The organism is Kitasatospora sp. NPDC096128 (assembly GCF_040303105.1).
In the GTDB taxonomy this organism is placed as follows: domain Bacteria; phylum Actinomycetota; class Actinomycetes; order Streptomycetales; family Streptomycetaceae; genus Kitasatospora.
On the sequence record NZ_JBEOSP010000034.1, the window covers coordinates 1 to 54,896 of the forward strand.

The 54,896-nt window shown below is 75.7% G+C and carries 54 protein-coding genes, 1 tRNA gene and 5 pseudogenes (1 of these 60 running past the window's edge); 35 read left to right on the forward strand and 25 right to left on the reverse strand.

Features of this window, described 5'->3' with window-relative positions; genetic code table 11:
* Positions 1-16: 16 nt before the first annotated feature.
* Both ABTY61_RS30370 and ABTY61_RS30375 read right to left on the reverse strand, forming a co-directional pair.
* The gene (locus ABTY61_RS30370) at positions 17-1,936 is read right to left on the reverse strand and encodes a flavin-containing monooxygenase (protein ID WP_350508308.1); all 1,920 of its coding nucleotides are present in this window, start codon (positions 1,934-1,936) and stop codon (positions 17-19) included.
* A 35-nt stretch (positions 1,937-1,971) separates the two neighbouring features.
* Positions 1,972-2,865 (reverse strand): class I SAM-dependent methyltransferase, encoded by an 894-nt coding sequence (locus tag ABTY61_RS30375; protein ID WP_350508309.1) that lies wholly within the window; start codon positions 2,863-2,865, stop codon positions 1,972-1,974.
* Between the two features lie 2,243 nt (positions 2,866-5,108).
* On the opposite strand from ABTY61_RS30375, the gene ABTY61_RS30380 reads away from it, so the two are divergent.
* The 5 genes and pseudogenes from ABTY61_RS30380 to ABTY61_RS30395 form a co-directional block, all read left to right on the forward strand.
* The gene (locus tag ABTY61_RS30380; protein WP_350508310.1) at positions 5,109-5,369 is read left to right on the forward strand and encodes a hypothetical protein; all 261 of its coding nucleotides are present in this window, start codon (positions 5,109-5,111) and stop codon (positions 5,367-5,369) included.
* Positions 5,370-5,481: 112 nt separating this feature from the next.
* Positions 5,482-6,465 (forward strand): 3-oxoacyl-ACP synthase III family protein, encoded by a 984-nt coding sequence (locus ABTY61_RS30385; RefSeq protein WP_350508311.1) that lies wholly within the window; start codon positions 5,482-5,484, stop codon positions 6,463-6,465.
* A gap of 83 nt (positions 6,466-6,548) precedes the next feature.
* On the forward strand, positions 6,549-7,334 hold the full coding sequence (locus tag ABTY61_RS30390) for an SDR family NAD(P)-dependent oxidoreductase (RefSeq protein WP_350508409.1): 786 nt from the start codon (positions 6,549-6,551) through the stop codon (positions 7,332-7,334).
* 248 nt (positions 7,335-7,582) lie between these two features.
* A pseudogene (locus ABTY61_RS42035) lies at positions 7,583-7,708 on the forward strand (IS30 family transposase); the annotation flags it as partial.
* A pseudogene (locus tag ABTY61_RS30395) lies at positions 7,705-7,848 on the forward strand (transposase); the annotation flags it as partial. The pseudogenes ABTY61_RS42035 and ABTY61_RS30395, both read left to right, overlap by 4 nt.
* A gap of 128 nt (positions 7,849-7,976) precedes the next feature.
* On the opposite strand, the pseudogene ABTY61_RS30400 reads toward ABTY61_RS30395, so the two are convergent.
* From ABTY61_RS30400 to ABTY61_RS30415, 4 genes and pseudogenes are all read right to left on the reverse strand, one after another.
* Positions 7,977-8,210, reverse strand: a pseudogene (locus tag ABTY61_RS30400) (DUF3027 domain-containing protein); the annotation flags it as partial.
* A 704-nt stretch (positions 8,211-8,914) separates the two neighbouring features.
* Positions 8,915-9,415, reverse strand: a complete 501-nt coding sequence (gene tpx / locus ABTY61_RS30405; protein WP_350508312.1) for a thiol peroxidase — start codon at positions 9,413-9,415, stop codon at positions 8,915-8,917.
* Between the two features lie 316 nt (positions 9,416-9,731).
* Positions 9,732-10,427, reverse strand: a pseudogene (locus tag ABTY61_RS30410) (DUF2071 domain-containing protein); the annotation flags it as partial.
* A gap of 324 nt (positions 10,428-10,751) precedes the next feature.
* A complete protein-coding gene (locus ABTY61_RS30415) occupies positions 10,752-11,171 on the reverse strand; it encodes a metalloregulator ArsR/SmtB family transcription factor (protein WP_350508313.1) in 420 nt (139 codons plus the stop codon).
* Positions 11,172-12,401: 1,230 nt separating this feature from the next.
* On the opposite strand from ABTY61_RS30415, the gene ABTY61_RS30420 reads away from it, so the two are divergent.
* Complete coding sequence (locus ABTY61_RS30420) at positions 12,402-13,019, forward strand: hypothetical protein (protein ID WP_350508314.1); 618 nt, start codon at positions 12,402-12,404, stop codon at positions 13,017-13,019.
* Between the two features lie 506 nt (positions 13,020-13,525).
* Here ABTY61_RS30420 and ABTY61_RS30425 read toward each other — a convergent pair.
* The 5 genes from ABTY61_RS30425 to ABTY61_RS30445 form a co-directional block, all read right to left on the reverse strand.
* Positions 13,526-14,074, reverse strand: coding sequence for a T6SS immunity protein Tdi1 domain-containing protein (locus tag ABTY61_RS30425; protein WP_350508315.1), 549 nt, complete (start codon positions 14,072-14,074; stop codon positions 13,526-13,528).
* Between the two features lie 334 nt (positions 14,075-14,408).
* Positions 14,409-14,906, reverse strand: a complete 498-nt coding sequence (locus ABTY61_RS30430; RefSeq protein WP_350508316.1) for a hypothetical protein — start codon at positions 14,904-14,906, stop codon at positions 14,409-14,411.
* Positions 14,907-15,075: 169 nt separating this feature from the next.
* Positions 15,076-16,044: a phosphotransferase family protein gene (locus ABTY61_RS30435; RefSeq protein WP_350508317.1), complete on the reverse strand. Its 969-nt coding sequence runs from the start codon at positions 16,042-16,044 to the stop codon at positions 15,076-15,078.
* Positions 16,045-16,236: 192 nt separating this feature from the next.
* Entirely contained in the window at positions 16,237-16,599 is a 363-nt protein-coding gene (locus ABTY61_RS30440; protein WP_350508318.1) for an ArsR/SmtB family transcription factor, read from the reverse strand.
* A 361-nt stretch (positions 16,600-16,960) separates the two neighbouring features.
* Positions 16,961-17,833 (reverse strand): AfsR/SARP family transcriptional regulator, encoded by an 873-nt coding sequence (locus tag ABTY61_RS30445; RefSeq protein WP_350508319.1) that lies wholly within the window; start codon positions 17,831-17,833, stop codon positions 16,961-16,963.
* A 639-nt stretch (positions 17,834-18,472) separates the two neighbouring features.
* Between ABTY61_RS30445 and ABTY61_RS30450 the strand changes: the two genes are divergently transcribed.
* The 12 genes from ABTY61_RS30450 (at position 18,473) to ABTY61_RS30505 (ending at position 29,802) form a co-directional block, all read left to right on the forward strand.
* Positions 18,473-19,684: an aminotransferase class I/II-fold pyridoxal phosphate-dependent enzyme gene (locus ABTY61_RS30450; protein WP_350508320.1), complete on the forward strand. Its 1,212-nt coding sequence runs from the start codon at positions 18,473-18,475 to the stop codon at positions 19,682-19,684.
* Between the two features lie 47 nt (positions 19,685-19,731).
* Entirely contained in the window at positions 19,732-20,982 is a 1,251-nt protein-coding gene (locus tag ABTY61_RS30455) for a beta-ketoacyl-[acyl-carrier-protein] synthase family protein (RefSeq protein WP_350508321.1), read from the forward strand.
* Positions 20,979-21,818 (forward strand): MaoC/PaaZ C-terminal domain-containing protein, encoded by an 840-nt coding sequence (locus tag ABTY61_RS30460; RefSeq protein ID WP_350508322.1) that lies wholly within the window; start codon positions 20,979-20,981, stop codon positions 21,816-21,818. The genes ABTY61_RS30455 and ABTY61_RS30460 overlap by 4 nt, the downstream gene beginning before the upstream one ends.
* A gap of 5 nt (positions 21,819-21,823) precedes the next feature.
* On the forward strand, positions 21,824-23,422 hold the full coding sequence (locus tag ABTY61_RS30465; protein WP_350508323.1) for an AMP-binding protein: 1,599 nt from the start codon (positions 21,824-21,826) through the stop codon (positions 23,420-23,422).
* Between the two features lie 126 nt (positions 23,423-23,548).
* On the forward strand, positions 23,549-23,821 hold the full coding sequence (locus ABTY61_RS30470; RefSeq protein WP_350508324.1) for an acyl carrier protein: 273 nt from the start codon (positions 23,549-23,551) through the stop codon (positions 23,819-23,821).
* A 4-nt stretch (positions 23,822-23,825) separates the two neighbouring features.
* On the forward strand, positions 23,826-24,857 hold the full coding sequence (locus tag ABTY61_RS30475) for a hypothetical protein (RefSeq protein ID WP_350508325.1): 1,032 nt from the start codon (positions 23,826-23,828) through the stop codon (positions 24,855-24,857).
* Positions 24,850-25,752 (forward strand): tryptophan synthase subunit alpha, encoded by a 903-nt coding sequence (gene trpA / locus ABTY61_RS30480; RefSeq protein ID WP_350508326.1) that lies wholly within the window; start codon positions 24,850-24,852, stop codon positions 25,750-25,752. Before ABTY61_RS30475 ends, trpA begins: the two co-directional genes overlap by 8 nt.
* 14 nt (positions 25,753-25,766) lie before the next feature.
* The gene (locus ABTY61_RS30485) at positions 25,767-26,141 is read left to right on the forward strand and encodes an ectoine synthase (RefSeq protein WP_350508327.1); all 375 of its coding nucleotides are present in this window, start codon (positions 25,767-25,769) and stop codon (positions 26,139-26,141) included.
* A gap of 109 nt (positions 26,142-26,250) precedes the next feature.
* A complete protein-coding gene (locus tag ABTY61_RS30490) occupies positions 26,251-27,396 on the forward strand; it encodes an acyl-CoA dehydrogenase family protein (RefSeq protein ID WP_350508328.1) in 1,146 nt (381 codons plus the stop codon).
* A complete protein-coding gene (locus ABTY61_RS30495) occupies positions 27,393-28,112 on the forward strand; it encodes a phosphoribosylanthranilate isomerase (protein ID WP_350508329.1) in 720 nt (239 codons plus the stop codon). The genes ABTY61_RS30490 and ABTY61_RS30495 overlap by 4 nt, the downstream gene beginning before the upstream one ends.
* The gene (locus ABTY61_RS30500; protein WP_350508330.1) at positions 28,109-28,897 is read left to right on the forward strand and encodes a beta/alpha barrel domain-containing protein; all 789 of its coding nucleotides are present in this window, start codon (positions 28,109-28,111) and stop codon (positions 28,895-28,897) included. The genes ABTY61_RS30495 and ABTY61_RS30500 overlap by 4 nt, the downstream gene beginning before the upstream one ends.
* The gene (locus ABTY61_RS30505; RefSeq protein WP_350508331.1) at positions 28,894-29,802 is read left to right on the forward strand and encodes an alpha/beta fold hydrolase; all 909 of its coding nucleotides are present in this window, start codon (positions 28,894-28,896) and stop codon (positions 29,800-29,802) included. Before ABTY61_RS30500 ends, ABTY61_RS30505 begins: the two co-directional genes overlap by 4 nt.
* Positions 29,803-30,132: 330 nt before the next feature.
* On the opposite strand, the gene ABTY61_RS30510 is transcribed toward ABTY61_RS30505, so the two are convergent.
* The 3 genes from ABTY61_RS30510 to ABTY61_RS30520 form a co-directional block, all read right to left on the reverse strand.
* Entirely contained in the window at positions 30,133-30,603 is a 471-nt protein-coding gene (locus ABTY61_RS30510) for a GNAT family N-acetyltransferase (RefSeq protein WP_350508332.1), read from the reverse strand.
* Positions 30,604-30,700: 97 nt separating this feature from the next.
* Positions 30,701-30,931, reverse strand: coding sequence for a hypothetical protein (locus ABTY61_RS30515; protein ID WP_350508333.1), 231 nt, complete (start codon positions 30,929-30,931; stop codon positions 30,701-30,703).
* A 178-nt stretch (positions 30,932-31,109) separates the two neighbouring features.
* The gene (locus ABTY61_RS30520; RefSeq protein ID WP_350508334.1) at positions 31,110-31,508 is read right to left on the reverse strand and encodes a hypothetical protein; all 399 of its coding nucleotides are present in this window, start codon (positions 31,506-31,508) and stop codon (positions 31,110-31,112) included.
* Positions 31,509-32,056: 548 nt separating this feature from the next.
* Here ABTY61_RS30520 and ABTY61_RS30525 point away from each other — a divergent pair.
* The 8 genes and pseudogenes from ABTY61_RS30525 to ABTY61_RS42040 all read left to right on the forward strand — a co-directional run bounded on the left by ABTY61_RS30525 (position 32,057) and on the right by ABTY61_RS42040 (position 37,277).
* Entirely contained in the window at positions 32,057-32,794 is a 738-nt protein-coding gene (locus tag ABTY61_RS30525) for a VOC family protein (RefSeq protein WP_350508335.1), read from the forward strand.
* Between the two features lie 164 nt (positions 32,795-32,958).
* The gene (locus tag ABTY61_RS30530; RefSeq protein ID WP_350508336.1) at positions 32,959-33,162 is read left to right on the forward strand and encodes a cold-shock protein; all 204 of its coding nucleotides are present in this window, start codon (positions 32,959-32,961) and stop codon (positions 33,160-33,162) included.
* A 174-nt stretch (positions 33,163-33,336) separates the two neighbouring features.
* Entirely contained in the window at positions 33,337-33,819 is a 483-nt protein-coding gene (locus ABTY61_RS30535; RefSeq protein WP_350508337.1) for a MarR family winged helix-turn-helix transcriptional regulator, read from the forward strand.
* Positions 33,816-34,682 carry an ATP-binding cassette domain-containing protein gene (locus ABTY61_RS30540; RefSeq protein ID WP_350508338.1) on the forward strand — a complete coding sequence of 289 codons (867 nt, stop codon included), beginning with the start codon at positions 33,816-33,818 and terminating at the stop codon, positions 34,680-34,682. The genes ABTY61_RS30535 and ABTY61_RS30540 overlap by 4 nt, the downstream gene beginning before the upstream one ends.
* Positions 34,642-35,523: an ABC transporter permease gene (locus ABTY61_RS30545; RefSeq protein ID WP_350508339.1), complete on the forward strand. Its 882-nt coding sequence runs from the start codon at positions 34,642-34,644 to the stop codon at positions 35,521-35,523. Before ABTY61_RS30540 ends, ABTY61_RS30545 begins: the two co-directional genes overlap by 41 nt.
* Before the next feature lie 172 nt (positions 35,524-35,695).
* Positions 35,696-36,241 (forward strand): pyridoxamine 5'-phosphate oxidase family protein, encoded by a 546-nt coding sequence (locus ABTY61_RS30550; RefSeq protein WP_350508340.1) that lies wholly within the window; start codon positions 35,696-35,698, stop codon positions 36,239-36,241.
* 134 nt (positions 36,242-36,375) lie between these two features.
* Positions 36,376-36,861, forward strand: a pseudogene (locus ABTY61_RS30555) (helix-turn-helix transcriptional regulator); the annotation flags it as partial.
* On the forward strand, positions 36,849-37,277 hold the full coding sequence (locus tag ABTY61_RS42040; RefSeq protein WP_502895457.1) for a WCX domain-containing protein: 429 nt from the start codon (positions 36,849-36,851) through the stop codon (positions 37,275-37,277). The pseudogene ABTY61_RS30555 and the gene ABTY61_RS42040, both read left to right, overlap by 13 nt.
* 71 nt (positions 37,278-37,348) lie before the next feature.
* Here the strand turns inward: ABTY61_RS42040 and ABTY61_RS30565 are convergent, their stop codons facing one another.
* The 3 genes from ABTY61_RS30565 to ABTY61_RS30575 are packed head-to-tail and all read right to left on the reverse strand — an operon-like array spanning position 37,349 to position 40,247.
* The gene (locus ABTY61_RS30565) at positions 37,349-38,053 is read right to left on the reverse strand and encodes a DUF6875 domain-containing protein (protein ID WP_350508341.1); all 705 of its coding nucleotides are present in this window, start codon (positions 38,051-38,053) and stop codon (positions 37,349-37,351) included.
* Positions 38,050-38,769, reverse strand: a complete 720-nt coding sequence (locus ABTY61_RS30570) for an N-acetyltransferase (protein ID WP_350508342.1) — start codon at positions 38,767-38,769, stop codon at positions 38,050-38,052. The genes ABTY61_RS30565 and ABTY61_RS30570 overlap by 4 nt, the downstream gene beginning before the upstream one ends.
* The gene (locus tag ABTY61_RS30575; RefSeq protein ID WP_350508343.1) at positions 38,766-40,247 is read right to left on the reverse strand and encodes a pyridoxal phosphate-dependent decarboxylase family protein; all 1,482 of its coding nucleotides are present in this window, start codon (positions 40,245-40,247) and stop codon (positions 38,766-38,768) included. The genes ABTY61_RS30570 and ABTY61_RS30575 overlap by 4 nt, the downstream gene beginning before the upstream one ends.
* Before the next feature lie 284 nt (positions 40,248-40,531).
* Here ABTY61_RS30575 and ABTY61_RS30580 point away from each other — a divergent pair, with 284 nt between their 5' ends.
* Positions 40,532-42,079, forward strand: a complete 1,548-nt coding sequence (locus tag ABTY61_RS30580) for a multicopper oxidase family protein (RefSeq protein WP_350508344.1) — start codon at positions 40,532-40,534, stop codon at positions 42,077-42,079.
* A 54-nt stretch (positions 42,080-42,133) separates the two neighbouring features.
* Here the strand turns inward: ABTY61_RS30580 and ABTY61_RS30585 are convergent, their stop codons facing one another.
* Both ABTY61_RS30585 and ABTY61_RS30590 read right to left on the reverse strand, forming a co-directional pair.
* Complete coding sequence (locus ABTY61_RS30585; protein WP_350508345.1) at positions 42,134-42,310, reverse strand: hypothetical protein; 177 nt, start codon at positions 42,308-42,310, stop codon at positions 42,134-42,136.
* On the reverse strand, positions 42,307-42,651 hold the full coding sequence (locus ABTY61_RS30590; RefSeq protein WP_350508346.1) for a hypothetical protein: 345 nt from the start codon (positions 42,649-42,651) through the stop codon (positions 42,307-42,309). Before ABTY61_RS30590 ends, ABTY61_RS30585 begins: the two co-directional genes overlap by 4 nt.
* A 532-nt stretch (positions 42,652-43,183) precedes the next feature.
* Here ABTY61_RS30590 and ABTY61_RS30595 point away from each other — a divergent pair.
* The 3 genes from ABTY61_RS30595 (at position 43,184) to pgm (ending at position 46,141) form a co-directional block, all read left to right on the forward strand.
* A tRNA-Tyr gene (locus ABTY61_RS30595) sits at positions 43,184-43,263 on the forward strand.
* A 126-nt stretch (positions 43,264-43,389) separates the two neighbouring features.
* Positions 43,390-44,181 (forward strand): GNAT family N-acetyltransferase, encoded by a 792-nt coding sequence (locus ABTY61_RS30600; RefSeq protein WP_350508347.1) that lies wholly within the window; start codon positions 43,390-43,392, stop codon positions 44,179-44,181.
* A 319-nt stretch (positions 44,182-44,500) separates the two neighbouring features.
* Complete coding sequence (gene pgm, locus ABTY61_RS30605; protein ID WP_350508348.1) at positions 44,501-46,141, forward strand: phosphoglucomutase (alpha-D-glucose-1,6-bisphosphate-dependent); 1,641 nt, start codon at positions 44,501-44,503, stop codon at positions 46,139-46,141.
* Between the two features lie 172 nt (positions 46,142-46,313).
* Here pgm and ABTY61_RS30610 read toward each other — a convergent pair whose 3' ends face one another.
* The gene (locus ABTY61_RS30610) at positions 46,314-47,570 is read right to left on the reverse strand and encodes an MFS transporter (RefSeq protein WP_350508349.1); all 1,257 of its coding nucleotides are present in this window, start codon (positions 47,568-47,570) and stop codon (positions 46,314-46,316) included.
* Between the two features lie 149 nt (positions 47,571-47,719).
* Here ABTY61_RS30610 and ABTY61_RS30615 point away from each other — a divergent pair, with 149 nt between their 5' ends.
* Both ABTY61_RS30615 and ABTY61_RS30620 read left to right on the forward strand, forming a co-directional pair.
* The gene (locus ABTY61_RS30615; RefSeq protein ID WP_350508350.1) at positions 47,720-48,079 is read left to right on the forward strand and encodes an ArsR/SmtB family transcription factor; all 360 of its coding nucleotides are present in this window, start codon (positions 47,720-47,722) and stop codon (positions 48,077-48,079) included.
* Positions 48,080-48,153: 74 nt separating this feature from the next.
* Positions 48,154-48,966, forward strand: a complete 813-nt coding sequence (locus tag ABTY61_RS30620) for an HAD family hydrolase (RefSeq protein WP_350508351.1) — start codon at positions 48,154-48,156, stop codon at positions 48,964-48,966.
* A 30-nt stretch (positions 48,967-48,996) separates the two neighbouring features.
* On the opposite strand, the gene ABTY61_RS30625 is transcribed toward ABTY61_RS30620, so the two are convergent.
* From ABTY61_RS30625 to ABTY61_RS30645, 5 genes are all read right to left on the reverse strand, one after another.
* On the reverse strand, positions 48,997-49,638 hold the full coding sequence (locus ABTY61_RS30625; RefSeq protein ID WP_350508352.1) for a GNAT family N-acetyltransferase: 642 nt from the start codon (positions 49,636-49,638) through the stop codon (positions 48,997-48,999).
* A gap of 145 nt (positions 49,639-49,783) precedes the next feature.
* Positions 49,784-50,323: a P-loop nucleotide/nucleoside kinase family protein gene (locus ABTY61_RS30630; RefSeq protein ID WP_502895456.1), complete on the reverse strand. Its 540-nt coding sequence runs from the start codon at positions 50,321-50,323 to the stop codon at positions 49,784-49,786.
* 360 nt (positions 50,324-50,683) lie between these two features.
* The gene (locus ABTY61_RS30635) at positions 50,684-51,289 is read right to left on the reverse strand and encodes an AAA family ATPase (protein ID WP_350508354.1); all 606 of its coding nucleotides are present in this window, start codon (positions 51,287-51,289) and stop codon (positions 50,684-50,686) included.
* 225 nt (positions 51,290-51,514) lie between these two features.
* On the reverse strand, positions 51,515-52,045 hold the full coding sequence (locus ABTY61_RS30640; RefSeq protein WP_350508355.1) for a DUF6328 family protein: 531 nt from the start codon (positions 52,043-52,045) through the stop codon (positions 51,515-51,517).
* Complete coding sequence (locus ABTY61_RS30645; RefSeq protein WP_350508356.1) at positions 52,042-52,602, reverse strand: MarR family winged helix-turn-helix transcriptional regulator; 561 nt, start codon at positions 52,600-52,602, stop codon at positions 52,042-52,044. Before ABTY61_RS30645 ends, ABTY61_RS30640 begins: the two co-directional genes overlap by 4 nt.
* A gap of 48 nt (positions 52,603-52,650) precedes the next feature.
* On the opposite strand from ABTY61_RS30645, the gene ABTY61_RS30650 reads away from it, so the two are divergent.
* The 3 genes from ABTY61_RS30650 to fusA form a co-directional block, all read left to right on the forward strand.
* Complete coding sequence (locus ABTY61_RS30650) at positions 52,651-53,604, forward strand: DMT family transporter (RefSeq protein WP_350508357.1); 954 nt, start codon at positions 52,651-52,653, stop codon at positions 53,602-53,604.
* A 79-nt stretch (positions 53,605-53,683) separates the two neighbouring features.
* Positions 53,684-54,199: a hemerythrin domain-containing protein gene (locus tag ABTY61_RS30655; protein ID WP_350508358.1), complete on the forward strand. Its 516-nt coding sequence runs from the start codon at positions 53,684-53,686 to the stop codon at positions 54,197-54,199.
* Between the two features lie 432 nt (positions 54,200-54,631).
* Positions 54,632-54,896 carry the beginning of an elongation factor G gene (gene fusA / locus ABTY61_RS30660; protein WP_350508411.1) on the forward strand. It continues 1,808 nt past the right edge of the window, so 265 of the gene's 2,073 nt are visible here — the first part of the coding sequence; its start codon is at positions 54,632-54,634; its stop codon lies off the right edge, out of view.

A 54,896-nucleotide genomic window follows, 5' to 3' on the forward strand; every position in this document is an offset into this window, starting at 1 on the left:
GGTGTTGGTGGGGGTGTTAGGGGGTGGGGGTGTGGGTGGTGGTGTGGTAGTTGGTGTGGTCGAAGTGGCGGGTTTGTTGTTGGTAGGTGTGGGTGTAGGTGGGCCAGATGGTGGGGTTGTTGCCGTGTTGGTCGGTGTACCAGCTGGTGCAGCCGCCGGTGTTCCAGACGGTGTTTTTGAGGCGGGTTTGGAGGGTTTGGTTGTAGGTGTGTTGGGCGTGGGGGGTGACGTCGAGGGTGGTCCAGTTGTGGGTGGTGAGGGTTTTGAGGGCGTCGAGGATGTAGGTGATCTGGGCTTCGATGATGACGGTTTGGGAGGAGTGGCCGAGGGTGGTGTTGGGGCCGAGGATCATGAAGAGGTTGGGGTAGCCGTGGATGGTGGTGCCGCGGTGGGCGGTCATGCCGTGGTGGTTCCAGGTGTGGGCGAGGGTGTGGCCGTGGCGTCCGTGGATGCGGTGGGCGATGGGGCGGTTGGTGGCGGTGAAGCCGGTGGCGAGGATGAGGGTGTCGGTGGGGCGGGTGGTGCCGTCGGCGGTGGTGATGTGGGTGGGGCCGATGTGGGTGATGGTGTCGGGGATGATGTCGACGTTGGGTTGTTGGATGGCGGGGTACCAGGTGTTGGAGAAGAGGAGGCGTTTGCAGCCGACGGTGTAGTCGGGGGTGAGTTGTTGGCGTAGGTGGGGGTCGGGGACGGATTTTTTGAGGTGGCCGGCGGCCATGTTCTTCATGCCGGTGGTGCGGGTGGGGCGGGACATGAAGAACGCGACGATTTCGCGGACGTTTTTGTTGAGGTTGCGGCGTAGGAGTTGGTAGCCGGGGAGGTGGCGCAGCATCCAGGTGTGGCGGGGGGTGTTGGGTTTGTCGGGTTTGGCGGCGACCCAGGGGGGTGTGCGTTGGTAGAGGTGGAGGCGGGCGACCTGGGGTTGGATGTGGGGGACGAATTGGATGGCGGAGGCGCCGGTGCCGATGACGGCGACGTTTTTTCCGGTGAGGTCGTGGTCGTGGTTCCAGCGGGAGGAGTGGAAGAGGGTGCCGGTGAAGGTGTCGAGGCCGGGGATGTCGGGCAGGGCGGGTTCGGAGAGGTAGCCGGTGCCGGTGACGAGGATCTGGGCGGTGTAGCGGCCCTGGGTGGTGTCGATGGTCCAGTGGTGGTGGGTGTCGTCCCAGTGGGCGGCGAGGAGTTCGTGGTTGTAGCGCAGGTGGGGGGTGACGCCGGCGTTGTGGGCGCAGGTTTTGAGGTAGTCGTGGACTTCTTCGCGGGTGGCGAAGGTGGATTTCCATTCGGGGTTGCGGGCGAAGGAGAAGGAGTAGAGGTGGGCCTGGACGTCGCAGGCGCAGCCGGGGTAGGTGTTGTCGCGCCAGGTGCCGCCGAGGTCGGTTGCGCGTTCGAAGACGAGGAAGTCGCGGGTGCCGGTCTGCAGGAGGCGGATGGCGGTGCCCAGGCCGGAGAAGCCGGCGCCGATGACGGCGACTTTGAGGTGGCGGATGGGGGTGGGCTCGCCGGCGTCGGGGGCGGGGGCGGGGTGCCCGGTGGTGGCGGTGCCGGTGGCGGCGGCGGCGGTGGTCTGGGCGGGTGGGGTGGTGTGGGTGTTCCTGGTGCGGGTGGTGGCGGGTGCGGTGGCGGTGGCGCTCCCGGTCGCGCTCGTGGCTGTGCTCCCGGCCGCGCTCGTGGCCGTGCTCCCGGCTGTGCTCCCGGCCGTGCTCCCGGTCGCGCTCGTGGCCGTGCTCCCGGCTGTGCTCCCGGCCGTGCTCGTGGCCGTGCTCCCGGTCGCGCTCGTGGCCGTGCTCCCGGCCGTGGCCGTGGTCGTGCTCCCGGCTGTGTTCCCGGTCGTGGCCGTGGTCGTGTCTGTGGTTGCGGTGGCCTTGGGCTGGGTGCCGGTGGTCTGGGTGGGGTTGTTGTCGGGGTTGGTGGTGGGGTGGGGTGTGGTGGTGGTCATGGCGTCGGTCTCCTGCGGGGGCGGGTGGGTGGGGGTCAGGCCCGGCGGGTGAGGGTGACGCGGAAGTTGTTGAAGATGTGGTCTTCGAGGGTGTAGGCGAAGATGTCGAGGTAGCGTTCGAAGCGTCGGACGGTGGTTTCGTCGGAGAGGGTGACGGCTTCGTCGCGGCGCTGGGCGAGGAGTTGGAGCCAGGCGCGGCAGGCGCGGGCGAAGGATTCGGGTTCGTTGCGGATCTCGGTGACTTCGAAGAGGCCGTCGAGTCCGGTGGCGAGTTCGGGCAGGCGGGGGATGTGGCAGCCTTCGAATTCTTCGCGCTGGAGGAATTTGAGGTCGTCGAGGAGTTGGCGGCGCAGTGGGGGGTTCTCGACGGTCATGGTGTGCAGGACGAAGCGGGCGCCGGGCTTGAGGAGGGAGTGGACCTGCTTGAAGAAGACGCGGTAGCGCTGGGTGCGTTCCTTGGGGGTGAGGGAGGACAGGACGAAGTGTTCGAGGGCGTTGATGCAGAACGCGGCGTCGTAGGGGTCCTGGCCTTCGGGTAGGCGGTGGTCTTCCCAGCTTTCGACGCGGGCTTCGATGGCGGGGTTGTTCAGGGCGGTGACGAAGTCGGCCTGGGTGCGGGAGAGGGTGACGCCGGTGGCGTGGGTGACGTTGTGGACGGTGGTGAGGCGGTTGAGCATGGTGCCCCAGCCGCAGCCGATGTCCAGGACGCGGGCGGTGCCGGCGGCGTGGGCGAGGTCGGTGAAGGTGTCGAGTTTGCGTTCCTGGGCTTCGTCGAGGGTGGCGACGAGGTCTTCGCCGTCCTCCCAGTAGCCGCCGGAGTACATCATGGTGGGGCCCAGGATGAGGCGGTAGAGGTCGTTGCCGACCTCGTAGTGGTGGCGGATGGCTTCGACGTCGGGGTTGATGGTGCGGGCTTCGACGGTGGTCATGGGGCGGGGCTCCTCGGTGGTGGTGGGGTGGGAGGGGTCGTGCGGTGCCGGTGCGGGCCGTGGGTGGTCGGTCTGTGCGGCCTGCGGGTGGCGTTGTTGTGGTGCTGTCCGTGCCGCGTGGTGCGTGGTGCGTGGCGGCCCGGTTCCGGTTCCGCGGGCGGGTGCTTGCCGTGCGGGCCGGGTGTGGTGGCCGGTGTCGGCCGGCTTTGCGGGGTGGGCCGTTGGGGGCCTCCCCCTGGTGGTCGGGTGTGGTGGCCGGTGTGGACCGGCTTTGCGGGGTGGGCTGTTGGGGCTTTCCCCTCCCGGTGGTCGGGTGTCGTGCTGGTGTGAACTCGTCTTCCGGGGAAGGCGGTTGGGTCGGCCGTTGGTGCTTCGGCGCCGTGCCCGGCGTGGGCCGGTGGGGCTTTCCCCCGGGGTGGCCGGGCGTCGTGCTGGTGTGAACTCGTCTTGCGGGGTGGGCGGTTGGGTCGGCCGGTGGTGCTTCGGCGCCGTGCCCGGCGTGGGCCGGTGGGGCTTTCCCCCGGGGTGGCCGGGCGTGGTGCTGGTGTGAACTCGTCTTGCGGGGTGGGCGGTTGGGTCGGCCGTTGGTGCTTCGGCGCCGTGCCCGGTGTGTGGGTGCCGGTTGCCGGGTGTTGTGCCCGCAGGTGGCCGTTGCTCTGGTGTGTGGTGCCGGTTGTGCGGTGGCCTGTCCTTGCCCGGTTTCGGTGCCGCAGGTGGGTGCTTGCCGTGCGGGCCGGGTGTGGTGGCCGGTGTCGGCCGGCTTTGCGGGGTGGGCCGTTGGGGCTTTCCCCTCCCGGTGGTCGGGTGTCGTGCCGGTGTGAACTCGTCTTCCGGGGTGGGTCGTTGGGACGTGCTCCCGGGTGGGTGGTGGCGGCCGGTGCGGCCGTCGTGCTGTGACGGGCGGTCGGCGCCGGCTGGTGCGGGTGGTGCTGTGCGGGTGTGGGACCGGCGTTGCGGTCCGGGTGGCCGGTGTCGGCCGGTGGTGCTTCGGCGTCGTGCCCGGTGTGGGCCGGTGGGGCTTTCCCCCGGGGTGGTCGGGTGTCGTGCTGGTGTGGACTCGTCTTGCGGGGTGGGCGGTTGGGTCGACTGGTGGTGCTTCGGCGTCGTGCCCGGTGTGGGCCGGTGGGGCTTTCCCCTCCCGGTGGTCGGGTGTCGTGCTGGTGTGGACTCGTCTTGCGGGGTGGGCGGTTGGGTCGGCCGGTGGTGCTTCGGTGCCGGTGTCCGGTGTGGGCCGGTGTGTGGGCGCCGTCGCTCTGGTGCTGTTGGTGCCGGCTGGTGCCGGGTGGCCGTGGTGCGGTGGATTGCCCCTTGCCCTGGCCCCTTGCCCTTGCCTCTTGCTCCTTGCCCGGTTCGGCACTGTGGGCGGTGTTTCCCGTGTGGGTTGGGTGCTGGTGTTGGTGTGGAGCGGTTGTGCCGGGGGGCGGTTGGTGTTCGTCCCCGGGGGTTGGGCGCTGGTGTTGGTGTGGAGCGGTGGTGCCGGGGTGGGCGGTTGGTGCTTGTCCCCCGGGTCGGGTGCTCTGTGCCGGTGGGGGTCCGCTTTTCCGGGGTGGGGTGTCGGGCCTGCTTCTCGGGTGGCGGGCCGGGCGGGCCGGTCGGGTTGTGCGGGCCGGCCTGCTTGTGCGGGCCGGGCGGGCCGGTCGGGTTGTGTGGGCCGGCGTGCTGTGCGGGTGGCGGGCCGGTCGGGGTGGGCGGGTGGGTGGGTGTGGTGGTGTGGGTCAGGTAAGCGTGTGTCTCGCAAGCGGTGCGCAAGTGCGGGGGTGTGGGGCGGGTTGCGGGGCGTTTGCGTGGGGGCGGGTTTCATGCGGTGTCGACGAGACCTTGTGGTCCTGTGGTTGTCCGGGTGGTTCCCGTTCCTTGCCTCCTGTCGGGGGGTGGTGTGGGGGTGTTCCCGGGTTTTCGGGGCCGGTGTCCTGCGTGTTGTCGTGGTTTCCCTCGTGTCCGTGTCCGTCCGTGTTCGTTTCCGCTGGTGTTGTGTGTCGGCGGGGCGGGTGCGGGTGGTGTGTGGCCGGGGGGGCTGCGGGGCGGGGCGGGGGTGTTGTCGTCCATGCGGTATCCGTCGTCTATTTTCGTCCGGCCGTTTCGTGCGGTCCCTGTGCTGTTCGTTCCTGTCCGTGTGTTCTGCTTCTGTCGGCTGTGTCGCGGGTCCGCTGTGGCGGGCGGGCGGTGTGGGCCGCAGGGGTGGGGGTGCGGGTGGGGGTGGCGGGGTGGGGGGTGCGGGGGCCGGTGGAGAGGAACTGGTCATCATGTCGGACATTCCCACTGTCGAGGACCTGGCCGTGCAGTTGCAGGCGGTCTCGGGTGCGGCCGCGATCGATGCGGACGCGGCGTTGCAGCACATCGCGGATGTGGACTCGCTGGATCTGATGGAGTGGTTGTACGGGTTCCAGAACCAGTACCCGCACATCCCGGCGGACGAGTCGTTGTTCGCGGACATCGACGACACGACGACGCTGCGGGTGGTGCACGGGCGGATCCTGGCGCTCGTGGCCTCCTCGGGTTCCTGAGTGCGGGGCGGGCGGGTGTGTGCGGTCGGGTCCGGGGCCGGTGCGCCGGCGTGGTGCGGGCGGTTCGGGTGGGGCGGGAATCGATGAGGAGTCGGGGAAGGAGGGGTTGCAGGTGAGTGGTTTCGACGTCACCGGCTGGGGGGTGTGTGTGCCCGAGCGTGTGGTGACCAGCGCGCAGTTGGCCGAGCGGTTCGGGGTGGACGAGCACTGGATCGTCTCGCGGTGCGGGATCCGGGAGCGCCGGGCGGTGGGTCCGGGGCAGAGCACGGCGTCGATGGCGGTGGAGGCGGGGCGCCGGGCGTTGGAGCGGGCGGGGTTGTCGGGGGGTGACATCGCGCATCTGATCGTGGCGACCGCGACTCCGGAGCAGCCCTCGCCGGCGACGTCGGCGTTCGTGCACGACGAGCTGGGGATCGCGGGCAGCGCGCACGACGTGAACGCGGAGTGTGCGGGGTTCGTGTATGCGCTGGTGACGGCGGTGGCGTTGATGCGCATGGATCCGCGGCCGGTGCTGGTGATCGGTTCGGACACCCATACGCTGACGGCGGATCCGGCGGACCGGGACCTGTCGATCCTGGTGGGCGACGGGGCGGGCGCGGTGGTGCTCGTGCCGGGGCCGGTGGAGCGGATCCTGGCGTGGAACCTGGGTGCGGACGGCTCGTGCAAGGACAGCCTGAAGGTCCTGGCGGGGGGTTCGCGGATGCCCACCACCGCGCAGACCGTCGCCCGGGGCCTGCACTACGCGCAGATCAACGGCAACGAGATCTACCTGAACGCGGTGCGGTACACGGTGCGTACGATCCGCGAGACGCTGGAGCAGGCGAAGGTGGAGCCGGGGCAGGTGGACCATGTGGTGCCGCATCAGGCGAACATCCGGATCATCAACTCGGTGCTCGCGCACACGGGGATCCCGGGGGATCGGCTGGTGACGAACCTGGAGCGGTACGGCAACACGGCTTCGGCGTCGATCCCGATCGCGTTGGCGGAGGCGCTGGAGGCGGGGCGTGTGCGGGAGGGCGACAGGGTGCTGCTGGCCGGGTTCGGCGCGGGCATGACCTGGGGCTCGGTGCTGATGACCTGGGGAGGGACCCCGTGAGCGGACAGGACACGCCCGGCACGCAGGACACGCCCGGCACGCCCGGCACGCAGGGCACGCCCGGCACGCAGGGCACGCCCGGCATGCGGGGCGGGCAGGATGCGCCCGGTGCGTCGGGCGGGCGGGCGGTGTTCGGTGTGCGGCCGGTTTCGCCGGTGGCGCTGGTGACGGGTGCGTCGGGGGGTCTGGGGCGGGAGCTGGCGTTGGAGCTGGACGCGGCGGGGTGCCGGGTCGCGGTCCACTACAACAGTTCGCGTGAGCAGGCCGAGGCGCTGGCGGGCGAGTTGACGCACGACCATGTGCTGGTCACCGGTGACGTGGGGGACTGGCAGGCGGTGGGTGTGATGCACGCGCGTATCCGTGAGGTGCTGGGCGAGGTGGACGTGCTGGTCAACAACGGTGCGATCCGCAAGGACGCGTTGATGGCGATGCAGGACCCCGCCCAGTGGCGCCAGGTCGTGGACACGAACCTGGTGGGTGCCTTCCACACGACGCGTGCGTGTGTGCCGGCGATGCTGCGGGCCCGCTGGGGGCGGGTGGTGAACATCGTCTCGCCGTCGGCGTTGATCGCGACCGCGGGCCAGACCGCCTACGCGGCGTCCAAGGCCGGGCTGATCGGTCTGACCCGTACGCTGGCGGCCGAGTGCGGGCGCCGGGGGGTGACGGTGAACGCCCTGTCGCCCGGGTTCATGATCACGGGGATGACGGACACGCTGCCCGCCCATGTGGTGGAGGGCATGCGGGAGAAGATCCCGGTGCCCCGGTTCGTCACCCCGCGCGAGGTGGCCCGTTCCATCGGGCTCTTCCTCGACCAGGACTGCATGACGGGCCAGGTCATCAGCATCGACTCCGGGGCCTCCATCACCTGAGCCCGGGGCCCTGCCGTCCCGCGTCCTGCGCCCCCGCCCGCCCCGCCCGGCGGTGCGGGGGCGGCGCGCGTGCCCCCGTCCCCGGCCCCCGCCGCGGGCGGGGGCCGGCGTGTTCCCCGCCCGGTGCCGGGCCGTGCCGGGCCGTGCCGGGCGGGTCGTGCGGGGCGGTGCCGGGCCGGGCGGGGGCGGGGCCCGCCCCTGTCCTTGGGTTCTGGTGGTTGTCGCAACACCCCAGTTCAGGGGATGCGATGGACTTCTCGATCCGTGAGGTGCGGGCGAACCACAGCCGCAAGCCGTGGGTCCGTGAGCGGGAGGAATACTTCCGGCTCATGGACCATGGCCTGAGCAACGAGGAAGCCTGCCGGATCATCGGCGCTACTTCGCCCTCGACGGCACCGACCACCCCAGTCACAAGGCTCAGGGCAGCATGATCCGCCGCTACATCATCTGGCGGAACAAGCACGCCGCGGGCGAGCGCCTGCGCGAGGTCGTCGCCTGGGCCAATGCGGACTGAGGTCGACTACCCGAATGAGCCGTCCTCGCGGCCGGTGAACCGCACACAGCCGTCATGCTCGAACCGCACCCGCCCATCGACCCGAATGAGCCGTCCTCGCGGCCGGTGAACCGCACACAGCCGTCATGCTCGAACCGCACCCGCCCATCGAATGGAGAGGCGGGGTTGGTGCAGGCCCCGTAGTCCTGGCCGAGCTGACCGCTGAGGCCGATCCAGAAGCGGCACCCTCCGCACTGGGCGTCGTACCAGTCATCCTGATAGTCGGGCCGTGCGGTGGAGCGATGCAACGACGCGCGCCACCGTGCATGGCACGCATTGTTGTGCTCTGGATTGTCACCCGTCCAATGCCCGCCAACGGCCATTTCGATGCCTCCTCGCCCGATCCGAGATCATCAGCCCATCGACAGCCAGGTGATCATCTCATCTGGAACGGGGCGCACGTTGCCCGATACGGCACTGGACACGGGTCCCTGACGGCCCGTTCCCGTCCGGTGCGGACTCCCGCCGGCCTGCTCCTGCGGGAGGGCGCCGGGGCCTGGTCGGGTCCGGGTCCGGGTCCGGGGGGGCGGGTGCGGCCGGGGCGGATGCCCGTTGTGCCGGGGGCTTGCGGGCGGTACGGGTCCGGCGTTGCGGTCGCTCTCGTGCGGGGCCGGCGGGGGTCGTTGCGGCCCTGGCCTGGCGCCCCGGGGGCGCCCCCGGGGCGGGGCGGGTGGGGCGGTGCGCGGTGTGGTGGCCGCTCCGGACGCCGTCCGGGGCCGGGGGGCGGGGCGCCGGTGGCGTGCTCCTCGCGCCGGGGCGCGGTGTCGGGCGGGGGAGGTCGGGCCGGGGAGGTCGGGCCGGCCGGCTTCCGGTGTCCGGGGCCGGGGCGCCGGTGGCGGTCGGCTTCCCGCCGCGGTTCCTGCTGTTGCGCGGGGCGGGTCCGGGGCCCTGCGGTGCCTGGGGACGCCGGCCGCGCGCGTGCGTGCGTGCGTGCGTGTGTGTGCCGGGGGGGGTGTCGGGCGCGTGCGGGCCCGCCCGGCACCGGGTGGGGTGCGGGGGCGGGCCCGGGGCGGTGCCTGGTGAGGGGTCAGCTCAGGGAGGCGAGGGCGGCCTCGTAGTTCGGCTCCTCGGCGATCTCGGCGACGAGCTCGGTGTGCAGGACGGTGTCGTTCTCGTCGAGGACGACCACGGCGCGGGCGGTCAGGCCGGCCAGCGGGCCGTTGTCGATGGACACGCCGTAGGTGTTGTGGAAGTCGCGTCCGCGCAGGGTGGACAGGGTCTTGACGTTGTCCAGGCCCTCGGCGCCGCAGAAGCGGGCCTGGGCGAACGGCAGGTCCGCCGAGATGCACAGCACCACGGTGTTCTCCAGCGCGCCGGCCTTGGCGTTGAAGGTGCGCACCGACGTCGCGCAGGTCGGGGTGTCGATGCTCGGGAAGATGTTGAGGACCTTGCGGCGGCCGGCGAAGTCCTGCAGCGAGGTGTCCGCGAGGCCCTCGCCGACCAGCGTGAACGCCGGGGCCTGGCTGCCGGCCGCCGGCAGCGCGCCGCCGACCTCGACCGGGTTCCCCTTCAGCGTGACCTGAGCCATGAAAAGCCTCCTACCGGCGGTATACGGGTGACAACGCCGCCGATCCTACTGCCCGCGCACCGTCCCCGACGCCGGGTCACCGAGGAACGGACGCCCGCCCCCGGCCCGCCCCCGCCCCCCGCCCCGTCCGGCCGGGGCCGGGGCTGGGCGGGGTGTCCTTGCGGATCGGAGTCCGATGCACCCCCTGAGTCGGGGTGCCGCAACGACTCCTGGAACCCGGGCGGTCGGTGGCCGGCCCGTGTCCGCCGGGCCCGCCGGGCCTGTTTGGTGCGGCGGGCGGTGTGGCGGGTGTGGTGGGCATGGCGGGCAGTGGGTGCCAGGTGGCGGGGACGCCGCGCATGACCAGGGCGCTGTCCAGGGTGGCGCTGCCCGCGGGGAAGCGGGCGGGGTCGTCGAAGAACGACGACGCGGCGTGGTGGATCCGCCCGGCCTGCACGTGCCAGTGCCCGGGCCGCAGTTCCATGCCGTCCAGGCGGTGGCCGCGGGCGGTGGCGGAGAAGCCCCTGGCGCCGTCCTGGAAGAAACGGGAGGCCTCGGCGAGGCCGGTGAACAGGGCGCTGGCGGGCAGTTCGCCGCACGGCTCGACGCTGACGTCGACCCGGGTGGCGCCGTCCCTGGCCGCCAGCGCGACGCTGATGGGCCCGGGCCCGTCGTGGACCTCGAAGTCGGCGAGGCCGTGCTCGCCGGGGAACAGGCGCCCGCCGGCCCAGGCGTTGAGCCGTGAGGAGGTGTCACGGCGCGGGATGTACACGCCGGTCTCGACGCCGTGCGGGCCGTCCCACTCGACGGCGATGCGGTGCGCCGCGTTCTCGCTGCGCAGTCCGAACGCCCCCGGCGCCCAGGCGGGCCGCACCCGGCCCAGGCGCAGCAGGCAGATGCCCGCGACGGCGTGGCCGCGCACCAGCTGCGGGCGCAGCGGCCCGGGGAGCAGGCGGGCCGCGGCGTCGGGGGCGAGGCGGTAGTTCACCAGCAGCCGCCGTTCGACGACGCTGGCCAGGTGCGGCTGTCGCATCGGGACTCCTTCGTGGATGCCCCCGGCTCGAGCCGGGGCAGGGAGCGCAACTCCCCCGTCGCGGGAGGGGTTGCGGTGCTCCGCCTCCGGGCGGGGCGCCGCAGTCGGCCGGCGTGCGGCCGGGCGGGGTCTTCGCGCCGGGCCGGGGGAGCGCCGGGCCTGTGGAGCCGGCGCGGGACCGATGGGCGGTAGGGCGTCCCTTCGCCGGCGGCCCCGGGTCGGCGGGCGGCTGTGAGGCGGGAAGCGGTCCCGGCCGTTGCGCCCACGCGCAGCGGCGCGGCCGCGAGGCCGGGGGAGTCCCCGGCGTCCGCGCCGGGGAGGATGTCAGGCCCCCTCGTTCCCCTCGTCGCCCCGGCCGCGGTCGCCCGGGCCGCGGTCGCCCCGGCCGCCGTCGCCCGGGGCGCCGTCGCCCTGGTGGTTGCCGGTGTGCGTCCCGCGGCGGCCGCGGGTGTGGCGCAGCACGATCTGCTCGGGGCACACGGCGCTGAGGAAGCGGCCGACGCAGACGGCCAGGCGTTCCTGGGCCAGTGCGTAGAGGATCCGGTTGCCCTCGCGCCGTTCGGTGACCAGTCCGGCGGCCTTGAGCACGCCCAGGTGCCGGGAGACGGAGGGCGCGCTGATCGGGAAGCGGGCGGCGATCTCGCCGGCCGCGAGCTCGCCGTCCCTGAGGTCCTCGAGGATCTGGCGCCTCGTCGGGTCGGCGAGGGCGCGGAAGGCCCCGGCCTCGTCCTGGGGTCGTGTCACCCCCACTGTTTAGCATTTCGGCTAAATAGATGGCAAGGGGTCGGCGGGCCCCTGCGCGGTGCCGACGGGGCAGCAGGCAGGCGGCGGGCGGTGCGGCCCGGGGGAGGGGCGGGCGGCGCGGGACGCCGGTGCGGGGGCGCCACCGGCTCCTGGCGGCCCCGGGGACCGTGCCGGGGGGTACTCGCGCGGCGAACACCCGGACACGGCCGCGGCCGTGGCCGCGCTCGCCCCCTGCGACGGCCCCCGCCCGCCCCGCCGCGGCGTCCCCGTCCGCACGCGCTCGCGGCGCCGGCGGCGGCGCACGGGGACGGGACGCGGTGGACGGTCGCCGAGTCCGTGGCCGGCCGTGCGCCGGGCGGGGCCCTGCCCGGCGCGCCGGGACCGGGACCGCTTCGGGGCCGCGTCGGGTGCGGGCGGGGGAGGTGGCGCGGGCGGTGCTGTCGGCGCTGCGTGCCGGCCACGGCGGGGGGCCTGGTCCGCGGCGCCGTGGACGCCTGCCCGGTCCTGGCGCCGGGGCGGCGTCCGGCGGCCCCGCGCCGCGCCGTCGACCGGCGCGCCCACGCCCTCGCGCAGGCCGACGAGGTGGCGGCGGTGGCGGGTGCCCGTCCCGGCCGCCGCCCCGGCCGGTGCCGGTCTCCGCCACCGCCCGGCGCGGCCGCGACCCGGGCCGATTCGACGCCCCTCTCGCGCTCGCCCCGCCCCGGCGCCCCGCGGCGGCGGTGTCCGCGACGGTGCGCCACGGCCACCGCCGTTCCCGGGCCGGCGCCTGCCCGCGGGCCCGCGGACCGCGTCCGCCGGCGCGGGCCCGAACACGTGCCAGGCCCGCCGGCCGGCGCCGGACGGGGCCCGACGGCGGCTTGCCGCCGTGACCGCGTACGCTCCCCGCACCGCTGCTCCCCGCCGTCAGGGGCCGGACCTGCGGCGTCGGCACGGGCCGCCGGCCCCTCCACCGCCCCTCCCACCCGGCGACCCCTCCCGCCCTCGCCCGCGGCCCCGCCGCAGGTGCGAGGAACGACGGTGTCCCCCGCGCGCCGAGGCCGGCCCGGACCCGGCTGTGCCCCGCCCCCGCCCCGCCTCGCCTCCCGCCCTGCCCCGCCCCGGCCCGGCCCCGGTCCGGGCCCCGGGTGCACCGGCGGTTCGGGGAATTCGGTGACGTCGCGTCAGTTCGCCGTGGTGTACTGCGGGCCGGGACCGTTCGCGCACAAGTCACCGCGAGGAGTGGACCGTTCGATGAGCGCCGTATGCCCGGGCTGTGCCGCCGGGGAGCACGCCCTGCCCGTGCCCGAGGCCCTGGAGGGCGGGAGCGCGGCCGGCCTGGACGCCTGGGAGGCCGTCCACCTGGCCCCGCCGCCCCAGCCGCGGCCCGAGCCCGTGCCCGAGGGCGCGGCGGCGGCCGTGCTGGTCGTCCTCGCGGCGCTGTGGCTGCTCCTGGGGGTGCTGAACCTGCTGCGCCCGCGTCCGGACCTGGACCGCTATGACGACTTCTACCGGGCGGGCTACCTGCTGGGCGGCTTCGTCGGTCCGGCGCTGCTGACGGCCGCGGCCCTGGTCGTGCGCACCGCCTCCCGCCGGCGCGGTCGGCGGCGGCAGGAGGAGCGGCTGCGGGCGCAGCAGGAGCGCCGCCGGCACCTGGTGCAGCGCTGGCGGCGCGGCTGGTGGTGCCGGCGCTGCCGGGTGGCGTTCTTCCCCGCGGGCGCCCTGCACCCGGCCTGCCCGCCCTCGCCCCCGCTGGCCGCCGGGCACTACCCGGCCTGGGTGCTGGGCGCCCCCCTCCCGGGCCCGGACGGTCGGGGCCCGGGCGTCCGGGGCGGGGGCGTTCAGGAGGCGGGCGGCCCGGCGCTCCCGTAGGACGCCGGGTTTGCGTCGAGGCTGCCGGCCCGCAGGCCGGCGGCGGCCGTGACGTGCAGGGAGGCGGTGTCGTCCGGGCCGCTTCCGGCAGGGCGCGCGCAGCGCCTGCGCGGGGTGGCAGCGGCCCCGGCCCGCCGTGCGAGGGCGCGCTCGCGAGCGCCGCGGCCGCCGTCCCGGAGGTCCGCGCCCCGGAGCCCGCGGCCCCGCGCCCCGGGAGCCCGCGGGGCCCCGCCGCGTAGCGCCGCAGGGCCCGCCGGTGCCGGGCCCTGCGGCGCACCGCGGGCGGGCGCCCGGGCCCCGGCGGCCGGTGGGCGGGTACTCGGCGGGACGCGCCCACCGTCGTCCCACTCGGCTGAGCCTGTTCCGGCGATCACCCAGAGGGTTCCTTGGTGGTACTTCGACCGGAAATCCTGACTCTGTTGCTCAATTCGGGTTGGGTGCAGATCTTATGAGGGGGCCTCGTCAGGGTGAACAGGACGTGGTGAGCCCCTGATCGCTGCGCCTGCTCAGGTCTGAAGCAGGATGGACAGTGCGACGTCCGCCTGGTTGCGCTCCAACGTCCCCGGGTCCTGCGAACCACCGGCCGCGAGCGCCGGGACGAACGTGAAGATCTCGTCGAACCCAGGCTGCCCGAGCCGGCCCACTGCGGCGTCGTACAGGTCTTTGCGCAGTTCCGCGGCCGGCCAGGTCGGATCCGACAGCCTCGACGCGAAGTCGCCGAAGGTGAAGCCCAGGACGCTGGTCCGCTTGAACCGCACGTCGAGCACGGATACGTCGTGGGCAGCCTCCGCCTCCGCATCGTCCAAGCCCAGCGCGCGGGCCCGCTCCCGCAGGTCCCGCACGTAGATGATGTCGCCGAGCGCCGTGCGCGCGAACGGCGTCCGCGATGGATTGAAACCGCCGAGCCACTCGGCCAAGGTCTCGTCGAGGAGATCGGGGGCGACCAGGTGGAGGAAGCCGTCGAAGTGGGTGCCCGGGCCGAGGGCGGCGAGGCTGCGCGCGGCCTCGGTCGGCATGCGTTCCTGCAGGGCTGCCACGGAGAACTCGGTGATCAAGGTCGGGCCCACTCCGCTCGGCGAATCAGGAATCGCACCCTACCCCGAGGCGGCCTGGCGTGAGAGCCCGGCCTCGAATGCTCATGTTCACCAGGGCCCTCATTGGATCCGCATCCTTTTTTCGGATCGGTGATCAAGCCGCGAGTCGGTGCGCGAGTTGTGCGAGTCGGCTGTTCCGTGGGCGTCGGGCCTGGCCGGCCCAGTGGGCGTCGAGCCGCACCCCGGCGCTGCGCGCCCAGGTCGGTGCGTGTCCTCCGGCAGGCGATCTTGACTGATCGACAGGGGAGTTCGACCGCCCGACACGGGGGCGGCAAGCACTGTCGGGACCCAGCCGTCAGGACAGCGGACCGGCCAGCAGCTGGGCGGCCAGGTCGTGCAGTTCGGCCACCAGCTCCTTGGCCGGCCCGCCGCAGTGCTCCTGCTGGTCCTCCGCGCGGTACAGCCATCCGCGGACCGGCCGCAGCGGCGAGCCGGGGTCGTCGGCGGGGCAGAGCTCGAAGCCGATCCGCTCGGCCGCCGCCAGCGGATCAAGGCGGCCGTCGAGCAGGTCCCGCAGGCAGTACCGGGCCAGCGCCAGGTCGCGGCCCTCAACGGTGGCGGGCAGCCGCAGCACCGGCCAGAGTTCCTGCTCCACCTCGGCCGGCAGCCGGCGCGCCTCCAGGACCTCCCCGTCGGACAGCACGCCGAGCTCCCACAGACTCGGGGCCTCCACCCCGCCGGCCAACGCCGCCCAGGCAGCCTCCACCGCCTGGGCGACCGACTCCGGACAACCGGTGGTGCGTCGCTCCAGCAGCACCCGGCGCAACGCTTCCAGCGCCTCATCCAGCTCCATCACGCGAGCGTAGCCACCCACTCCAGCCCGGAGCGACACGTTTTGATCCGACGGCAGCCGGGGCCCTCCGCCAACACGGCATCGCGACCCGCCCGCCCGCACCGGGGGGATTGCCGCCCGGCCCGGTGCCGGGCCGCCCGTAGCGGGCGGGCCGCACACGGCGGGCGGGCTACGCGTAGCGTTCGAACAGCGCCCGCAGGTAGTCCTCCAGACGCTCCGCCAGCAGCTGCGCGCCCAGGTCGGTGCGGCCCAGCTCGCGCCAGGGCACCGCGACCTTCTGCGCGTCCGGGGCGAACGCCAGGGCGTCCAGCAGCCGCCAGTACAGGTGCCCGGGGCCGCGCGCGCTCAGCACGCCCCCGGCAGCCTCGTAGGCGTCGGCGAAGGCCATGCCCGTCTCCACGCCGTGCAGCAGGGCCAGCGCGGTGCAGCAGTGGGCGACGTCCAGGTCCGCCGGGCCCCAGGAGGTCTCCACCCAGTCGACGACCCCGCTGACCGCCAGCTGCTCCCCGTGCCCGGTGAACAGCACGTTGCCGGGGTGGAAGTCGCGGTGCAGGAAGCAGCCGCGGTGCGCCGGCGCCGGGCGGGCGATCACCTCCACCGCCCGCGCCCACAGGCCCGGGCGCGCGGTGGCGGCCGGGACCTGCACGCGCCCGGGGGAGGTCCACGCCTGCCAGGCGCGCGGACGCTGCCCCTCGGGCACCCGCACGGCGTGGACGGCGGCCAGCTGGGCGGCCAGCAGCTCCACCCGGCGCGCCACCTCGCCGTCCTGCTCCACCCGCACCGTGCCGCTCAGGTGGGTCATCAGCAGCGACGGGTGCCCGCCGTGCCCGCCCCGGGCGTCCACCGCGCGCAGCCGCGCCGCCGGGATGGCGCCGCCGGCCAGCAGGCGCAGCACACCGGCCTCGCGCTCCAGCAGCGCGGGCGCGTGGCGCACGTAGAACGGCTTGACGAAGGAGCGCAGCACCAGCGAGTACCCCGCCCCGCCGCCCCCGTCACCGGGCTCGACGTCCAGGCGGCGCATCTGCGAGGTCCACCCGCCCTTGAGCGCCTCCACCCGCGCGATCCGCTCACCGGGCGCGAGCACGCCCTCCACCCACCGGCGCGTACCGGCCCACCCCTGGACGTCGTCGTCGATCACGGACGACCACCCTACGCCCGCCCCCGGGCCGGGACCCGGGCCGCCCCCTCGGCCCGCAAGGCACCCGTACGGGACGGCGCCCGCCCGCCGCCGCCCGTCGTCGGCGCGCGCACCCGCACGCCCCGACACCCGTGCGCCCGCCCGCTGCGGCGCGAACCGGGGCGGGCGGGCGTACGGTCAGGGCCCGTACGGTCAGGGCCCGCAGGCCCGGGGGGCGTCGCGGGCCTCGGCGTCGGCGGCCGCTACCACCGCCGACAGCAGGCCCGGGAAGCGCCGCTCCAGCTCCTCGGCGCGCAGCGTGTTCATCTTCGTGGTGCCCACGTAGTACTGGCGCAGCACCCCGGCCGCGCGCAGCACGGAGAAGTGGTGGCTGGAGGTGGAGCGCCCGACCGGCAGGTCGAAGGAGCCGCAGCTCAGGTCACCGCCCGAGTGCGCCAGGGTGCGCACCACCGTGCGCCTCGCCGGGTCGGCGAGGGCCTCCAGCACCTGCTGGACGTTCACGTCCTCCACACCGGGGTGCTCGATCATCCGCGCCGTCACGCGTGCCCGTCCCACACCCACCACCCCTTCCCAAGCCTGGCCCCCGTCCCGCGTCGGTCTTCGTCAACGGCCGCGCACCACGCGCGACTTCACGCCCGACGCTACTACGGGACAGGGCCCCGCCACGCCCGCCGCAACACCTCCGCAACACCGATCGCGCACCGAACGCGCACGCCGGGCCCCGCAGCCCGGGCACCGCGGCCCGCACGCGCCGGTGCGGCGCACGCCCCCCTGCCCGCACAGGAGGGCGCCCGCCGCACCGGAACGCACACGTACACACCTGCACACCTACGGACAACAGCGACAGCAACAGCAACAGCAACAGCGACAGCGACAGGAACGGCTGCGGGAACGGCACCCGCCCCGCCGCCCCCGTTCAGGCCGCCCGCACCGGCGGCCCCGCCGGCCGCGCCAGGCGCGCCAGCGCCAGCGGCTCGAAGATGCCCATCAGCACCGGGTCCACCGGCCGCACCGCCGACGGCGCCGGAGCCGCCGGCAGCGGCGAGCGCAGCAGCGACAGGTACAGCTCCTGCGTCTCCGCCGCCGGGTCGATCCCCAGCTCCTCCGCCAGCACCCGGCGCAGCTGCTGGTAACAGCGCAGCGCCTCCGCCCGGTTGCCCGCCGAGGCCAGCGCCTCCATCCGGCAGCGGTAGGCGCTCTCGCGAAACGGCGCCCGCCGCACCGCCTCGTCCGCCCACCGCAGCGCGTGGTGCTCCTCGCCCAGCGCCGAGGCGGCCAGGCTCGCCGTCTCCAGCGCGCTCATCCGCAGCTCCTCCACGTGCTCGCGCACGCCCTGCGCCCACTCGCCCTCGTGGTCGGGCAGGAACGAGCCGCGCAGATTGGCGATCGCGCCCGCGGCCAGCTGCTGCGCCACCGCGTGGGAACGCGCGGCCAGCGCCTCGCCCGCCTCGCCGACCGCGCCCGCCGCCGCCTCCAGGTCCACCGCCGCGTCCGCGGGCAGGCGCAGCACGTAGCGCCCGCCCTGGGCGATCAGCGGGGTGGCGCCCGGGCCCTGCCCGGGCCAGGCCACGAACGCCCGCACCCGCGAGACCACGCTGCGCAGCGCGGAGGCCCAGGTGTCGGGCAGGCCGTCGGGCCAGACGGTGTCGGCCAGCTGGTCGCGGCTGGTGCCGGTGGAGCGCTCCAGCACCAGGCGCGCGAACGCCACCTGGGCCTGGGCGCTGGACAGGTGCTGCGGGGCGTTGCCCGCGTGTTCGATCGTCACCAGGCCGGTCAGTCGGATCAGCATCGCGCCGTCCCCGATCTGCCGGACGGGCCCTCGTCCCGAAAACCGTTCAACACAGCTCCAACCCCCTCGAAGCCACAGCGGAAGTGACGGCCCCGCGTGGTCGGGAACCGTCGGCATGGGAAACCGGACCGGAACATGAAACAACGCCGACCAGCCGTTCGGTTTCGGCGGATTTCGACCATACATTCGCCGCCGAGCACGGTGTCAACACCCGTAGAGGAAACATACCCGCCGGCCGGTCGATGCGTCGTGGACGCAAGGTTTCCGCACGTCAGAGCAGTCCCGCAGGCCAAGGGAGCGGCTATTGCGGACGCCTTGCGCATCCTGCCGTAGAAATGTAGCAATCCTTGAGCAGCCCGCGTGAAGGCTTCGAGAAATCCGCCCGCCCGCTTACCGGTGAACCGCCCGCACGAAGCACTTCCCCCTTTTATTGCGAAAAATACCGGACGGAAAAGGCGCCGGCCGCTTTTCCGCGGAACCCCGCCCCGCCCGCCCCGCCCCGCCTTTCCCGCCCCGCCTTTCCCGCCCCGTCGGCCCCGCCCGGCCGCCGACCGCCCCGCCCGCCGACCGCCCGTCAAGCCGTCAAGCCGTCAAGCCGTCAAGCCGTCAAGCCGTCCACCCCGTGAAGGAGAACCGCCCGTGAACGCCACCGGAGCATGGGACCGCCTGGAGCCGAAGCTCGCCGCGACGAACGCCCGCGTGGCCGCCCTGGAGTCCGACCCCTCGCGCCGCAACAGCTTCGTCGCCTACACCATGGAACGCGACAGCGCCTACTGCGACCTCGACGGCGAGCGCCTGCTCATGATGTCCGGCTACAGCTACCTCGGCCTGGCCGGCGACGAGCGCGTGGTCGCCGCCGCCAAGGCCGCCGTCGACGTCTACGGCACCGGCAACCACGGCGTGCGCGCCCTGGCCGGCACCATCCCCCTGCACGAGGAACTGGAGGCCGAGGTCGCCCGCTACGCCCACCGCGAGCGCGCCCTGGTCTTCGGCTCCGGCTACGCCGCCAACGTCGGCACCATCGGCGGCCTCGTCGGCGCCGGCGACACCGTCCTGATCGACAAGTACGACCACGCCTCCATCGTCGACGGCTGCCGCCTCTCCGGGGCCACCGTCACCCGCTTCCGCCACAACGACGTCGACCACCTCGAGCGCCGCCTCAAGGCCGCCGCCCCCACCGGGGTGCGCCTGGTCATCGTCGACAGCGTCTACTCCATGGACGGCGACATCGCCCCGCTGCCCGAACTGCGCGAGGTCTGCGACCGCCACGACGCCCTGCTGATGGTCGACGAGGCCCACGCCCTGGGCGTCATCGGCCCCACCGGCGGCGGCATCGAGGAGCACTACGGCCACCGCCACCGCGTCGACATCAAGCTCGGCACCCTCTCCAAGGCCATCCCCTCCATGGGCGGCTGGATCGCCGGCAGCAACGAGCTCATCGGCCACCTGCGCTACGCCGCCCGCCCCTTCCTGTTCTCCGCCGCACTGGGCCCCGCGCAGACCGGCGCCGCACTGGAGTCCCTGCGGATCCTGCGCCGCGAGCCCCAGCGCGTCACCCACACCCAGCTCCAGGCCCAGCGCCTGCGCACCCGCCTCAACGACGCCGGCATCTCCACCATGGAATCCTCCACCGCCGTGCTGCCCGTCATCGCCGGCTCCGACGACGCCGCCTACGACTACGCCACCGCCTGCCGCAAGGCCGGCGTCATCGGCCTGCCGGTCGTCACCCCCGCCGTGCCCAACGACCTGGCCCGCCTGCGCATCGCCGTCACCGCCCGCCACACCGCCGCCGACATCGACTTCGCCGCCGACGCCTTCCTGACCGCCGCCCGCCAGAGCGGCCTGATCTGACCCGGCCACCGGCCACCCGACGGGCGAACGGAAGGAGAGCACCAGCCATGACGCCCCAGCACCCGCCCCAGCACCGCCGCGAGGAGATCGCGATCACCGGCATCGGCGTGATCAGCCCCGCCGGCCACACCGTCGCGGACTTCTGGCACACCGTCAGCGCCGCACGCTCCACCGCCACCGCCCTGACCGACCCCGAACTGGCCCGCCACAAGGTCAGACTGGGCTGCCGCGTCACCGACCTGCCCCAGAGCGCGGACCTGCCCGCCAAGGACGCCCGCCGCCTGGACCCCTTCGCCCACTACGCCGCCCTGGCCGCCCTCGCCGCCCACACCGACGCCGGCGCCCCCGCCCCCGAGCCCGGACGCAGCGCCGTCGTGGTCGGCAACGCCGTGGGCGGACGCACCACCAGCGACCGCGAGTCCGCCCTCTACACCGGCCACGGACCGCTGCGGGTCTCCCCGCTGATGCCCCTGGTCACCATGCCCAACGCCGCCGCCGCCCAGATCGCCATCCGCCTGTCCTGGAGCGGCCCGGCCCTGACCATCGCCACCACCTGCGCCTCCAGCGCCGACGCCATCGGCCACGCCGCCCTCCTCCTGCAGACCCGCCGCGCCGACGTGGCCATCGCCGGCGGCTGCGAGGCCACCCTGACCCCCGTCACCCTGGCCGCGTTCGGCAACCTCGGCGCCCACTCCCAGCGCAACGACGACCCCGCGCGCGCCAGCCGCCCCTTCGACACCGAGCGCGACGGCTTCGTGATGGGCGAGGGCGCCGCCTTCTTCGTCCTGGAACGCCTCGCCGACGCCCGCGCCCGCCGCGCCCGCCCCCACGCCCTGCTGGCCGGCTACGGCTCCAGCGCCGACGCCTACCACCTGTCCAACCCCCGCCCCGACGGCGCCGGCGCGGTGGCCGCCATGCGCGCCGCCCTGCGCGACGCCGGCCTCACCCCCGCCGACATCGCCCACGTCAACGCCCACGGCACCGCCACCGTCCACAACGACCGCGCCGAAGCCGCCGCCCTGCGCACCGTCTTCGGACCCCACGGCGTGCCCGTCACCTCCACCAAGGGCGCCATCGGCCACCTGATCGGCGCGGCCGGAGCCGTCGAACTCATCGCCGCCCTCAAGGCCATGAACACCCGCCTCGTCCCGCCCACCGCCAACCACGAGAACACCGAGGAAGGCCTGGACCTCGACGTCGTCCACACCGCGCCCCGCCCCGTCCCCGCCGGCGCGGCCCTGTCCAACTCCTTCGGCTTCGGCGGCCACAACTCGACCCTGGTGGTGACCCCGCTATGACCACGACCACGCCCACGCCCCTCGCCCGCACCCGCCTGACCCCCGCCCCGCAGCAGACGGCCGCCTACCGCGCCGCCGCCCGCACCGCCCTGCCCGCCCCCGCGCGCACCGGCACCAGCCCGGCCTTCCCCTTCGTCGCCGCCCACGCCCTCGCCCAGCACACCGTCACCGCCCTGACCGCCGGCGACCAGGGCTTCACCGGCGTCGTCCACCTCGCCCAGGAGATCCACACCCACACCCCCCTCACCCCGGGCACCGCCCTGGACGTGGCCCTCGAGGTCACCGCCGCCCGCCGCGAGGCCCGCGGCACCCGCATCGCCCTGACCACCCGCCTCACCGACCCCGCCACCGGCACCGAGAAGGCCCGCCTGAGCACCGCCGCCCTCCTGCTCGGCGCCACCGCCCCCACCCCCTTCGGCACCCCCGCCGCCACCGCCCACCCCGGCACCACCCCCGACACCGAACCCCACACCCTCACCCTCGCCCTCACCCGCGCCGACACCACCGCCTACGCCCACGCCTCCGGCGACCACAACCCCATCCACCTGGACGACACCGCCGCCCGCACCGCCGGCTTCCCCGGCGTCATCGCCCACGGCATGCACCTGGTCGCCCTGGCCGCCGAACACCTCACCGACCGCTACGCCGACGGCGACCCCGCCCGCGTCACCGCCCTCGGCGCCCGCTTCGCCGCCCCCTACACCCCCGGCACACCGCTGCGCCTGACCCTGCAGCCCTACGACCGGGCCACCGTGGTGCGCTTCACCCTGGCCACCGAGAACGGCACCGCCGTCAAGGCCGGCTGGGCCGCCCTGGCCCCCGCGACGGGGCGGTGAGCGCCATGACCGACACCACACCCGCCCCCGGCAGCGCCCCCGCCGCGCCCGGCACCGCCGGCAGCGCCCCCGCCGCGCCCGGCACCGCCGCCCCCGCCGCGCCCGGCACCGCCCCCGTCGAGAGCGGCGCCGCCGTGCCGCCGCTGGCGCTGCCCGACGCGATCCTCGCCCACGCCCGCACCCGCCCCGCAGCCCCCGCGCTGATCTGGCACGAACGCACCGTCAGCTACGGCGAACTGGCCGGCGCCGCCGAGGCCGAACGCGCCCGCCTGAACGCCCTCGACCTGCGCCCCGGGGAGCCGGTGGGACTGGTGGCCGTCAAGTCCCCCGAGGCGATCGCCCTGGTACTGGCCTGCCTGATCGAGCGCCGCCCCTTCCTGCTGCCCTCCCCGCAGCTGGCCCCCGCGCTGCTGGCCGCGCTGTTCGCCCAGGCCGGCGCCCGCCACCTGCTCACCCCCGCCGGCCAGGACAGCCCGCGCCTGCCCGCCCCGCCCCGCCCGGCCCCGGTGCCGACACTGGCGGCCGGCACCTCCTTCCTGCTCACCACCTCCGGCTCCACCGACCTGCCCAAGATCGTCCCGCTCGCCCAGGGCGGCGTGGACCGCTTCACCGCCTGGGCCCACGACACCTTCGACCTGGGCCCGGGGCGCACCGTGGCCAACTACGCGCCCCTCAACTTCGACCTCGCCCTCCTGGACGTGTGGGCCACCCTGGCCGCCGGCGGCACCTGCCTGCTCATCGACCCCGCCCAGGCCCTGAACGCCCGCCACCTGCTCGCCCAGCTGACCCTGCACCGCCCGCACGTGCTGCAGGCCGTCCCCCTGGCCTACGCCCTGCTCGTGCAGGCCGCCGGCACCCACACCGTGCTGGACAGCGTCGAGCACGCCGCGTTCACCGGCGACGCCATCGACGCCCGCACCCTGGCCGCCCTGCCCGCCCTGCTGCCCGGCGCCCGGCTGTACAACATCTACGGCTGCACCGAGACCAACGACAGCTTCCTGCACCGCCTGGACCGCCTGGACGCCGCCGCCGCGCTCCCGGTGCCCATCGGCACCCCGCTGCCCGGGGTGCGCACCCTCATCGCCGGCCCCGACGGCACCGCGCTCGCCGGGGCGGGCAGCGGCGAACTCTACGTCTCCACGCCCTTCCAGGCCGCCGGCTACCTCGACCGCTCCCGCGACGCGGGCCGCTTCACCACCCGCCCCGGCGGCGCGGGGCCCGGGCGGCGCTGGTTCCGCACCGGCGACCTGGTCACCCGGGACGAGGCCGGGCGCGTGCACCTGACCGGCCGCTCGGACTTCCAGGTCAAGGTCCGCGGGGTGGCCGTCAACACCGCCGAGGTCGAACGCGTGCTGCTCGCCCACCCCGAGGTCCGCGAGGCCGCCGTCGCCGCGGCCCCCGACCCGCTGACCGGCAAGCGCCTGCACGCCGCCGTCCAGCGCGCCCCCGGCTCCGCGCTCAACACCCTGCTGCTGCGCGAGCACCTGGCCCGCAACCTGCCGCGCGCCGCCGTCCCCGAGCGCCTGGCCATCCAGGACGGCCCGCTCGCCAAGACCGCCACCGGCAAGGTCGACCGCAAGGCCGTCCTGCCCGCCGCCCCCTGACCGGCCCGCCCCGGCCCGCCGCCCCCTGACCGGCCCGCCCCGGCCCGCCGCCCCGGCCGGCCCGCCCTGACCGGCCCGCCCTGTTATCCGATGCCGATCCGTAACGACAGCAAGGGAGTTGCCACCATGAGCAACATCGACCAGATCAAGCGGTTCCTGATCGAGGAGTTCCTGCCCGACGTCACCCCCGACCAGCTCGCCGACGACCACGACCTGCTCTCCGACGGCGTCATCGACAGCCTCGGCGTGCTCAAGCTCATCGCCTGGGTCGAGGACCACTTCGCCCTGCCCGTCGACGACACGGACCTGGACCCCAACAACTTCCGCTCCGTCACCGCCATCGACGCCTTCATCACCCAGCGCCGCGCCGGCGCGGCCACCGCCGCGGTCGGCGGCTGACCCCGTGCACCCCGCCCTCACCGCGCTCCTGGCCGGGCGCCCCGTCCCGCTGGAGGCCTGGCGCTCGTGGTGGGAGCAGCTGGAGCAGCGCACCCTGGGCCCGGCCCGCGACAGCGACCGGGCCCAGGCGGCGGCCCTGCTGGCCTCCCTGACCACCCGCCTGCCCGACCCGTCCACCCTGGCGGCGCTGACCGCCTCCCTCACCGAACGCAGCCCCGACCCCGGCCCGCCGGTGCCGGGCAGCGTCAACATCGTGGGCACCGGCGGCGGACCGGCGACCTTCAACCTGTCCACCGCCGCCGCCCTGACCGCTGCCGCCATGGGCATCCCCGTCGTCAAGACCGGCTCGCGCGCCTACACCAGCGCCGCCGGCTCCGTCGACCTGCTGGAACGCCTGGGCATCACCCTGAGCGCCGGGCCCGGCGCCACCGCCGACCACCTCGCCGAGCACAACATCGCCTTCGCCGGCCCGCACGTCTACCCGCCCCAGCTCACCCGCCTGGCCCGGATCCTGTTCCCGCTCACCCTCAAGCCCTTCGGCGCCTTCCTCAACACCCTCGGACCGCTGCTGGCCACCGTCCCCGTCACCGCCCAGCTCACCGGCGTCTCCCACACCGCCCCCCTGGACGCCCTGGCCGCCCTGGCCCCCACCGTGCGCGGGCGCGCCCTGTGGCTGGCCGTCAACACCGCCGGCGCCGACGAACTGCTGCCCTTCGCCGACAACACCCTGCACACCCCCGCCGGCACCGTCCACCTGCCCGCGGGCTCCGTCGCCCCCGCCGCCGGCACCCTGGCCGACCTCGCCCCCCGGCCCCAGGACCTCACCGCGCACTTCCTGGGCGCCCTCCAGGGCCGCGCCGGGCCCACCGCCACCCACACCATCGCCCTCAACGCCGCCGCCCTCGCCCTGGCCTCCGGGCGCCACACCCGCTGGTCGGCCGCCTACGGGCAGGCCCTGGACGCGCTGGCCGACGGCGCCCCGCGCGCCCTGACGGAGCGCCTGCGCACCCACCGCAAGGCGGCCGCCCATGCCTGAACCCCTCCTGCCCGCGGACGGGCCCGAACCCCTCTTCCGTGACGGCGAGCCGGGCCTTGCGGTGTTCCTCAACGCCGGCGACCCGCCCGGGGCACTGGCCCGCCTCGCCCACACCCTCGACGAGGCGGGCGTCGAGGTCCTGGAGCTGGCCGTCCCCTTCCCGAACTCGCCCACCGACGGGCCCGTCATCCGCCGCTCCGCCGCCCGCGCCCTGGCCGCCGGCACCACCCTGGACACCGTCCTGGCCGAACTCGCCGACCTCACCGCGCGCCTGCGCACCCTCAAGGTCGTCCTGCTCGCCGACTGGAGCCACAGCCTGCGCCACCGCGACCCCGCCGCCTGCGCCCGAGCCGTCGCCGCCGCCGGCGCCCGCGCCCTGCTCGTCCACGCCCTGCCCCCGCGGCTGCGCGCCACCTGGCAGCACGCCTGCGCGCAGGCCGGCCTGGCGCAGGTCACCACCTGCTACCCGGCCTCCCCGCCGCAGACCCTCACCGCCGCGGCCCGCGGCGCCGCCGGCGCCTACGTCTACCTCGTCGCCCACTACGGCCGCTCCGGCACCGCCCCCGGCACCGGCCACCGCGCCCTGGCCGAGACCGTCACCGCCCTGCGCCGGGCCGCCCCCGGCGTGCGGGTCGCCGTCGGCTTCGGCGTCAGGACCGCCGCCGACCTCGACGCGGTGGCCGCCGCCGGAGCCGACGCCGCGATCGTCGGCTCCGCCGTCGTCGCCCGCCTCGAACAGGCCCACCACGAAGGCCGCGACACCGCCGCCGACCTGCGCGCCTTCCTCACCGACCTCCGTACGCCCCGCCCCCCACGACCGGCGGGCGCGCACGGGAGCACCACCGGCACCACCGCAACCACCGCAACCACCACCCCCGCCACCGCCACCACCTGAGAGGACCCACCAGCATGCTGATCCGCGACCTCGCCGACGTGAAGACCGTCGAATGGGGCAACGGCCTCTCCCGCCGCTTCCTCCTCGCCTCCGACGGCCTGGGCTACAGCCTCACCGACACCACCGTCAACGCCGGCACCAAGTCCCGCCTGGAGTACCGCAACCACATGGAGGCCTGCTACTGCATCGCCGGCTCCGGCGAGGTCATCGACATGGACGGCAACTCCCACCCCATCACCCCCGGCCGGATGTACGCCCTCGACCTGCACGACGCCCACTACCTGGTCGCGAGCCCCGACGAGGACCTGCGCCTGGTCTGCGTGTTCTCCCCGGCCCTGAACGGCGACGAGGTCCACCAGCTCGACGCCCACTCCTCCTCCGCCTACTAGAGGCCCCCCGTCCGTCGACGTACGAGTCGTGTGCCGGCGCCCCCGCGCGCCGGCCCGCAACACCCCGGCCCTGGCCCACGCGCGGCCCGGGAGGAAGGCGGCAACTGCCATGATCCGCTGGAACGCCGACCAGAAGGCCCTGCGCGAGGGCCTGGCCCGCTTCGGCGACGACCTGAGCGCCGGCCACATCGAAGGCGACGAGCAGGCCGCCTTCTCCCACGACAAGTGGCGCCTGATCCAGAAGACCGGAATCCTCGCCCTGCCCTTCGAGGAGCGCCACGGCGGCCTGGACCAGTCCCTGCTCACCACCATGTACGTCCTCGAAGGCCTCGGCGAGACCTGCCGCGACGGCGGCCTCAACTTCTCCGTCACCACCTCCATGGCCTCCACCGGCGTGCCCCTGCAGGCCTTCGGCTCACCCGCCCTCAAAGAGGCCTTCCTGCCCCGCATCGCCTCCGGCGAGGCGATCGGCGCCCACGCCATCACCGAGAGCGAGTCCGGCTCCGACGCCATGCGCATGCGCACCCGCGCCGTGCGCGACGGCGACACCTTCGTCCTCACCGGCGCCAAGACCTTCGTCTCCAACGGCCCCGTCGCCGACCACATCGTCGTCTACGCCCGCACCCACCCCCAGGGCGGGGCGCTGGGCGTCACCGCCTTCCTCCTGGACCGCGCCATGCCCGGGCTGAGCACCGGAAACCCCATCAAGAAGATGGGCCTGCGCACCTCCCCGATCAGCGAGCTCTTCCTCGACGAGGTCCGCGTCCCCGCCGCCCGCGTCCTGGGCCGCGTCGGCGGCGGCTTCCTCGTCCTGGACCACGTGATGAAACGCGAGATCCTCTACTCCTTCATCGTCAACACCGGCGAGATGCAGCACCGCCTGGCCCGCTGCCTCGACTACGCCAAGACCCGGATGTCCTTCGGCAGGCCCATCGGCTCCTACCAGTCGGTCGCCAACAAGATCGTCGACACCAAGATCCGCCTGGAGACCGCCCGCAAGTGGCTCTACGACACCGCCCAGCGCCTGGAGGCCGGCGAGAACGTCACCGTCGACATGGCCATCGCCAAACTCCTCACCAGCGAGTCCAACCTCGCCACCTCGCTCGCCGCCGTCCAGGTCTTCGGCGGCAACGGCTACATGGCCGAGTACGGCCTGGAGAAGGACGTGCGCAACGCCGTCGCCGGCACCATCTACTCCGGCAGCAACGAGATCCAGTACAACCGCATCGCCGCCATGCTCGGACTCGGCAAATGACCGCCCCCGCCGCCGCCCTGGCCCCCGCCCGCCTGGGCCACCTCAAGGTCTGCGGCGCCCGCACCCGCGCCGACCTCGACCTCCTCGCCGCCACCGGCCCCACCCTGGTGGGCCTGTGGCACGGCATCCCCGGCGGCCCCGCCGACCTGCCCCCCCAGCACCTCGCCGACCTCGCCGCCACCGCCATCCGCCTGGGCCTGGAACCCGTCCTGGTCACCTTCCTCGACGACCCCCACCACCTCGCCCGCCTCGCCCGCGAGACCGGCATCCGCTGGATCCAGCTGCACGCCTACCAGAGCCCCGCCCTCGCCGCCCGCCTGCGCGAACAACTCCCGTACGCCGTCCTCGTCAAAGTCCTCCACCTCGCCCGCGGCCGCTGCCTGGAACGCGCCTTCACCCCCGCCTACGAACGCGCCGGCGTCGACCTGTTCCTCCTGGACACCGTCACCGACGACGGCCGCGTCGGCTCCACCGGCCAGAGCCTGGACCCCGCCGACGTCCACGCCCTGCTGCCCCGCCTGTCCATCCCCTTCCTCCTCGCCGGCGGCCTCAGCGCCCACAACCGCGACACCTACCGCACCGTCACCGACCACCCCCTCTACGCCGGCGCCGACATCGACACCGCCGCCCGCGACCGGGCCGGACACCTCACCCGCGAGGCCGTCACCGCCCTCGCCCGCGCCTGGCACCCCCGCCCCCAGGAGGCCCGCGCATGACCTTCATCGACGCCCTGCTCACCGCCCGGCGCCCCCTGATCACCGAAGTCAAACTCCGCGACCCCCACGGCGCCGACCTGCTCGGCCCGCGCACCGTCACCGACCTCGTCACCCGCTACGAGGCCGCCGGCGCCCCCTGCCTGTCCGTCGTCACCGGCCGCTGGTTCGGCGGCACCCCCCGCCTGCTGCGCGAGGTCACCGCCGCCACCGACCTGCCCGTCCTCCAGAAGGACTTCCTCACCCGCCCCGCCCAGCTCGAAGCCGCCCGCGCCCAGGGCGCCGCCGCCGTCCTGCTCACCGCCGCCCTGCTGCCCGCCGCCTCCCTGGCCCGCCTGGTCACCTGCGCCCTCGGCCTGGGCCTGACCCCCTTCGTCGAGATCACCGACGAACGCGAACTCGACCACCTGCCCGCCCCCGAGGACTGCGTCGTCGCCGTCAACAACAAGGACATCCGCACCCGCGAACGCGACCCGGGCGACCCGCAACGCAGCCTGCGCCTGCTGCCCGCCGTGCGCGCCGCCGGCTGCCGCGCCCCCGTCTCCGCCTCCGCCATCACCGACCCCGCCCAGGGCGCCCGCCTCCTGGACGCCGGCTACGCCGCCCTGCTGGTGGGCACCGCCCTGATGCGCAGCCCCGACCCCGCCGCCTGGCTCACCGCCCTCGACGCCGCCCGCACCGCCGGCACCGCCCGCACCGCCGGCGCCTGCGACACCGCCCCGGACACCGCCCCGGACACCGCCCCGCACGCCGCCCCGCACGCCGTCAGAGCCGGGGCGGCGGTGTGAACCCCGCCCTGCGCACCCGCTCCCTGGTCCTGGACGCCGCCGGCATCCCGCTCTCCGCCCTGGTCGCCGAACCCGAACACGGCGAGCCCAAGGCCGTCATCCTCGCCGTCCACGGCCGCGGCATGCGCGCCGCCTACTTCGCCGGCCCCGCCCACCCCGACACCAGCCTGCTCACCCTCGCCGCCGCCCTCGGCTACAGCGTCCTGGCCGTCGACCGCCCCGGCCACGGCGCCTCCGCCCACCGCCTGCCCCAGGGCCAGCTCATCGCCGACCAGGCCGCCACCCTGCACGCCGCCCTCACCGACTACGCCCGCGCCCACCCCACCGGCGCCGGCGTCCAGCTCCTCGCCCACTCCTTCGGCGGCAAGATCGCCCTGGCCCTCGCCGCCCACTGGCCGGGCGAGCCCGGCCCGCCCCTGCTCGGCGCCGACATCTCCGGCCTCGCCCAGCACTACGCCCCCGGCGCCTGGGAGCGCCCCGACGACCTCGCCGGCGGCGGCCGCCTCAACTGGGGCCCCCTCGCCCTCTACCCGCCCGGCACCTTCCACGCCGCCCGCACCCTGCTCACCCCCGTGCCCGCCCTCGAATCCCGCGAACTCGCCACCTGGCCCGAGCGCTTCACCGCCCTGGCCGCCCGGGTACGCGTACCGGTACGCCTCACCCTCGCCGACCACGAGGCCTGGTGGCGCCTGGACGCCCCCCACCGCACCGCGCTCACCGCCGCCTTCCCCCCCGGCCTGGCCCGCCTGGTCACCGCCCACCACGCCGGCCACAACCTCTCCCTGGGCCACGCCGCCCGCCCCTACCACCTGCGCGCCCTCGCCTTCACCGACGACTGCCGCACCCGCCCCGCCGCCCCCGCACCCGCCCACCCCGCGCCCGCACCCGCCCTCGCCGCCGTCTGACACCCCGCCGCCCGGCCCCCGCCCCCGCCGTGTGCCGCCCCGCGGCCCCGCAACCGGAGACGGGGGACGGGGGACGGGGGACGGGGGACGGCTCCCTCACCGAAGCCCGCCGGTGCGCCGGTGCGCCGCTTCCCCCGGCTCCCTCACCGAGGCCGGCCACGGCCACCGGCACCGGCACCGGCACCGGCACGGGCACGGCTGACGCCGCGCCACCGCCCGGCCCCACACGGGGTTCCGCCGCCGCCCGCGCCCACCGCACCGCGGAACAGGCATGGCGGGGCCGACGCACGGCCGCGCCGGGCCCTCACCGGGGCGGACGCCGCCCCGACCTCAGTCGAGTCGCTTGAGCATCCTGACCGAGGTCGTCTCGTAGCCGAGCGACTCGTAGAGGCCGCGCGCACCCGTGTTGAACCCGAAGACGTTGAGGCCGAGGGCATGGGCACCCTGGGCCCGGGCGTACTCCTCGCCCAGGACCATGGCCCTTCGCCCGAAGCCCCGGCCCCGCCTGTCGGCGTCGATCACGATGTCCCAGACCCACCAGGCACCGGCGTCACCACTCCTGTCCGGTCCGATCCAGAGGTAGCCGACGGCCTCCCCGGCGTCATCGACCACGTCGAAGACCGCGTGCCCCGGGCCCGGTGCGCCGGAGGGAAAGGAGCGGGCCATGCTCTCGTCGGCGTGCCGGCGGGCGTCCTGGGACGTCTGCCCCGCAGCGACAAGGTCTTCGACGTACTCGGCCCGACTGCGCTCGAGCCAGGCGGGGAAGAGCCGGGGGTCCAAGGGGCGGAGGGTGACAGGCATCCGACCGGCCTCCCACACCGCCGGCGCCGCAGCGGCACCCCTGCCGCCCCACGGCCGCGACCGCCCGTCAGCAGGGCGGACACCGCCCGGCCCGGACCTAGGAGTAGTACTTGTGCAGGTCGTCGGAGGCCATGGCGGTGCCGTGGTGGACGGCCCGGCTGGAGTAGGTGCTGCGCAGGTGGGCGGCCTGGCGGGTGCGCTCCAGCTCGATCAGCAGGCCCGCGTCGTCGCCGCGGGAGCGGCGGGCGCGCTCCCGCCGCGACAGCAGGACGGTGCAGCACACGACGGCGCCCACCAGCGCGGCCAGCAGCAAGACGACGGTGCCCAAGCGTCCCCCCGAGGACGGCCCCCGCGTGCGGGGGCGCTGACGGCCCCCATCCCGGAGCCCTGCACAGATCCTTGCACGAAACATCCCCGGGCGGCCGCCATCTGAGCGGATCTTGAGCAAGACCCGCCCCGCCCGCCCCCCGCGACGGCCAGGGCCCGCCGCACCGCCCGGACGGGCCCTACCGGCCGTCGTCGATCCGGTCGACGCTCCCGCCCAGGCGCAGGATCAACTCCTGCGGGTGCAGCACCAGTTCGACCACGAAGGCGGTCACGAAGGCCACCGGCAGCAGCAGGTGCACGTACAGGGCCCCCGTCAGCGCGCACCGCACCAGACGCAGTCCGGGGCGGGCACCGGGCGCGGCCCCGCGCCGCCGGGCCCGGGCGCCGCGTACGACGCCGATGCCCAGGCCCGCCAGCGCGCCGGCCGAGCCCAGGAACACCACAGCGGCCACGCCGCGCGGCCCGCACCCGGGGCGGGACAGCAGCCACAGGTCGCCCGCCGACGTGAGCGCCCCGAACAGCACCGCCTGGGCGGCGTCGCCGCCCGCGGCCCGCCCCGCCCGCCGGATCCACTGCACCCGTCCAGCATGGCGGCCCGCCCGCCCGGACCGAAACCCCTTGGACGGCAGGGGAGTCGGCCCGCTGCGAGGGGGCCGTCCGCACAAGGGCGGAGGGCGTGCGGGGCGGGTGCACCCCGGTCGCGCGGAAGCGGTTCGCGGCCGACCGGGCCGAACCGGCCCGCCACCCGCACCCGCCGGCCCCGGTCGACCCCGCCGCGGTGGACCCGGCCCGGCACGGGCGGGTCCGCCCGCCCAGCCCGCCGCAACCCGCCGAGGGCCGCCCCCGGCGACCACACCGGGGCCTTCCACTCGCCGCCCACGACAACCGGATGCGGCCCGGGCTGTTCCGCCTCGAGTACGACGAGGACGGCGCCCGGCCGCTCGGCCCGGCCGGGAACGGTTTCCGCTTCGTGGCGTCGGCGCCGGGCCGGCACCGCCGGCACTTCCGGCGCACCGGCGCCGACCCGGTCCCGCTGTTGTCCGAGCCCGTCGGGCGGCTCGCGCCGGCGACCTTCGACGGGAGTCGACCCAGCCAGTCGATCTCGGGTGCTCCTAGGATCGGGGGCATGACGACCAGACTCGTGCAGATCAACATGAAGGCCCGCGACGACGCGGCGCTCGGCCGGTTCTGGGCGCAGGCCCTCGGCTGGGGCGTCGACAGCGAGGGGCCGGGCGTGACCAACCTCGAACCGGTGGGCTTCTCCTACCCCGACCCGGTGGCCGTCTGCATCGACATCGTCGCCCGCCCGGAGCCCAAGACGGTGAAGAACCGGGTGCACCTCGACCTGGCCACCACCTCGCCCGCCCACCAGGCCGAGCTGGTCGCCCGCCTGCGCGACCTCGGCGCCACGCCCGCCGACGTGGGGCAGGGCGAGGTGCCCTGGACGGTGCTGGCCGACCCGGAGGGCAACGAGTTCTGCGTCCTGGAGCCCCGTGAGGTCTACCGGGACACCGGGCCGGTCGCCGCGGTGGTGGTCGACTGCGCCGACCCGCGGGAGATGGCCCGGTTCTGGGACGGGGCGATGGACTGGACGCTGCACGAAGTCGCCGACGACTTCGCGAGCATGCGCTCCGCCCGGGGCGTCGGCCCCTACCTGGAGTTCATCCGCACCCCCGACCCCAAGACCGGGTGGAACCGCGTCCACCTCGACGTACGCCCCTACCGCGGCGACGACCCGGCGGCGGAGCAGGCCCGGCTGCGCGCCCTGGGCGCCACCGACCCGGGCATCGACCAGTCGGGGATCGCGTGGACGGTGCTCGCCGACCCGGAGGGCAACGAGTTCTGCCTCCTGGCCCCCGCCTGACGGATCATCGGATCTTCGCAAAAGCCGCCTGCGGACTGCGACCGGCCAGTAGCATGATCATCGAGATTCGCTGTTCGCGGTGCTGCCGAACCCGCTGTTCCCGGACGCGACCACCCCCAGGGGCGCGCACCGGCGCGCACCCTTTCGTGCAGAAGGAGAACGGCATGGCCACGGGCACCGTGAAGTGGTTCAACGGGGAGAAGGGCTTCGGATTCATCGCCCAGGACGGCGGCGGCCCGGACGTGTTCGTCCACTACTCCGCGATCCAGGGCACCGGCTTCCGCAACCTCGAGGAGAACCAGGCGGTGGAGTTCGAGATCACGCAGGGCCCCAAGGGCCCGCAGGCCGACCAGGTCCGCGCGATCTGACCCGGCCGCCCCAGGCCCCGCACCGGCGACGAAGCCGGCGCGGGGCCTTCGCCGTGCGCGGGCCCGGGTGGTGCGCAGGTCGCCGCCCCGCACCGCCGAAGCCCCCACCGGCCGCGCCCCGCCCCCGCCCCGCCCCTCGACGGATACTTCTCACTGAGAGCTAAAATCGGGGGTATGGAGCCAGGAACCGCACCCCCCTCCGACGCCCCCCTCGCCGACGAGTTCTCCGCCCTCCTCGCCGGCATCCAGCGCCTGCTGCGCCGCCGCCTGCGCCGCGGCCTGGAACAGCCCCGCCTGCGCGGCGCCCAGGTCGAACTGCTGCGCCTGGTCATGGACAGCCCGGGCCTGCGGGTCTCCGCCGCCGCCGAGGAACTGTGCCTGGCCGGCAACTCCGTCTCCACCCTCGTCAACCAGCTCGCCGCCCAGGACCTGCTGCGCCGCGAGGCCGACCCCGCCGACCGGCGCGCCGCCCTGCTCTACGCCACCGGGGCCGCCGAGCAGCGCCTCGAGGCCTGGCGCGAGCGGCGCCGGGCGCTGACCGGCGAACTCCTCGCCGCCCTGCCCGAACGGGACCGGGCCGCGCTGGCCGCCGCCCTGCCCGCGCTGCGCGCCCTCGCCCGGGGACTGCGCGACCTGCCCGAGGAGGACCCGCGATGAGCGCACGAGCAGCCGGGACGCCGGCGGCCGCACAGGCCGTGGTGTGCCGGGGCCTGGAGTACAGCTTCGGCCACGGCCGCGGCAAGGCCACCCGCGCCGTGGACGGCGTCGACCTGACCGTGCGCACCGGCGAGGTCCTGGGCCTGCTCGGCCCCAACGGCGCCGGCAAGACCACCACCATCCGCGCGATCACCACCCTGCTGCCCGCCGGCCCCGGCATGGTGCGCGTCTTCGGCCACGACGCCGCCCGCCGCCCCATGGAGGTACGGCGCCTGCTCGGCTACGTGCCCCAGCAGCTGTCCGCCGACGCCGGGCTGACCGGGCGGGAGAACGTCGCCCTGTTCGCCCGGGTCTTCGACGTCCCCCGCGCCGAACGCGCCCGCCGCGTCGCCCAGGCCCTGGCCGCCGTCGACCTCACCGACGCCGCCGACCGGATGGCCGCCACCTACTCCGGCGGCATGGTGCGCCGCCTCGAACTCGCCCAGGCCCTGGTCAGCGCCCCGCGCCTGCTCGTCCTGGACGAACCCACCATCGGCCTGGACCCGATCGCCCGCACCGGCGTGTGGGAACGCGTCGAGGCGGTGCGCCGCGCCACCGGCATGACCGTCCTGGTCACCACCCACTACATGGACGAGGCCGAACGCCACTGCGACCGCATCGCCCTGATGGACCGCGGCCGCATCCGCGCCCTGGGCACCCCCGCCGAACTCAAGGACGGCATCCGCCCCGACACCCCCGCCGGTGCCGAGCCCACCCTGGACGACGTGTTCCGCCACTACGCCGGCCGCGACCTGGCCGACGCCACGGAAGGAGACTTCGGCGATGTCCGCCGTACCCGCCGCACGGCCGACCGCGTCGGCTGAACCCCCCGCCCCCGACCCCGACCCCGCCCCCGCCCCCGACCTGAGCCTGCTGCTGGTGCCCCCGCGCGCCCGCACCGGCTGGCGCCTGGTGCCCGCCCGGGTCGCCGCGATGTGCGCCGTGGAACTGCAGAAACTGCGCCACGACCGCACCGAGCTGTACACCCGCGCCGTCCAGCCCGCCCTGTGGCTGCTGATCTTCGGCGAGACCTTCACCCGCCTCAAGGCGATCCCCACCGGCGGCATCCCCTACCTGGACTACCTCGCCCCCGGCATCATCGCCCAGTCCGCGATGTTCATCGCGATCTTCTACGGCATCATGATCATCTGGGAGCGGGACTCCGGCGTCCTCACCAAACTCCTCGTCACCCCCACCCCGCGCGCCGCCCTCGTCACCGGCAAGGCCTTCGCCGCCGGCGTCAAGGCCGTCCTGCAAGCCGTCGTCGTGGTCCTCATCGCCGCCGCCCTGGGCGTCGCCATGACCTGGAACCCGCTGCGCCTGCTCGGCGTGGTGGCGGCGGTGCTGCTCGGCTCGGCGTTCTTCTCCTGCCTCTCGATGGCCATCGCCGGGATCGTGCTGACCCGCGACCGCCTGATGGGCATCGGCCAGGCGATCACCATGCCGCTGTTCTTCGGCTCCAACGCCCTCTACCCCGTCGACCTGATGCCCGGCTGGCTGCAGGCCGTCAGCACGGTCAACCCGCTCAGCTACCAGGTCGACGCCCTGCGCGGCCTGCTCATCGGCACCCCCTCCCACCTGCCGCTGGACTTCGCCGTCCTGGCCGCCGCCGCCGCGGCCGGCATCGCCGCGGCCTCCGCCCTGCTGGGCCGCCTGGCCCGCTGAGGCCCCACCGCAGGGCCCGTGCGCAGGGCCGGAACACGGCGGCGGAACCGCAGGGCCGGAACACGGCGGCGCAAAGACGACAGGAGGTGTCGGGATTCGCCGCGAAGGTGGGGGGAGCGGCCGGCGCGGTGACGGCGCCGGCCGGGGACCGCGTACGGACAAAGGACCCCCCATGCTCGAGACCCCCGACGACCTCGCCCGCCTCCAGGCCCTCCTGGACACCTCGCTCGCCCGCTCCACCGCCCACCTGCGCTCGATCGTCAACAGCGAACGCGCCCTCACCGCCCGCCAGGTCACCGGTGCGCTCACCGGGATGTGCACGCTCGCGCTGTCCACCGTCACCGTCCGGGGCGAGCCGCGGGTCAGCGGCGTGGACGGCCACTTCCTGCGCGGCGCGTGGCACTTCGGCACCGCGCGCACCGCCGCCAAGGCCCGCCACCTGGCCGCCCGGCCCGCCGTCAGCGCCGCCCACCTGCGCGGGGAGGACCTGGGCGTGTTCACCCACGGCACCGTGCGGACCCTCAACCCCCACGGCGGCCGGCCGGCCGCCGACTGGCCCGAACTGCTCCGCTACTTCCAGGACTTCTACGGCCGCGACACCTTCGACTGGGACCACGACGTCGTCTACTACCGGCTGCACCCGCACTGGATGGCCGCCTTCGCCCACGACCCGGGCGCCCTGGCGCTGTTGGACGACGGGCGCCGACCCGAGCGGTGAGGTGCGGCGGGTACGGCGACAATGGGAGGCCGGCCCGCACGTACGGCGGGCACCGGGGGAGGACGGGAGAGGAGGCCGGGGTGCGGGCGAGCCGGGCCGTCGCGCTGCTGCTGCTCCTGCAGGAGCGGCGGGCCATGACCGCCGCCGACCTCGCCGCCGAACCGGAGGTCTCCGAACGCACCGTGCAGCGCGACGTCGCCGCCCTCGCCGAGGCGGGGGTGCCGGTGTACGCCGAGCGCGGCCGCGCCGGCGGCTACCGGCTCGTCGACGGCTACCGCACCCGCCTGACCGGCCTGGAGCCCGCCGAAGCCGCCGTCCTGCACCTGGCCGGCCTGCCCGGCCCGCTGCGCGACATGGGCCTGGCCGGGCAGGCCCTGGCCGCCCGGCTCAAGGTCGCCGCGGCCCTGGGCCCGGCCCCCGCGGCCGCCGCCCAGCGCTTCCACCTCGACGCCCCGGCCTGGTTCCGCGAGGCCGAAACCCCGCCGCTGCTCGCCGAGGTGTCCCGCGCGGTGTGGCAGGACCGGGTGCTGCACGCCCGCTACGCCGCGCGCGGCGCCACCCGCCGGCGGCGCCCGGAGCCGTACGGCCTCGTCCTCAAGGCCGGGCAGTGGTACGTCGCCGCCCGCAGCCCCTCGGGGCGCGTCGGCTCCTACCGGGTCGACCGCTTCGAGACCGCCGAGGCCACCGCGGAGCACTTCGAACGCGACCCGGACTTCGACCTCGCCGCCTACTGGGCCACCGCCGCCCGGGAGTTCACCCGCGCCATGCTGCGCGAACGGGCCCGGGTGCGGCTCAGCCCGCCGGCCGTGGCCGACCTCGCCGTGCTGCTGGAGGCCACCGCCGCCGCCGACGCCCTGGCCGGCGCCGGCCCCCGGACGCCCAGGGCTGGGTCACCGTCACCCTGCCGGTGGAGGACTGGGAGATCGGCTACCGCGAACTCCTGCGCCTGGGCCCGGAGGCCGAGGTCCTCCACCCGCCCGCCCTGCGCGCCCGCCTCGCCGACGCCACCCGCCGCGCGGCCGCCCTCTACACCTGAGCGGCCGCGCCGGGGCGGGGGTTGCGCGCGGGGCCCGGGCGCCGGCCGGGCCCCGCGCGCGGGGAGGGGGGTCAGGCGGTGGTGGGGGACTGGGCGGTGAGGCCGGTGACGAGCTGGTCGCGGATGCGGGCCGGGACCTGGGGGGCGAAGCGGGCCAGGTAGTGGGTCAGGTGGCTCTGGTCGCCGACCAGGAACGGCAGGTCGAAGACCAGCAGCTTGCGCACCGCGAGCAGCGGCACGGGCGCGCGCAGCGGGCGGAAGGCGCCGTTCCACAGGCCCGGTTCCTCGCACACCGGGTGGAACTGGCCGATCATCAGGCCCTGTTCGACGAACTCGTCCTTGGCCTTGCGCTGGAGTTCGTCCAGGGCGGTGGAGTCGGCGCGGTCCAGCCGGGGCAGCACCAGCAGCACGGTGAGCAGCTCGCGGTCGCCCTCCTCGTCGAGGCGGGCCAGCAGCCGGTCGTAGTGCTCGCGCAGTTCGCCCACCAGGGCGGGCAGGTCGGCGCCGGTGCCCTCGCCGCCGCCGGCGTCGGCGTCGGCGACGGCGAGGTGGAACAGGCCGCGGCGCAGCGAGGGCTGGGTGTAGGGGCAGACGGGGCCGCTGCGGCCCAGGTCGGGGTGGGCGGTGGTGAGGAACTGCCGGGCCCAGTCGAGGACTTCGGCGGCCTCGGGGTGGGCGTGGGCGGCGCCGGCGTCGATCTGCTCGGCGCTGAACAGGCGCAGGGCGCCGCCGGCGGGGGCCGCGGGAACGGGGGCCGTGGCGGCGGGGGCGGTCATCGGGGGCCCCGCCACACCGGGTTCAGGCGCGGGCCGCCGGCGGGCAGGGCGATGGCCTCGCCGAAGCGGGTGAAGCCGGCGGCCCGGCTCAGGCGGGCGCCGGAGGGCGAGCTGGTCTCGGCGTAGACGGCCTGGCCGGCCCGGTCGACGCCGGTGAGCATGGCGGCGAGCAGGGCCTCGCCGGCGCCGGTGCGGTGGGCGTCGGGGTGCACGCCGATGAAGGCGAGGTAGTAGTGGGGGCGGTGGCGCGGGTGGCGGCGCGTCTGCAGGTGGGTGATGGCGGCCAGGCGGCGGGCGGACTCGGGGTTGCGGGCGCTGTCGACGGCCCGCTCCAGGGCGCGGGCGGCGGTGCGGTCCTGCTGGCGGGGGTCCTCCCACACCCCCGGCGGCAGGAACAGCAACGCCCCCTGGGGCGCGCCGCCCGCGTCGTCGCGGTCGTGGACGGCGAGGGCGCCGCCGTGGGCCAGGCACTGGTCGAGGTGGACGCGGAAGAAGGCGGGCAGCACGCGCTCGCGGTGGGCGGGGTCGGGGAAGGCCCAGCGGGTGAGCGGGTCGTCCTGGAAGGCGGCGGCCAAGGCGCGGGCGAGCGGCTCGGCGTCCTCGGCGCGGGCGGCTCTGACGACGGGCGCGGCGGCCGCGGCCGGGGCGGGGTCCGGGGCGGCGGCAGCGGCCGGGGCAGGGGCGGCGGGCCGTACGGGGGCGGGGGCGGTGGTCAACGCGGGCTCTCCTCGGCAACGGACGGCAGGGCGTCGGGAACGTTCTCGAAAGCGGCGGCACGATCGGCGCAGGCGTCGGAGCCGGCGTCGGAGGCGACCGCCTCGGCGGCCAGCGCCGCCACCCGCGCGTGCAGGCGCGGCAGCCACTGCTCGGCCTCGGGCTTGATCAGCACGCTGCGCAGCACCCGCGCCCCGTCGGCGTCGGCCGCCAGGCGCGGGTGGCGGCGGGTGAGGTCGGCGGCGTCCACGCGCAGCAGGCTCAGGTAGACGGGGTCCTCGCCGTCGGCCATGCCCGCGCGCAGCACCCGGTCGGCGGCCGCGTCCACGGCGCTGAGCGTGGCGGCGCCGGCGCGCGGGGTGGGGAAGTAGGTGACGATGTCCAGCTGCGGCGCCTGGTTGAGCGTCAGTTCCTCGCAGTCGTCGATCAGTTCGGCCCAGCGCAGGGCGGTGCGCCGCCCCGTCGCCAGCACCCGGCCCAGGCCGTCGGCGGTCAGCGGCAGCAGCTGCAGGGTCAGCCACAGGGCGGCGGCCGAGGCGCCGGCGCGCGAGCACTCCAGGCTGATCTCGCCCAGGTGCAGTTCGGCGTCGGTGAAGTAGGTGTACGGCGAGTCGTGGGCGAAGTGGCGCCCGATCGCCGGGTCGGCGAACAGCACCGCGCCGCAGCCGTAGGGCTGCAGGCCGTGCTTGTGCGGGTCGACGGTCACCGAGTCGCAGGCCCCGATGGCCTGCCACGGCGCCGGGTCCAGGCCCAGGGCGGCGGCCTGCGCGCCGTCGCGGCCCAGCAGGGCGAAGAACCCGCCGTAGGCGGCGTCCACGTGCACCCGCGCCCCGTAGCGGCGGGCCAGCGCCAGCACCTCGTGCACCGGGTCGACGGCGCCGGGCCCGGTGGTGCCGCAGGTGGCCACCACGGTGCCCACGCGCCCGGTGCGCAGCAGCTCCTCCAGCGCGCCGACGTCCATCCGCCCGGCGGCGTCCGCCGCCACCGCGTGGCCCTGGACGCCGAGCACGTGGCACATCCGCGCGTGGGTGTAGTGGGCCTGCGCGCTGTAGGCCACGCCCCGGCCGGGGTGGCTCTGGCGGGCCACGTACAGGGCCTCCAGGTTGGCGATGGTGCCGCTGGACGTCAGGTGCCCCACGTGCGCGGGCAGGCCGAACATGGCGGCCAGCGCCGCCACGCACTCGCGTTCCATGTCGCTGGTGGCGGGCCCGCCCTCGTAGGCGTGGTTGTTGGGGTTGAAGCGCATCGCCGCCAGGTAGCCCACCAGGGCCGCCGGGTGCGGGGGCTTGACCATCTGCCCGGCGTAACGCGGATGGAAGAACGGGTAGTTGTGCTCCAGGCGCTTGGCGAAGCGCTCGAACGCGGCGGCGAACTGCGCCTCGTCCACCGCGTTCACCGGGTGCGGGGTGTACGGGCCGAACCGCTCGCCCCACCGCTCGGCCACCTCGGCCGCCCTGGGCAGCCAGTACCGCAGGTCCACTGGGGGCCCTTCCTTCGTGTCCGCCGCAACCCCCGTGCGGGGCCCGGCTCTTGAGGGTTCTTCGAGTGCGTCCCGAGCCACCGTGACCGCCCCGGCGCAAGCCGCCCGCAACATCCCCAGCTCACCGCCGTCCGCCCGCGAACCGGCACCGGCGCACCGCGGCGCGCCCAAGCCGCGCCCCAGCGGCGCGCGAGGAGCCGCTGCTGCAATCGCCCCCGGACCAGGCCCCCGCACCGGGGGATGGCGCTTGGCCCGCGCGGGCCGGACGGGGAGGACCTGAGGCGATGGTGACCAGACGCAGGATGATCGGCGCCGCCCTGGCGACCGGGGGAGGGGTCCTGCTGCTGCGCGCCACCGTGCGACCGGCCCCGGCGGACGCCGCCCACACCGCGGACGCCGCCCACACCGCGGACGCCCACGACGCCCCGGGCCACGACGCCCCGGCGCACGACGCCTCGGCGCACGGCACCGCCGCCGACCCGGGCCCCGACGCCGGCCCCGCCCTGGCCCCCAAGTTCGCCGTCGCCATGCCGCTGGCCCCGGTGCTGAGCCCGGTCTCCACCGACGGCGGCACCGACACCTACGCCGTCACCATGCTCAGGTCCTTCGCCCGCGTCCTGCCCGGGCACCGCACCGAAGTCCTCACCTACAACGGCGCCTTCCCCGGCCCCGTCATCCGCGCCCGCTCCGGACGCCCCGTCGTGGTGCGCCAGACCAACCTGCTCGACGACCCGGTCTCCGTCCACCTGCACGGCGCCGCCGTGCCCGCCGACTCCGACGGCGGCCCGATGAACCTCCTGGACGCCGGCGCCCAGCGCACCTACCGCTACCCCAACGACCAGCCCCACGCGAACCTGTGGTTCCACGACCACGCCCACCACGCCGAGTCCGAGCACGTCTTCCGCGGCCTGTCCGGCACCTACCTGCTCACCGACGCCACCGAGTCCGACCTGCCGCTGCCCGCGGGCCGCTACGACCTGCCCATCGCCCTGCGCGACGCCCGCTTCGACGCCGCCGCCCGCCTGGTCTACCGCATGGACGACCCCGAGGGCCGCGCCACCATCCTCGCCAACGGCCGCCCCTGGCCCAAGGTCGAGGTCGCCGCCCGCAAGTACCGGCTGCGCCTGCTCAACTCCTCCAACCTGCGCTTCTTCTCCCTGCGCCTGGCCGACGGCGGCCCCATCACCTGGATCGGCTCCGACGGCGGCCTGCTGGAACGCCCCCACACCACCGACACCGTCGACCTCTCCCCCGGGGAGCGCGCCGACGTCGTCATCGACTTCTCCCGCTACCCGGTGGGCTCCAGCGTCGTCCTCACCAACTCCATGCCCCCCGGACCGGCCGAACACATCGGCGTCGTCCTGCGCTTCGACATCACCCGCGCCGCCCACGACCCCAGCTCCGTGCCCGAGCGGCTGCGCACCCTGCCCGCCCTGCCCGCCGAGGTGGCCCGCGAGCGCTCCGTCGTCCTCACCGTCGACGAGACCCCCGGGGCCGCCCCGCGCGGCATGATCGACGGCAAGGTCTACGACCCGAACCGGGTGGACGCGGCCGTCGCCTTCGGCACCTCCGAGATCTGGACCGTCTCCAACGGCAACAAGGACACCCCGCACAACTTCCACCTGCACCTGGTGCAGTTCCGCGTCCTGGCCCGCAACGGGCAGCCGCCCGGCCCCGAGGAGGGCGGCCTCAAGGACACCGTGCGCCTGCTTCCCGGCGAGAGCGTGCGCCTGCAGGCCGTCTTCGACTCCTACCGCGGCCGCTACCCCTACCACTGCCACCTGCTGGACCACTCCGCGATGGGCATGATGGCCCAGTTCGAGGTCGGCTAGAACGTACGGCCCCAGGGGCCCCCGCCCGGCGCGGGATCCCCGGGGCCGTACGCGTCAGGCGCCGTGGACGCCCTGGCCGGGCGTCAGGACCCCCGCCGGGCCGAAGCGCCTGGCCCGCTCCACCCGCTCCCACCGGCCCTCCTCCCCGTCCAGGGCCCACCGGTCGCACAGCAGCGCCCGCACCCGCGCCCGCGCCCGCAGCACCGGGCCCTCGTGCGGACGGCCCGTCACCGCCCGCCCGCCTGGCCCAGCCGGCGCTCGATCTCCTTCAGCTGCGCCACCGGGTACTCCCACATCCGGCGCTGGTAGGCGGGGGCGTCGGCGGGGATGCGCGTACTGGCGGCCCGCGCCTCCTCCAGCAGCGCCTCCCGCGCCCCGGGCCGGCGCGCCGCCCGGGCGCTGACCTCGGCCAGGTCCCGCAGGACGTAGGCCAGCCGGTACGCGTGGATGCCGGGGCTGACCGCGAACAGGATCCGGTAGACCCGCATGCCCTCCTCGCCCTCCAGGATCCGGTCGTTGTGGCCCATCAGCGTGATCCGCGCCTTCAGCACCAGGTCCGCGTGCACGTTCATGTCCCGTGTCCCCCTTCGTCGTTGCTCCCGTACGCACCCCCGCCCCCCCGGGCGCCCGGGCCGCGCCGCGGCGCGCACCGGGGCACGGCGGCGCGCCGCACCGGCCGCCCGGGAAGGCGGGCGGCGGCGCGCAGGCCGTCGAGGGGGAGTGGGTGTTGCACGAGTGTGCGGCGCGCGCACCGGCCGCGGCAAGGCGCAGGAAGGGTGTGCTGGGTCCTACCGAACCCTGGCCTGACCTGGCAGGATTGGGGTCGGCACCCTCCGGGGCCGGGGGGCGGAAAACCGGTTGCGCCCCACAGGGCGCGTGCGGCACGCTGATCGCGCAACGACCCCGGCGCGGTGAACACACCGGCGCCGTGGACACGTTGACGCAGTGCACGGGAAAGGGGAGCGCGCCATGGACACCAGCGGCAGTCGCCATCGCCCCGGCCCGCGCGCGTTCGGCTATCGCCCGGCGCGCTGAGCCCCCCGAGCGTCCCCTCTCCCGGCCGCGCGCCCTTCTGCGCCGCGGCCCGGGGCGTCGACGCGCCCCGGGCGAGCCGGGCACCGGAGAGCCCAAGGGCCTGTAAAGCCCCCGCTGCGGCTGTGGCGGTTCGAATCCGCCCTCGCCCACCCGCCGCGACACCCCAACCGCGACACCCACCGCAACACCCCGCTTAGCCGCCCCGCAGGTGGCCCAGTGGGCCCGTGCGGAATTGGCCCGGCACGTCCGGTCAATTCCGCACTACCGTAGGCACCATGACAACCGGAACCACCGCCACCGACCAGCCCGTGTCCCTCGCCCAGGCGCCGCTGCGCCAGGCCCGCAACTCCGCCGCCTTCTGGGCCGCCACCGGCCTCAGCCGCGGGCACGAGGTCATCCGGCGCCGAGGCTTCCTCGCCGTCGACGGCGGCGCGCGCGCCGGCCTGCGGATCCTGATCCAGGAGAGCGACCTCGACGCCGGCGAGGTCGCCGAGCTGAGCGAGCTGGCCCGCCGGGCCACGGGCCCGGTCAACGCCGAGGACCCGTTCGGCTCCACCGACCTGAGCCACCTGGACCTGCGCAGCTGGCAGATGCCCGTCATGCTGCGCCCGCCCGTGTCCGCGTCCGCGTCCGCGTCCGCGCCCGTGCCGGGCGGCGCCCCTGCCGTGGACGTGGTCCGGGTCGAGCGGGCCGAGGACCTCCAGGCCGCCGAGCTGGCCGTGATCGAGGGCTTCGAGCTGACCGCCTTCGAGCCCTACCGCCCCGGCGAGCTGTTCCCGGCGGCGCTGATCGCCCACCCCGGCGTGGACGTCTTCCTCGCCCGGCAGGACGGAGCGCCCGCCGGGGCCTGCGTCAGGGTCGTGGACGACGGCCTGGCCAGCCACTACTGGGTCGCCACGGCGCCGGCGTTCCGCTCGCGCGGCGTGGGCCGGGCCGTCATGCGCGCCTCCCTCGCCGACCTGGCGCAGCTGCCGGCCACCCTCACCGCCTCGAAGCTGGGCCGCCCGCTGTACGAGTCGCTGGGCTACAGCGTCGCCTCGCCCTCCACCTGGTGGGCCTCGCGCTGAACCCCGCCGCCCCGCCGGGCCCGCCGCCCCGCCGGGCCGGGCCGCGATCGAGGCGCCGGCGGCCACCGGCCCGTTCGCGCGCCCGGGGCGGGCCGAGTACCGGGTGACCGAGTGCGTGGCCACCGCCACCGCCCCGGCGCTCCAGGCGTACCGCCGGCCCCAGCCCGCCTCCTGAGCCCCCGCCGTGCCCGCCCGCGTGCCCCGGACCCGCCCGTACGGTTCGGGGCACGGTCGCGTTCTGGCTACGATCGGTGAGCGCGGGGCGAGGACGTAACGCGAGTATCGACGCGAGTTTCGTGGATTCGGCGGGAGTGGACGGATGGCACACGCACGGGCCGGGCAGCCGGCGCAGCCCGAGGACCTGGTGGACGTGGCACGGCTGGTGACGGCGTACTACGCGCTGCGCCCGGACCCCCAGGAGGTGGCGCAGCGGGTCGCGTTCGGGACCTCGGGGCACCGCGGCTCCTCGCTGGACGCGGCCTTCAACGAGGACCACATCGCCGCGACCACGCAGGCGATCTGCGAGTACCGGGCCGAACAGGGCGTCGCGGGCCCGCTGTTCCTGGGCGCGGACACCCACGCGCTGTCCGAGCCGGCGAAGGCGACGGCGCTGGAGGTGCTGGCCGCCAACGGCGTGCAGGTGCTGATCGACGCCGCCGACGGCTACACCCCCACCCCGGCGGTCTCGCACGCGATCCTGGCCCACAACCGGCGCAGCCCCCGGGCGCTGGCGGACGGCATCGTGGTCACCCCCTCGCACAACCCGCCGCGCGACGGCGGCTTCAAGTACAACCCGCCCAGCGGCGGCCCGGCCGGCTCACAGGCCACCGGCTGGATCCAGGACCGCGCCAACGAGCTGATCCGCGAGGGCCTGCGCGGGGTCAAGAAGGTCCCCTACGCGCGGGCGCTGGCCGCGGCCACCACCGGGCGCCACGACTACCTGGGCGCCTACGTCGAGGACCTGCCCTCGGCGCTGGACCTGGACGCGGTGCGCTCCGCGGGGCTGCGCATCGGCGCGGACCCGCTGGGCGGGGCGTCGGTGGCCTACTGGGGGTGCATCGCCGAGGCCCACCGCCTGGACCTGACCGTCGTCAACCCGGTGACCGACCCGACCTGGCGGTTCATGACGCTGGACTGGGACGGCAGGATCCGCATGGACTGCTCCTCCCCGGCCGCGATGGCCTCCCTGATCGGCCGCAAGGACGAGTACGCCGTCGCCACCGGCAACGACGCCGACGCCGACCGGCACGGCATCGTCACCCCCGACGGCGGCCTGATGAACCCCAACCACTACCTGGCGGTCGCGGTCGACTACCTCTACCGCCACCGCGCCGACTGGCCCGGGGACGCCGCCGTCGGCAAGACCCTGGTCTCCTCCTCGATGCTCGACCGGGTCGCCGCCGACCTGGGCCGCACCCTGACGGAGGTCCCGGTCGGCTTCAAGTGGTTCGTCGACGGCCTGCTGGAGGGCTCCATCGCCTTCGGCGGCGAGGAGAGCGCCGGCGCCTCCTTCCTGCGCCGTGACGGCGGGGTGTGGACCACTGACAAGGACGGCATCCTGCTGGCCCTGCTCGCCGCCGAGATCACCGCCGTCACCGGCGCCACGCCCAGCGCGTACTACCGCGACCTGACCGCCCGTCACGGCGCCCCCGCCTACGCCCGCGTCGACGCCCCCGCCGACCGCGAGCAGAAGGCCCGCCTGGCCCGCCTGGCCCCCGAGCAGGTCACGGCCGGCGAACTGGCCGGAGAGAAGATCACCGCGGTGCTCTCCCACGCGCCCGGCAACGGGGCGGCCATCGGCGGCCTCAAGGTGTGCACCGACAACGCCTGGTTCGCCGCCCGGCCCTCGGGCACGGAGGACGTGTACAAGATCTACGCCGAGTCCTTCCTGGGCGCCGGGCACCTGGGCCGGGTGCAGGAGGAGGCCCGCGCCCTGGTCGGCGAGGTCCTCGGGGGCTGAGGCGCCGACGCCCCGACCGCCCCGGTGCGCGGCCGGGGCCGGGGTCGCGAACCCCGGCCCCCGCCGCGGCCGTCGGGCGCGGGCCGCCCGTACGGCCCGTGGTGCAGGCCCGTGGTGCAGGCCCGTGGTGCAGGCCCCCGCGTGCGGCCGTCCGGCCCGCGGCGCCGCCGCCTCAGGCCCGGGGCGGCGCCCCGGCCCCCGTCCCGGCGCCGGCCCCGACCCGGACTCCGGTCTCAACCTCGGCCTTAGCGTGAGACTTCGTCCCGCTGCCGGCCCGCGCCCCCGCGCCCGGGCGCCGGTCGCGGGTGGTGGCCGCCGCCGTCGCGCACGCCACCAGTGCCAGCACCGCCGCCGCCAGCGGGAACCAGCGGGTGCCCAGCACCGCGATCGCCGCCGACCCCGCCACACCCCCGGCCGCCGTCCCCAGGTACAGGGCGCTGCTGTTCAGCGAGATCAGCAGCGGCGCGTTCGCCGGGTCGATCGAGGCCAGCCGGTGCGGCAGCGCCACCGACACCGCCCACCCCGCCAGCGGCACCACCGCCGCGTACGCCAGCGCCCCCGGCATGCTGCGCCCCAGCCACGGCAGCGCGGCGAAGGCGCAGGCGGCCACGGCGGAGCCGGCCAGCAGCACGGTGCGCACCCCGGCGCGGTCGACCAGGCGCCCGCCCAGCCAGCTGCCGGCCACCGACAGCACGCCGGTGGTGAGCAGGATGAGGCTGAGCCTGTCGGCGTCGCCGCCGGTGGCGCCGGCCACGGCGGTGGCGAGGTAGATGTAGACGCTCTGGAAGGCCAGGAAGAAGGCGAGGGTGGTGGCGGCGGCGCCGAGCACCCGGCGTGCGCCCAGCGGGGCCAGGCGGGCGGCCAGGGTGGTGGCGGCGGCGGGGGCGGGCAGGTCGCGCAGCAGGACGGCGAGTCCGGCGAGTGCGGCCAGGCCGAGCGCGGTGACCAGCCACATCGTCAGCCGCCAGTCGGAGCGCCCGACCCAGGTGCCCAGCGGCACGCCCAGCGCGGTGGCCGCCGTCATGCCGCCCAGCACGGTGGCCAGGGCCCGTCCGCGCCGCTCGGGGGCGACCAGGGCGGTGGCCACCGCGTTGGCGGTGGGGGTGTAGAGGGCGGCGCCGGCGGCGGCCAGCACCCGGGTGGCCAGCAGCAGCCCGTAGTCGGGGGCGAGGGCGCTGAGGGCGTTGGCGGCGCTGAAGACGGCGAGCGCGGTCAGCAGCAGGTGCCGGCGCGGCCAGCGGGCGGTGGCGGCGGCCAGCGGCGGGGCCAGCAGGGCGTAGCCGAGCGCGAAGACGGTGACCAGCTGGCCGGCGGCGCCCACCGACACGTCCAGGTCGGCGGCCACCGGGCCGAGGATGCCGGCCACCACCATCGAGTCGGTGCCCATGGCGAAGGTGCCGAGGGCGAGCAGGAGCAGGCGTACGGGCACGGTGGAGCCCCCCGGGGCGATCGTGTTGACTGTTGGACGGAGATAAAACAGTTTGACGCTCGCCAAACAATCAGGGATTGGTGGATGATTGTCAAACCATTCCCGCCGCCGCCCGCCCCGGGCGGGACCCGAGGACCGGAGCCGGACCCATGACCGACGACGAGCGGCTGCCCCAGCCCCCCACCGCCGACATCGACCTCGTCACGGTCCTGCACGCCCTCGGCGACCCCGTGCGCATGCGCCTGCTGCTCAGCTACGCCGACGGCGCCGAACACTCCTGCGCCCCCCGCGACCTGGGCCTGGACCACCTCCACAAGTCGACCGTCTCCCACCACATGCGCGTCCTGCGCGAAGCCGGCGTCACCACCACCCGCGTCGCCGGGCGCAACCGCTTCGTCAGCCTGCGCCGCACCGACCTCGACGCCCGCTTCCCCGGCCTGCTCGACGCCCTCCTCGCCTCCGCCCCGGACCCCGACCTGCTCCCGCCCCCGGCCCCGGTCCCGGCCTGAGGGACCGCGCCCGGGACGGCCCCGCCCGCCGCGTACGGTTGGGGCGACCGCAGGGAGAACGGGAAGGACGGTCCATGCCGATCAGGGGCGTGCTCTTCGACGTCGACGACACCTTGTTCGACTACACCCGCTCGGAGGAGACGGGCATCCTCGCCCACCTGCGGGACCTCGGCCTGCTGGAGCGCTTCCCCACCCCGCAGGCGGCCCTGAGCCTGTGGCGCGGCGTCATGGAGCACCAGTACGCCCGCTACCTCGCCCGGGAGGTCACCTTCCGCGGCCAACAGCTCGAACGCACCCGCCAGTTCCTCGCCCGCCTCGGCCAGGACGGCGCCGAACACCTCACCGACGAACAGGCCGGCGCCTGGTTCGCCGGCTACGCCGCCCACCGCGACACCGCCTGGAGCGCCTTCCCCGACGCCGCACCCGCCCTGCGCCGCCTCGCCCCCCACTACCGCCTGGGCATCGTCTCCAACTCCGACACCGAGCACCAGCTGCGCAAACTGCGCGCCATCGGCCTGCTCGAGCACTTCGGCGACGTCATCGTCTGCTCCGACCAGCACGGCGAGGCCAAACCCGCCCCCGGCATCTTCCACGCCGCCTGCACCGCCCTGGGCCTGCCCCCGCACGAAGTCGCCTACGTCGGCGACAACTACGCCCTCGACGCCGAAGGCGCCCGCGCCGCCGGCCTGCACGCCTTCTGGCTCGACCGCGCCGCCACCCCCGCCCCCGCCGCCGAGGGCATCCACGTGATCCACACCCTGCACGCCCTCGCCCAGGCCCTGCCCACCCCGCCCCTGCCCACCCCGCCCCCGCGGCCCTGCGACCACCCCCTCGCCCCGGCCGGCGGACACGACGGCCCGCCGGGCGCGGTCCCCGACCCCCGATGACCCGGCCCGCCGCACGGGAAGCCGGCCGGGTCAGGCGCCGAAGAGGGCGCGGCAGGCGGGGGTGAGGCCGGTAACGGCGACCGGGACGGGTGGGCCCTGCCAGTGGTCGCGGGACAGGCGCAGGCGCTGGGACTCCACGACCTCGCCGTCCAGCACGTCGCGGGTGATGCCGTCGAGCCGGTAGCCGAGCTTGCGGGAGACCGCCAGCGAGGAGTGGTTGTCGGCGAAGGACACCGACGTCGCCGAGACCGCGCCCAGCTCCGCGAACGCCAGGTGGAGCATCGCGGCGCGCATCTCGGTGCCCAGGCCCCGGCCCTGGTGCTCCATGCCCACCCACGAGCCGGAGGCGATCTCGCGCCGCACCGCGAACTCCTGGCCCCGCATGTCCTGCACGCCCACCGGCCGCCCCTGGTGGAAGGCCACCAGGTCCAGGGCCCAGCGCTGCGCCGTCCAGCGCCCCATCCGCCGCCAGTGCATCTGCAGGACGTGCCGGGCGCGTTCGGCGGGCGGCAGCGCGCCCCACGGGGTGAGGAAGGGCCGTTCGGTCGGCGGGTGGATGCCGCGCGCGGCGAGGTCCGCGACCTCGCAGAGCTCGTCCTCGGCGGGCAGGCGCAGCTCCAGGCGGGGTGTGGTGACGCGCAGGCCCTTCAGCGGCCAGTGGTCGGTGATCATCGGGACAGTGTGCCGGGGCCGGCCGCCGCCCGCACCCGCGTTTCTCCGCACCGGCGCCCGCTCGCCGCCCGCTGCGCCGCCGGCCCCGCCACCGCGCGCCCGGTCCGCGCGGGGCCGCCCGGGTCGGGCGCCGGGGCCCGGCGGCTCAGGCCCCGGCGAAGGCGGCGATGTCCGCCAGCGGCGGGTGGTAGCCGTCGGTGGTGTCCACGTGCAGCTGCGGCACGGGCAGCGACAGCGGGGTGAAGTCGTCCAGCAGGTTGCCCGGCCCGGGCGGGGCGGCGAGCAGGGCGCGGTCGGCGTGGGCGGCGCGGTGGCCGCCGGCGGCCAGGCGTTCGGCGATGCGGCGCCGGGCCAGGTCCGGGTCCACCCGGCAGTGCACGACGCGCAGCCGGGTGCGGGCGGCGAGCGGTTCCAGGCCGGGGCGCCAGAGGCGGTCCTGGTAGGCGGCCTCGGCGACCACGCTGACCCCGGCGTCCACCAGCACGCCCAGCACGGCGAAGAAGGCGTCGCGCACCGCCAGGTCGGGGGAGGGCGTACGGGTGCCCGCGTGCAGCAGGCCCTCCTTGACCTCGTCCCGGACGAGCGCCGGGCAGCCGACGGCCCGGGCCAGGGCGTGCGCCAGCGTCGTCTTGCCGCTGCCCGGCCCGCCGCTCACCACGATCAGCACCGTCCGCCTCCCGTCCACCGCGCCCGTGCCGTCCGCCCGTCGGGGCTTCGTACCCGAAACCTACGGCGCCCGGGGCCCGTCGGGCCCGGGAACGGACCGACCCGCCCCGGCGGCGCGCAGCCGCACGGGCCCCTGTCCGAGGGAGGGGAGCGTCCGGGCGTCCTCCGCGCGCCCATGCACGGGGCCCGCAGGGCGGGCGCATCGTCGTCCACCACCCGCGCACACCCGAACCTGCGCGCCGGCGCGCACCGCTGACCCCTCGTCGGACAGATGCGACAGGAGTGGGCGAGGTGCGCGGAACCGACCTGCTGATCCCGGGCATCGAGGACGGCCCCGCAGGAGGGTGGGCGGCGGGGCGCTGCGCCGCCCGGGCCGGGTTCAGGCCAGGGCGGCGGTCAGCCGCCGGGCCAGGGTGTCGTAGGGCCGGCAGTCGACCACCGGCAGGCCCAGGGCGCGGGCCCGGTCGGCGAGCCAGTGGGAGTAGCGGGCGCTGACGGCGGCGCGGGCGTCCTGGGGGCCGGCCCCGGGTTCGCGGCGGGCGTAGTTGGCGCCGATGCGCCGCGGGTCGCCCTCGTGGAGGAAGACCGCGCGCAGGCACCGGCCGTGGGCGGCGGCCTCGGCGGCGGCGCGCGCGGCGGCCGCGGGGGTGAGGTAGTCGCCTTCGACGACGGCGGGCACGTCCACGCTCAGGCGGTTGCGCACGACGCCGAGCAGGGCCTCGTCCAGGGCGTGGGCGGTGGCGATCTGCAGGTCCAGGACGCGGTCGGCGCCCAGCTGCCGTTCGGGGTCGCGGTAGGGGGCGAAGTGGTGCAGTCCGGGGTGGGTGGCCGCGGTGGTGGCGGCCTGGAGGGCGGCGACGACGTCGTCGAACTCGACCGTGAACGCGCCGCGTTCGGCGGCCAGGCGCTCGGCGGCGCGGCTCTTGCCGAGGCCGGAGGCGCCGCCGATCAGCAGGACGTCCCAGGGCCGGTGGTCGGTGTGCATACCGTCACATTAGAGGAGGCCGGTAAGCGGTTCCGGGGGCCGGCGGGCTCTGTGGGGTGGGGGAGGCGGCCCGGCGGGCGCCTTTCGGCCGGCCCCCGGCGTCCGGAAGCCGGCCCGAGGTCCGGTCCCGGTGCCGCCGCCCGCCCGCCCGCCCGCCCGTCCGTACCCGGTACGGGCGGGCGGGCGGCGGTGGACGGTCCCGGCGGGGTGGGTGCCGGCGGTGCGTCAGGGCCTCTCGCGGGCGGTGGCGCGGCGCACCGCCCAGGGCAGGGCGAACCACAGGACGGCGAAGATCAGCGCGATGACGGCGGTGATGGCCACGGCCGGCGCCGGGCCGAGGACGACGTCCAGCACCAGCAGGACGGCGCCGGTCAGGGCGCTGGCGAGCAGCAGCAGGCCGTACTGGGCGATGCGGGCGGAGACGTCGACGATGCGGGCCTTGCCGGGGTGGTGGTAGAGGCCGCGGTGCAGGGCGACGGGGGTGGCCAGGACGGCGGCGGCGACGACGGTCAGCAGCAGGACGGTGACGTAGATGTCCTGCTGGGCGTCGGAGAGTTCGGAGAAGCGCGGGGTGAAGGCGACGCCGAGCAGGAAGGCGAAGACGATCTGGACGCCGGTCTGCAGCACCCGCAGTTCCTGGAGCAGCTCCACCAGGCGGCGGTCGGCCCGCACGGCCGGGTTCTCCCAGCCCGGCGGCGGGGACGCGTCGGGGTGGTCGGGACCGGGGCCGGGGCCGGGCGGGGGAGGGGTACTCATGCGTCACATTGTGCGGCGCCGGGGGCGGGGGAGGGGGCGTCCAGGCGCCGGTGCCAGGCGGTGAGCAGGCCCTGGAGGGCGGCGGCCTCGTCGGGGGAGAGGTGGGCGAGCAGGCGGTGCTCGTTGCGCAGGTGGGCGGTGAACGCCTCGTCGATCAGGCGCAGGCCCGCGTCGGTGAGGGCGACCACGCGTGCGCGCCGGTCGTCCTCGGCGGGGCGGCGGGTGACCAGGCCGGCGCGTTCCAGGCGGTCGATCCGCTTGGTCATCGCGCCGGTGGTGACCATGGTGTGGGCGGCGAGTTCGCCGGGGGCGCGTTCGTACGGGGCGCCGGCGCGGCGCATCGCGGCGAGCACGTCGAACTCGCCCTCGCTCAGGCCGTAGCGCTGGTAGACGAGGGTCAGCTCGGCGGTCAGGCGGTCGGCGAGGCGGTGCAGGCGCCCGATCACGGCCAGCGGGGAGACGTCGAGGTCGGGGCGCTCGCGCCGCCACTGGGCCTGGATCAGCGCGACGTGGTCCGGGTGGACGCCGGCCCGGTCCTGCTGCTGGTGGTGCTCCATGGGGACATCCTACCCTTGGTAGCTTCCAGGGAAGCTATATTGTCTTCCATGGAAGCCAATACCCGGTGGGTGCTGCCGACCGCCCTCGCCCCGCTCGCCTGGGGCGCCAACTACTGGGTCACCCACGCCTACCTGCCCGCCGACCGCCCCCTGTGGGGCGCCGCCCTGCGCGCCCTGCCCGCCGGACTCCTGCTCCTCGCCCTCGCCCGCCGCCGCCCCCGCGGCCCCTGGTGGTGGCGCAGCGCCCTGCTCGGACTGCTCAACACCGCCGTCTTCTTCGTCCTGCTCTACCTCGCCTCCCAACTGCTGCCCACCAGCACCGCCGCCACCGTCATGGCCGCCTCCCCGCTCGCCATGCTCCTCACCGCCTGGGCACTGGCCGGCCAACACCCGCACCGCGCCCACCTGGCCGGGGCGGTGATCGGCCTGGGCGGGGTCGCACTCACCGTGCTCGGCGCCGCCGGCACCCCCGACCGGCGGGGCCTGGCGGCCTCGGCCGGCGCCATGCTGGTCTCCTCCGTCGGCTACGTCCTCGCCGCCCGCTGGCGCGAGGGCGCCGACCCGCTGGCCGCGACCGCCTGGCAGCTGACCGCCGGCGGCCTGCTGCTGCTCCCGCCCGCCCTCCTCGCCGAGGGCGCCCCGCCGCGGCTCGGCGGCACCGCCCTGCTCGCCTTCGGCTACGTCACCCTGGTGGCCACCGCGCTGGCCTTCGCCTGCTGGTTCGCGGGCCTGCGGCACCTGCCGGCCGGCACCGTCGGCCTGCTCGGGCTGCTCAACCCGCTGGCCGGGGTGCTGCTGGGCACCGCACTCGACGGCGACGAACTGGGCCCGCGTCAGGGGGCGGGGCTGGCACTGGTGGTCGCCGGGATCCTGCTCGGGCGGCCCCGTACAGCCCGTACGGCCCGTACGGCCGGGGCCGGGGCCGGGGTCGGGGTCGAGGCCGGGGTCGAGGGCGACGGCGCCGCCGGGCCCGCCGGCTTGCCGCGCCGGCGCGGCACGTGATCGGATGGCGGGCAGCATCGCGTGCCGGTGGCGGACCGCGCCAGGCATGGAGGTGCGGTACCGAAGGGACCGCCCACCCGTGGCCTCCCCGAACAGCAGCGGCCGAAGCGCCGCCCTCAGTCTCCAACTCTCCCAGGCCCACGGTGAACTGCGCCGCCGCCTGGCCGGCGTCCGTGCGGGACTGGGGCGTCGGACGCTTCCCGACGACTCGCTGCGCACCCACTGCCTGGCCTTCTGCACGGCTCTGACGAACCATCACCAGGGCGAGGACCAAGGCCTGTTCGCCGACCTCGTGCGGGAACGCCCCGACCTCGCGCCCACCGTCGCCAAGCTCGTCGAGGACCACGGCCTGATCACCGGCATCCTCACCCGGGTCCGCGACCTCGCCGAACGGGCCCTCGGCGGCCCCGAGGCGGACGTGGACGCGATCGGACGCGAACTCGACGGACTGGCCGCCATCATGGAGTCCCACTTCGCCTACGAGGAACGCGCCATCGGCGCCGCCCTGGACGCCGCGCCGCACATCGGGACGGGCGCCGCGGTGGAGGGCCGGCGCGGCCCCGCCCTGCGCCTGCGCAAGCCGGGGGCCCCGTGACCGCGCAAAACCCTTCGCGGACCCCGGCCCGCACTCCCTAGACTCACCACCGCGGCCGCACCCCCGAGGGTGCGGGCGACCAGACGACCGTGCCGACCGGGCAGACGACGTGAGAGGGGGCGCAGCGGCCATGCCGAAGCACAGCGCCGCCGCCCCCTCTCCCGCCTCGCGGTACGAGGTGATCCTGGTGTCCTCGCCCTTCCGGTGCCCGCTGCGCGGCCGGCACCGGAACAGCGCCGCCGCCTGAAAGCGCCCGACCTCACCGGCTCGGACCCCTTGCCGTCATCGATCTGACGGACCGTCATCCATTTTGGCAGCGGCACTGTGCCCAATCGCGCGCCCACCCGTAGCTCCACCGCCCCGAAAGGCACCCGGGCCATGCGCACCGACACCGTCGACACGAGCACCACCACCACGACCGCCATGACCGCCATGACCGCCGCGACCGCCGCGACCGCCGCGATCGCCGCCGTCCGCAACCTCGGCATCCTCGCCCACGTCGACGCCGGCAAGACCACTGTCACCGAACGGATCCTCTACCTCACCGGCACCACCCACAAGCGCGGCGAAGTCCACAACGGCACCACCGTCACCGACTTCGACCCCCAGGAACGCGACCGCGGCATCACCATCTTCGCCGCCGCCGTCAGCTGCGCCTGGGCCGGCCACCGGATCAACCTCATCGACACCCCCGGCC

Bases quoted from the DNA above. Each gene is read 5' to 3' on its own strand.
- ABTY61_RS30370 (WP_350508308.1), bottom strand. From the start codon at position 1,936: ATGACCACCACCACACCCCACCCCACCACCAACCCCGACAACAACCCC.
- ABTY61_RS30375 (WP_350508309.1), bottom strand. From the start codon at position 2,865: ATGACCACCGTCGAAGCCCGCACCATCAACCCCGACGTCGAAGCCATC.
- ABTY61_RS30380 (WP_350508310.1), top strand. From the start codon at position 5,109: ATGTCGGACATTCCCACTGTCGAGGACCTGGCCGTGCAGTTGCAGGCG.
- ABTY61_RS30390 (WP_350508409.1), top strand. From the start codon at position 6,549: ATGCGGGGCGGGCAGGATGCGCCCGGTGCGTCGGGCGGGCGGGCGGTG.
- tpx (WP_350508312.1), bottom strand. From the start codon at position 9,415: ATGGCTCAGGTCACGCTGAAGGGGAACCCGGTCGAGGTCGGCGGCGCG.
- ABTY61_RS30420 (WP_350508314.1), top strand. From the start codon at position 12,402: ATGAGCGCCGTATGCCCGGGCTGTGCCGCCGGGGAGCACGCCCTGCCC.
- ABTY61_RS30430 (WP_350508316.1), bottom strand. From the start codon at position 14,906: ATGGAGCTGGATGAGGCGCTGGAAGCGTTGCGCCGGGTGCTGCTGGAG.
- ABTY61_RS30445 (WP_350508319.1), bottom strand. From the start codon at position 17,833: ATGCTGATCCGACTGACCGGCCTGGTGACGATCGAACACGCGGGCAAC.
- ABTY61_RS30455 (WP_350508321.1), top strand. From the start codon at position 19,732: ATGACGCCCCAGCACCCGCCCCAGCACCGCCGCGAGGAGATCGCGATC.
- ABTY61_RS30460 (WP_350508322.1), top strand. From the start codon at position 20,979: ATGACCACGACCACGCCCACGCCCCTCGCCCGCACCCGCCTGACCCCC.
- ABTY61_RS30465 (WP_350508323.1), top strand. From the start codon at position 21,824: ATGACCGACACCACACCCGCCCCCGGCAGCGCCCCCGCCGCGCCCGGC.
- ABTY61_RS30470 (WP_350508324.1), top strand. From the start codon at position 23,549: ATGAGCAACATCGACCAGATCAAGCGGTTCCTGATCGAGGAGTTCCTG.
- trpA (WP_350508326.1), top strand. From the start codon at position 24,850: ATGCCTGAACCCCTCCTGCCCGCGGACGGGCCCGAACCCCTCTTCCGT.
- ABTY61_RS30485 (WP_350508327.1), top strand. From the start codon at position 25,767: ATGCTGATCCGCGACCTCGCCGACGTGAAGACCGTCGAATGGGGCAAC.
- ABTY61_RS30490 (WP_350508328.1), top strand. From the start codon at position 26,251: ATGATCCGCTGGAACGCCGACCAGAAGGCCCTGCGCGAGGGCCTGGCC.
- ABTY61_RS30495 (WP_350508329.1), top strand. From the start codon at position 27,393: ATGACCGCCCCCGCCGCCGCCCTGGCCCCCGCCCGCCTGGGCCACCTC.
- ABTY61_RS30500 (WP_350508330.1), top strand. From the start codon at position 28,109: ATGACCTTCATCGACGCCCTGCTCACCGCCCGGCGCCCCCTGATCACC.
- ABTY61_RS30510 (WP_350508332.1), bottom strand. From the start codon at position 30,603: ATGCCTGTCACCCTCCGCCCCTTGGACCCCCGGCTCTTCCCCGCCTGG.
- ABTY61_RS30525 (WP_350508335.1), top strand. From the start codon at position 32,057: ATGACGACCAGACTCGTGCAGATCAACATGAAGGCCCGCGACGACGCG.
- ABTY61_RS30530 (WP_350508336.1), top strand. From the start codon at position 32,959: ATGGCCACGGGCACCGTGAAGTGGTTCAACGGGGAGAAGGGCTTCGGA.
- ABTY61_RS30535 (WP_350508337.1), top strand. From the start codon at position 33,337: ATGGAGCCAGGAACCGCACCCCCCTCCGACGCCCCCCTCGCCGACGAG.
- ABTY61_RS30540 (WP_350508338.1), top strand. From the start codon at position 33,816: ATGAGCGCACGAGCAGCCGGGACGCCGGCGGCCGCACAGGCCGTGGTG.
- ABTY61_RS30545 (WP_350508339.1), top strand. From the start codon at position 34,642: ATGTCCGCCGTACCCGCCGCACGGCCGACCGCGTCGGCTGAACCCCCC.
- ABTY61_RS30550 (WP_350508340.1), top strand. From the start codon at position 35,696: ATGCTCGAGACCCCCGACGACCTCGCCCGCCTCCAGGCCCTCCTGGAC.
- ABTY61_RS30565 (WP_350508341.1), bottom strand. From the start codon at position 38,053: ATGACCGCCCCCGCCGCCACGGCCCCCGTTCCCGCGGCCCCCGCCGGC.
- ABTY61_RS30580 (WP_350508344.1), top strand. From the start codon at position 40,532: ATGGTGACCAGACGCAGGATGATCGGCGCCGCCCTGGCGACCGGGGGA.
- ABTY61_RS30590 (WP_350508346.1), bottom strand. From the start codon at position 42,651: ATGAACGTGCACGCGGACCTGGTGCTGAAGGCGCGGATCACGCTGATG.
- ABTY61_RS30600 (WP_350508347.1), top strand. From the start codon at position 43,390: ATGACAACCGGAACCACCGCCACCGACCAGCCCGTGTCCCTCGCCCAG.
- pgm (WP_350508348.1), top strand. From the start codon at position 44,501: ATGGCACACGCACGGGCCGGGCAGCCGGCGCAGCCCGAGGACCTGGTG.
- ABTY61_RS30615 (WP_350508350.1), top strand. From the start codon at position 47,720: ATGACCGACGACGAGCGGCTGCCCCAGCCCCCCACCGCCGACATCGAC.
- ABTY61_RS30620 (WP_350508351.1), top strand. From the start codon at position 48,154: ATGCCGATCAGGGGCGTGCTCTTCGACGTCGACGACACCTTGTTCGAC.
- ABTY61_RS30625 (WP_350508352.1), bottom strand. From the start codon at position 49,638: ATGATCACCGACCACTGGCCGCTGAAGGGCCTGCGCGTCACCACACCC.
- ABTY61_RS30635 (WP_350508354.1), bottom strand. From the start codon at position 51,289: ATGCACACCGACCACCGGCCCTGGGACGTCCTGCTGATCGGCGGCGCC.
- ABTY61_RS30640 (WP_350508355.1), bottom strand. From the start codon at position 52,045: ATGAGTACCCCTCCCCCGCCCGGCCCCGGCCCCGGTCCCGACCACCCC.
- ABTY61_RS30645 (WP_350508356.1), bottom strand. From the start codon at position 52,602: ATGGAGCACCACCAGCAGCAGGACCGGGCCGGCGTCCACCCGGACCAC.
- ABTY61_RS30650 (WP_350508357.1), top strand. From the start codon at position 52,651: ATGGAAGCCAATACCCGGTGGGTGCTGCCGACCGCCCTCGCCCCGCTC.